Annotated in this window: 53 protein-coding genes (1 of these 53 cut by a window edge); 20 read left to right on the forward strand and 33 right to left on the reverse strand. The window is 58.0% G+C overall.

Features of this window, described 5'->3' with window-relative positions:
• The first annotated feature begins 624 nt into the window (after positions 1 to 624).
• Positions 625 to 906 carry a hypothetical protein gene (locus tag E4T21_RS09345; protein WP_149284734.1) on the forward strand — a complete coding sequence of 94 codons (282 nt, stop codon included), beginning with the start codon at positions 625 to 627 and terminating at the stop codon, positions 904 to 906.
• A gap of 295 nt (positions 907 to 1,201) precedes the next feature.
• Here E4T21_RS09345 and E4T21_RS09350 read toward each other — a convergent pair whose 3' ends face one another.
• Entirely contained in the window at positions 1,202 to 1,447 is a 246-nt protein-coding gene (locus tag E4T21_RS09350; RefSeq protein ID WP_149284735.1) for a hypothetical protein, read from the reverse strand.
• Between the two features lie 725 nt (positions 1,448 to 2,172).
• On the reverse strand, positions 2,173 to 4,296 hold the full coding sequence (locus tag E4T21_RS09355; protein ID WP_205423481.1) for a TonB-dependent siderophore receptor: 2,124 nt from the start codon (positions 4,294 to 4,296) through the stop codon (positions 2,173 to 2,175).
• Positions 4,297 to 4,559: 263 nt separating this feature from the next.
• Between E4T21_RS09355 and E4T21_RS09360 the strand changes: the two genes are divergently transcribed.
• From E4T21_RS09360 to E4T21_RS09395, 8 genes are all read left to right on the forward strand, one after another.
• Positions 4,560 to 4,925 (forward strand): cupin domain-containing protein, encoded by a 366-nt coding sequence (locus tag E4T21_RS09360; RefSeq protein ID WP_205423482.1) that lies wholly within the window; start codon positions 4,560 to 4,562, stop codon positions 4,923 to 4,925.
• 112 nt (positions 4,926 to 5,037) lie between these two features.
• Entirely contained in the window at positions 5,038 to 5,703 is a 666-nt protein-coding gene (locus E4T21_RS09365; protein ID WP_240349346.1) for a metallophosphoesterase, read from the forward strand.
• 332 nt (positions 5,704 to 6,035) lie between these two features.
• On the forward strand, positions 6,036 to 6,707 hold the full coding sequence (locus E4T21_RS09370; RefSeq protein ID WP_149284738.1) for a Bax inhibitor-1/YccA family protein: 672 nt from the start codon (positions 6,036 to 6,038) through the stop codon (positions 6,705 to 6,707).
• An 86-nt stretch (positions 6,708 to 6,793) separates the two neighbouring features.
• Complete coding sequence (gene tusD, locus E4T21_RS09375; RefSeq protein ID WP_149284739.1) at positions 6,794 to 7,186, forward strand: sulfurtransferase complex subunit TusD; 393 nt, start codon at positions 6,794 to 6,796, stop codon at positions 7,184 to 7,186.
• A 59-nt stretch (positions 7,187 to 7,245) separates the two neighbouring features.
• Positions 7,246 to 7,626, forward strand: a complete 381-nt coding sequence (locus E4T21_RS09380; protein ID WP_149284740.1) for a DsrE family protein — start codon at positions 7,246 to 7,248, stop codon at positions 7,624 to 7,626.
• Positions 7,627 to 7,636: 10 nt separating this feature from the next.
• Positions 7,637 to 7,927: a sulfurtransferase complex subunit TusB gene (gene tusB / locus E4T21_RS09385; protein ID WP_149284741.1), complete on the forward strand. Its 291-nt coding sequence runs from the start codon at positions 7,637 to 7,639 to the stop codon at positions 7,925 to 7,927.
• 81 nt (positions 7,928 to 8,008) lie between these two features.
• The gene (locus E4T21_RS09390) at positions 8,009 to 8,362 is read left to right on the forward strand and encodes a TusE/DsrC/DsvC family sulfur relay protein (protein ID WP_149284742.1); all 354 of its coding nucleotides are present in this window, start codon (positions 8,009 to 8,011) and stop codon (positions 8,360 to 8,362) included.
• A gap of 13 nt (positions 8,363 to 8,375) precedes the next feature.
• Positions 8,376 to 8,945, forward strand: a complete 570-nt coding sequence (locus tag E4T21_RS09395; RefSeq protein ID WP_149284743.1) for an acyl carrier protein phosphodiesterase — start codon at positions 8,376 to 8,378, stop codon at positions 8,943 to 8,945.
• Positions 8,946 to 8,956: 11 nt separating this feature from the next.
• Here the strand turns inward: E4T21_RS09395 and E4T21_RS09400 are convergent, their stop codons facing one another.
• The 9 genes from E4T21_RS09400 to E4T21_RS09440 form a co-directional block, all read right to left on the reverse strand.
• Complete coding sequence (locus tag E4T21_RS09400; RefSeq protein WP_149284744.1) at positions 8,957 to 10,198, reverse strand: molybdopterin molybdotransferase MoeA; 1,242 nt, start codon at positions 10,196 to 10,198, stop codon at positions 8,957 to 8,959.
• Positions 10,188 to 10,700, reverse strand: coding sequence for a molybdenum cofactor biosynthesis protein B (gene moaB / locus E4T21_RS09405; RefSeq protein ID WP_149284745.1), 513 nt, complete (start codon positions 10,698 to 10,700; stop codon positions 10,188 to 10,190). The genes E4T21_RS09400 and moaB overlap by 11 nt, the downstream gene beginning before the upstream one ends.
• A gap of 14 nt (positions 10,701 to 10,714) precedes the next feature.
• Positions 10,715 to 11,038 carry a DUF1244 domain-containing protein gene (locus tag E4T21_RS09410; protein ID WP_149284746.1) on the reverse strand — a complete coding sequence of 108 codons (324 nt, stop codon included), beginning with the start codon at positions 11,036 to 11,038 and terminating at the stop codon, positions 10,715 to 10,717.
• A gap of 204 nt (positions 11,039 to 11,242) precedes the next feature.
• Positions 11,243 to 12,277, reverse strand: coding sequence for a formate dehydrogenase subunit gamma (locus tag E4T21_RS09415; RefSeq protein ID WP_240349347.1), 1,035 nt, complete (start codon positions 12,275 to 12,277; stop codon positions 11,243 to 11,245).
• Between the two features lie 74 nt (positions 12,278 to 12,351).
• Entirely contained in the window at positions 12,352 to 12,972 is a 621-nt protein-coding gene (gene fdh3B, locus E4T21_RS09420) for a formate dehydrogenase FDH3 subunit beta (protein WP_149284748.1), read from the reverse strand.
• Positions 12,973 to 12,988: 16 nt separating this feature from the next.
• Positions 12,989 to 15,859: a formate dehydrogenase subunit alpha gene (locus E4T21_RS09425; protein ID WP_149284749.1), complete on the reverse strand. Its 2,871-nt coding sequence runs from the start codon at positions 15,857 to 15,859 to the stop codon at positions 12,989 to 12,991.
• A gap of 10 nt (positions 15,860 to 15,869) precedes the next feature.
• Positions 15,870 to 16,088: a twin-arginine translocation signal domain-containing protein gene (locus tag E4T21_RS09430; protein WP_149284750.1), complete on the reverse strand. Its 219-nt coding sequence runs from the start codon at positions 16,086 to 16,088 to the stop codon at positions 15,870 to 15,872.
• The gene (locus tag E4T21_RS09435; protein ID WP_149284751.1) at positions 16,085 to 16,861 is read right to left on the reverse strand and encodes a TorD/DmsD family molecular chaperone; all 777 of its coding nucleotides are present in this window, start codon (positions 16,859 to 16,861) and stop codon (positions 16,085 to 16,087) included. The genes E4T21_RS09430 and E4T21_RS09435 overlap by 4 nt, the downstream gene beginning before the upstream one ends.
• A gap of 3 nt (positions 16,862 to 16,864) precedes the next feature.
• Entirely contained in the window at positions 16,865 to 18,619 is a 1,755-nt protein-coding gene (locus E4T21_RS09440; protein WP_149284752.1) for a 4Fe-4S binding protein, read from the reverse strand.
• A 240-nt stretch (positions 18,620 to 18,859) separates the two neighbouring features.
• On the opposite strand from E4T21_RS09440, the gene E4T21_RS09445 reads away from it, so the two are divergent.
• Positions 18,860 to 19,735, forward strand: coding sequence for an alpha/beta fold hydrolase (locus E4T21_RS09445; RefSeq protein ID WP_149284753.1), 876 nt, complete (start codon positions 18,860 to 18,862; stop codon positions 19,733 to 19,735).
• A 64-nt stretch (positions 19,736 to 19,799) separates the two neighbouring features.
• On the opposite strand, the gene E4T21_RS09450 is transcribed toward E4T21_RS09445, so the two are convergent.
• The gene (locus tag E4T21_RS09450) at positions 19,800 to 20,486 is read right to left on the reverse strand and encodes a DUF3306 domain-containing protein (RefSeq protein ID WP_187775140.1); all 687 of its coding nucleotides are present in this window, start codon (positions 20,484 to 20,486) and stop codon (positions 19,800 to 19,802) included.
• Positions 20,483 to 20,941 (reverse strand): DUF3305 domain-containing protein, encoded by a 459-nt coding sequence (locus tag E4T21_RS09455; protein ID WP_149284755.1) that lies wholly within the window; start codon positions 20,939 to 20,941, stop codon positions 20,483 to 20,485. The genes E4T21_RS09450 and E4T21_RS09455 overlap by 4 nt, the downstream gene beginning before the upstream one ends.
• 130 nt (positions 20,942 to 21,071) lie before the next feature.
• Here E4T21_RS09455 and E4T21_RS09460 point away from each other — a divergent pair, with 130 nt between their 5' ends.
• Positions 21,072 to 21,938: a formate dehydrogenase accessory sulfurtransferase FdhD gene (locus tag E4T21_RS09460; protein ID WP_149284756.1), complete on the forward strand. Its 867-nt coding sequence runs from the start codon at positions 21,072 to 21,074 to the stop codon at positions 21,936 to 21,938.
• A 6-nt stretch (positions 21,939 to 21,944) separates the two neighbouring features.
• Here E4T21_RS09460 and E4T21_RS09465 read toward each other — a convergent pair whose 3' ends face one another.
• Positions 21,945 to 22,577, reverse strand: a complete 633-nt coding sequence (locus E4T21_RS09465) for a helix-turn-helix domain-containing protein (protein ID WP_149284757.1) — start codon at positions 22,575 to 22,577, stop codon at positions 21,945 to 21,947.
• Between the two features lie 108 nt (positions 22,578 to 22,685).
• The gene (locus E4T21_RS09470) at positions 22,686 to 23,624 is read right to left on the reverse strand and encodes a histone deacetylase family protein (RefSeq protein ID WP_149284758.1); all 939 of its coding nucleotides are present in this window, start codon (positions 23,622 to 23,624) and stop codon (positions 22,686 to 22,688) included.
• A 110-nt stretch (positions 23,625 to 23,734) separates the two neighbouring features.
• On the opposite strand from E4T21_RS09470, the gene E4T21_RS09475 reads away from it, so the two are divergent.
• Positions 23,735 to 26,482, forward strand: coding sequence for a bifunctional acetate--CoA ligase family protein/GNAT family N-acetyltransferase (locus tag E4T21_RS09475; protein ID WP_149284759.1), 2,748 nt, complete (start codon positions 23,735 to 23,737; stop codon positions 26,480 to 26,482).
• Between the two features lie 166 nt (positions 26,483 to 26,648).
• On the opposite strand, the gene pdxH is transcribed toward E4T21_RS09475, so the two are convergent.
• From pdxH to arsC, 4 genes are all read right to left on the reverse strand, one after another.
• On the reverse strand, positions 26,649 to 27,290 hold the full coding sequence (pdxH, locus tag E4T21_RS09480) for a pyridoxamine 5'-phosphate oxidase (protein ID WP_149284760.1): 642 nt from the start codon (positions 27,288 to 27,290) through the stop codon (positions 26,649 to 26,651).
• A gap of 62 nt (positions 27,291 to 27,352) precedes the next feature.
• Complete coding sequence (locus E4T21_RS09485; RefSeq protein WP_149284761.1) at positions 27,353 to 27,757, reverse strand: DUF2069 domain-containing protein; 405 nt, start codon at positions 27,755 to 27,757, stop codon at positions 27,353 to 27,355.
• Entirely contained in the window at positions 27,754 to 28,389 is a 636-nt protein-coding gene (gene wrbA, locus E4T21_RS09490) for an NAD(P)H:quinone oxidoreductase (protein ID WP_149284762.1), read from the reverse strand. Before wrbA ends, E4T21_RS09485 begins: the two co-directional genes overlap by 4 nt.
• A gap of 21 nt (positions 28,390 to 28,410) precedes the next feature.
• Positions 28,411 to 28,758, reverse strand: a complete 348-nt coding sequence (gene arsC, locus E4T21_RS09495) for an arsenate reductase (glutaredoxin) (protein WP_149284763.1) — start codon at positions 28,756 to 28,758, stop codon at positions 28,411 to 28,413.
• 167 nt (positions 28,759 to 28,925) lie between these two features.
• Between arsC and smrA the strand changes: the two genes are divergently transcribed.
• From smrA to E4T21_RS09525, 6 genes are all read left to right on the forward strand, one after another.
• Positions 28,926 to 29,519 carry a DNA endonuclease SmrA gene (gene smrA, locus E4T21_RS09500; RefSeq protein WP_149284764.1) on the forward strand — a complete coding sequence of 198 codons (594 nt, stop codon included), beginning with the start codon at positions 28,926 to 28,928 and terminating at the stop codon, positions 29,517 to 29,519.
• A 162-nt stretch (positions 29,520 to 29,681) separates the two neighbouring features.
• A complete protein-coding gene (locus E4T21_RS09505; RefSeq protein WP_149284765.1) occupies positions 29,682 to 29,993 on the forward strand; it encodes a helix-turn-helix transcriptional regulator in 312 nt (103 codons plus the stop codon).
• Positions 29,990 to 31,246 (forward strand): type II toxin-antitoxin system HipA family toxin, encoded by a 1,257-nt coding sequence (locus E4T21_RS09510; protein ID WP_149284766.1) that lies wholly within the window; start codon positions 29,990 to 29,992, stop codon positions 31,244 to 31,246. The genes E4T21_RS09505 and E4T21_RS09510 overlap by 4 nt, the downstream gene beginning before the upstream one ends.
• Before the next feature lie 70 nt (positions 31,247 to 31,316).
• On the forward strand, positions 31,317 to 32,330 hold the full coding sequence (locus E4T21_RS09515; protein ID WP_149284767.1) for an AraC family transcriptional regulator: 1,014 nt from the start codon (positions 31,317 to 31,319) through the stop codon (positions 32,328 to 32,330).
• 294 nt (positions 32,331 to 32,624) lie between these two features.
• A complete protein-coding gene (locus E4T21_RS09520) occupies positions 32,625 to 34,595 on the forward strand; it encodes a DUF1302 domain-containing protein (RefSeq protein ID WP_149284768.1) in 1,971 nt (656 codons plus the stop codon).
• A gap of 27 nt (positions 34,596 to 34,622) precedes the next feature.
• Positions 34,623 to 36,659, forward strand: a complete 2,037-nt coding sequence (locus E4T21_RS09525) for an alkyl/aryl-sulfatase (RefSeq protein ID WP_149284769.1) — start codon at positions 34,623 to 34,625, stop codon at positions 36,657 to 36,659.
• Between the two features lie 181 nt (positions 36,660 to 36,840).
• On the opposite strand, the gene E4T21_RS09530 is transcribed toward E4T21_RS09525, so the two are convergent.
• The 4 genes from E4T21_RS09530 to metH form a co-directional block, all read right to left on the reverse strand.
• Complete coding sequence (locus tag E4T21_RS09530; RefSeq protein WP_149284770.1) at positions 36,841 to 37,374, reverse strand: DUF934 domain-containing protein; 534 nt, start codon at positions 37,372 to 37,374, stop codon at positions 36,841 to 36,843.
• A complete protein-coding gene (locus tag E4T21_RS09535; RefSeq protein WP_149284771.1) occupies positions 37,367 to 39,019 on the reverse strand; it encodes a nitrite/sulfite reductase in 1,653 nt (550 codons plus the stop codon). Before E4T21_RS09535 ends, E4T21_RS09530 begins: the two co-directional genes overlap by 8 nt.
• A gap of 118 nt (positions 39,020 to 39,137) precedes the next feature.
• The gene (locus tag E4T21_RS09540; protein WP_149287128.1) at positions 39,138 to 40,460 is read right to left on the reverse strand and encodes an MATE family efflux transporter; all 1,323 of its coding nucleotides are present in this window, start codon (positions 40,458 to 40,460) and stop codon (positions 39,138 to 39,140) included.
• Between the two features lie 24 nt (positions 40,461 to 40,484).
• A complete protein-coding gene (gene metH / locus E4T21_RS09545; RefSeq protein ID WP_149284772.1) occupies positions 40,485 to 44,186 on the reverse strand; it encodes a methionine synthase in 3,702 nt (1,233 codons plus the stop codon).
• Positions 44,187 to 44,786: 600 nt separating this feature from the next.
• On the opposite strand from metH, the gene nfuA reads away from it, so the two are divergent.
• Positions 44,787 to 45,377, forward strand: coding sequence for a Fe-S biogenesis protein NfuA (gene nfuA, locus E4T21_RS09550; protein WP_149284773.1), 591 nt, complete (start codon positions 44,787 to 44,789; stop codon positions 45,375 to 45,377).
• Between the two features lie 94 nt (positions 45,378 to 45,471).
• Here nfuA and E4T21_RS09555 read toward each other — a convergent pair whose 3' ends face one another.
• Together E4T21_RS09555 and corA are read right to left on the reverse strand one after the other, a co-directional pair.
• Positions 45,472 to 46,500, reverse strand: a complete 1,029-nt coding sequence (locus E4T21_RS09555) for a DNA-binding protein (protein WP_149284774.1) — start codon at positions 46,498 to 46,500, stop codon at positions 45,472 to 45,474.
• A gap of 83 nt (positions 46,501 to 46,583) precedes the next feature.
• Complete coding sequence (corA, locus tag E4T21_RS09560; RefSeq protein WP_149284775.1) at positions 46,584 to 47,537, reverse strand: magnesium/cobalt transporter CorA; 954 nt, start codon at positions 47,535 to 47,537, stop codon at positions 46,584 to 46,586.
• Positions 47,538 to 48,019: 482 nt separating this feature from the next.
• On the opposite strand from corA, the gene E4T21_RS09565 reads away from it, so the two are divergent.
• Positions 48,020 to 49,219, forward strand: a complete 1,200-nt coding sequence (locus E4T21_RS09565) for a tyrosine-type recombinase/integrase (protein ID WP_149284776.1) — start codon at positions 48,020 to 48,022, stop codon at positions 49,217 to 49,219.
• A 31-nt stretch (positions 49,220 to 49,250) separates the two neighbouring features.
• On the opposite strand, the gene E4T21_RS09570 is transcribed toward E4T21_RS09565, so the two are convergent.
• From E4T21_RS09570 to E4T21_RS09605, 8 genes are all read right to left on the reverse strand, one after another.
• A complete protein-coding gene (locus E4T21_RS09570) occupies positions 49,251 to 50,015 on the reverse strand; it encodes an SDR family oxidoreductase (RefSeq protein ID WP_275898222.1) in 765 nt (254 codons plus the stop codon).
• A gap of 2 nt (positions 50,016 to 50,017) precedes the next feature.
• A complete protein-coding gene (locus E4T21_RS09575; RefSeq protein WP_149284777.1) occupies positions 50,018 to 51,049 on the reverse strand; it encodes a zinc-dependent alcohol dehydrogenase in 1,032 nt (343 codons plus the stop codon).
• Positions 51,050 to 51,104: 55 nt separating this feature from the next.
• Positions 51,105 to 52,229 (reverse strand): mandelate racemase/muconate lactonizing enzyme family protein, encoded by a 1,125-nt coding sequence (locus E4T21_RS09580; RefSeq protein ID WP_149284778.1) that lies wholly within the window; start codon positions 52,227 to 52,229, stop codon positions 51,105 to 51,107.
• A gap of 5 nt (positions 52,230 to 52,234) precedes the next feature.
• Positions 52,235 to 53,212 carry an ABC transporter permease gene (locus tag E4T21_RS09585; protein WP_149284779.1) on the reverse strand — a complete coding sequence of 326 codons (978 nt, stop codon included), beginning with the start codon at positions 53,210 to 53,212 and terminating at the stop codon, positions 52,235 to 52,237.
• Position 53,213: 1 nt separating this feature from the next.
• Complete coding sequence (locus tag E4T21_RS09590; RefSeq protein WP_149284780.1) at positions 53,214 to 54,212, reverse strand: ABC transporter permease; 999 nt, start codon at positions 54,210 to 54,212, stop codon at positions 53,214 to 53,216.
• Positions 54,209 to 55,792, reverse strand: a complete 1,584-nt coding sequence (locus tag E4T21_RS09595) for a sugar ABC transporter ATP-binding protein (protein WP_149284781.1) — start codon at positions 55,790 to 55,792, stop codon at positions 54,209 to 54,211. The genes E4T21_RS09590 and E4T21_RS09595 overlap by 4 nt, the downstream gene beginning before the upstream one ends.
• A gap of 68 nt (positions 55,793 to 55,860) precedes the next feature.
• Positions 55,861 to 56,829: an ABC transporter substrate-binding protein gene (locus E4T21_RS09600; protein WP_149284782.1), complete on the reverse strand. Its 969-nt coding sequence runs from the start codon at positions 56,827 to 56,829 to the stop codon at positions 55,861 to 55,863.
• A gap of 66 nt (positions 56,830 to 56,895) precedes the next feature.
• On the reverse strand, positions 56,896 to 57,671 hold the 3' portion of the coding sequence (locus tag E4T21_RS09605) for an aldehyde dehydrogenase family protein (RefSeq protein WP_205423483.1). 691 nt of this gene lie beyond the right edge of the window; the window shows 776 of its 1,467 coding nt (coding positions 692-1,467); its start codon lies off the right edge, out of view — the gene reads right to left on this strand; its stop codon occupies positions 56,896 to 56,898.

The following is a 57,671-nucleotide window of genomic DNA, read 5'->3' on the forward strand; positions in this document are numbered from 1 at the left end:
CGCAGGGCTTTGCGCTACACCGAGGAGCGATTGATACCAGAGTAATCGGCACTGGTATCGGAGGCTGATGTCGGGCACTTTCGGCTCAACCAGTGCCAGGCGCTGGGCTCTCAAGGATCATGCCTGCGCGATAAAAAATCGCGTTCCATAGCAAGCACGGGACTGTCTTCTATGAGGAGGTGGGAGAGGAGAGGGTGATGCCTCAGACGGTTTGAGTGTGGCCATCCTGCGAGACGGCCTTTTCAGCGAAAAAGTATTGAATAAGTGTTGATTTAGCATATTGGCGATACAGGGGGGCATGTCCAACGCTGTAAGAACCCGTCGTCGAAGAAGGACATCGTAGTGTTCGCTACTTTGCGCATTCTCGTAGCAGTATTGGCTGCCTTCGCCTTTGTGGTCTTCGTATCACGAGCACAATCCTCCATGGCTCAAGATCCTTTGCTGGCGTTTGTTACCCATTACCAAGATGTTCCCAAGGTATTTGGGGCAATCTTTGGAGTAGGTGTTTGGGTCCTGTTAGGTACTGGTAAATGAGAAAGCTGCATTGTCGCGAGTGGGCGACAGATGTGGTGGGGTAGGCAAGACGGCTAGCATAGGAACATGAGACAACGGTAGGAGCCACTCATGCGCATGACTCATCTATTGCTAAGCGCCGTCATCGCTATCACCTTGGCTGGGTGCGCCTATCATCCGGCTCGCATTGAACCGGTACCAGGCATCATCATCGATGATGACGTTTGGTATGGTCATGACCACGATGACTGGGAGCACAGGAAAGAATGGGAGAAGGATCGTAAAGAGTGGGAAAAGGATCGCAGGGAATGGGAGAAAGAGCAGCATAAGGAGTGGCGCGAGCGGCAGAAAGAGCGCCGAAAGTGGGAGAAGGAACGCTGGAAGAAAAACTGAACAAACGATGGTTTCTATATGCCGGGGCTCCTGTTTGGAGCCCCGGCTTTTCATTTTCTGAGAGCAAAAATCCCCAGAAAGAAAAGGGTGCCGAATAGCAGCACCTGGCTGATATTTTTTTCTTTGCAGGTGCTCTCCTATCGATTCCACACCCCTTGCCGGTGATTGGCCTTGCTATGCTCAGTCTCGAGGATGATGGCGCAGGTCTGGTCAATCGATGCCAGCGGCGTTTCAGCGCCTCATTCATCCTGAGCCCAATATGCAAAGGCCAGATCGGTGGAATCCCTGCTGGCCGTTAGTGCTTCAGGAGATCCTCTCCTTCACCGTCTGTGCTTTCCAGCCTGTCAGCCGCTTCTAGCAGTTTCTTTGCCAGCTCTCGAGCCTGTTCGGATTTTAGCGCGAACATCTGTGTCGCCATTCCCTCTTCAGAGTTTTGAGGCGGGTGGCTCGAGTAATCGAACTTCAAGGCAACGAGGCCGTGAGAATGGCTAGTACCAAGTTGCCATCCTGCAACGGGGTGGAGAGAAATATCTTGCGCCATGTCGGTATTCCTTCTGATTGCGTGAGAGCTCTCAGTGTATCGGTCAACGACATGGTCGCCTATACCGGCAAAGGTTCTGTAGCGCGACAGCCCTGCATGGCTGAGTGCTTTCAGAGACCGAAGGTGCCGAGTTTGAGAAAGAAGCAGCTTTGAACATAGGAAACGTGACGAGAGGTAGAAGTCAATCGCCTGGAGAGGGGCATCTTTGGTGCTTCTTGTTCAACAAAACCAGATGGCTATCACAAAACCAGGTGACTATCTGATTTAGTTTTTCGTATTGGGTGATCCTTCGGCGACGTAGTATCCCTTGTCTCTGATACACGCACGTCACTACCTCAGTTCTCGTTTTCTTTCCTATGCTGAAAAGTCTATATCGCTATGCAGGGAGAGGCATATGGCGAATGACAATAGGGTCGTGTGTAGTCTTTGTGGTAGCTCATCCTTCCTCTACCCCAAGGAAGGTGACGAGGACAAGAATGTGTATTGCGCGGATTGCATGACCTTGATAGGCCGTTACAACCCGGTAGAACCTCAACAGGTATCTTCAATCGTATTCCCTGTTCCCTCCGACAGGGCTCATCCTTAGATCTCTGTCTCTGTCTCTGTACCACCGGGCGCCGGCTTGTTCTGTCGGTACCCGGTGGCCGTGGCAGGTCTGTCGTGTAGCAGCATCTATCAGGCGCAGTCTTGGCTTCGACAGATGCTGAACCGCTCAGGCGCTTACATCACCAGTGATAGCGCAGGGTAGCCTGCAGTGATCGCCCTTCACCATAGAATGCTGCATTCTGGCTAAAGGTGTTGACGTAGGAGACGTACTCCCGGTCGAAGAGGTTGCTTGCGTTCAGCGAGAGGTCCAGGTTGGGTGTCAGCGCGTAATTCGCCATGGCATCGACCAGCGTGTAAGAGCTGACCTTTTCGCTATTGGCATCATCCACGTAGGTCGAGCCAACGAAGCGTGTTCCCGCACCGAAGGTCAGGTCGCCTCGGCTGCCGCGGCCAGGGAAGGTATAGTCTGCCCACACGGAGGCCATGTGTTCGGGTACCAGCAAGGGGCGGTTGCCCTCGTTACCACCGATGCCATCTTCCACGATCTCCGAATCCCAATAGGAGTATGCCGCGGTCATGTTGAACCGGTCGTTGAACGCCATCTTGCTTTCCAGCTCGATGCCTCGCACATTGACTTCGCCCGTCTGGCGGTAGAGGTTGGGCGCCACCTGGCTTGTAACGTTGGTCTGGGTCAGGTCGAAGAGCGAAGCGGTGAAGAGTGCATTGGTATCCCTTGGACGGTATTTCACGCCCACTTCGTACTGTTCGCCTTCCTGTGGTTCGGCATGACCGGATATCAAGGTGCGGCTGCTCGGCGGCTGGAACGACTCGGAGTAGTTGGCGTAAAGGGAAAGGTCGTCCAGCGCCTTGTAGGTCAAGCCAATACGCTTGGTGAAGGCGTAATCGTTGGCATCATCAGTCGCTGTATCCGTACTGACATCGTCATAGCGTCCACCCAGGGTCAGAATCCAGCGGTCATCAAAGGCCAGTTCCTCCTGGAGATAGAACCCTTGTGTGATCTGCGTCTGATCGAAATAGGTCGGGGCGTCCAGTTCGATGCAGGCTCTACCGCAGTAACTTGGGTGGTGAATATCGATACCGCCTGCTGTTCCCAGTTGCTGTGTTTCGCTGACATCGTCATGGGTGTAATCGAACCCGGCCAGCGTACGGCTGCCAACGTCGTTGAACTGCGTCTCATATTGAAGCTGGTTATCGATGGCGTATTGGTCCCGCTCGCCATCGACGGCATATGCTGCGCGGCTGAGAGCCGGATCGACCGCATCGAGGTATACGCTCTTGTAATCGAGATCCAGGTGCGTGTAGCGAGCATTCTGGCGGAATGCCAGGCCATTGCCGAAGTCATGCTCGAACAGGTAGCCAATGTTGCGTTCGGTAGTGTCCATGCCATCGAAATCCGGTTCCCCAAGAAACGCCTCGGGGTCGATGCCAGCACCGAGGGGGACGGATTGGGAAGCATTGCTGTCACGCTTGTTGAAATCTGCCAGCAACGTGAGAGAAGTCGCATCGTTTGGCTTGTAGGTGACGGCTGGGGCGAAGTAGAAACGATCATCCTGTGTATGATCGGCGCTGCGATCTGCATCCTGCCACTTGGTGGTAATGCGGTAGCTCCACTTGCCTGCTTCGTCTACCGGGCCGCCGAAATCTGCACCGACCTCAGCATGATCATCCGTGCCCAACGTGGTATAGACTTCGCCGAATGGATAGTCCAGCGGACGTTTAGTGATGGCATTGACGATACCGCCTGGGGCATTCAAGCCAAACAGTGAAGATGTGGAGCCTTTTAACACGTCGATACGCTGCAGCCCGTAAGGTTCAAGCTTGCTACCGGTGAAATTGACCGTCCTTCGAGTCAAACCGTCACGATACGTGCCCAGCGAGGTGCTGTTGAAACCTCGAATCATGAAGAAGTCATAGCGATTATCCGAGGCGTATTGATCGGCCGAAACACCTGCTGTGTAAGAAAGTGCCTGCTCCAGGCTGTGGACATTGCGCGTACGCATCTCCTCTTCGGTGATGACGGATACGGCACTGGAGAGGTCGAGGATATCGGTGTCGGTCTTGGAACCCGTGGTCGTACTCTTGGCGACGATGCTGGAATCCGGGCCGACGGGGCTATCTTCCATCGCGTCAGCCTTGATGACGATCGTGTCGAGCTCTGTCGTGTCTGGCTCGGACGCGTCATTGGTGGATTGTGCAGCGGCGGGTACTGTGAACCAGAGTGGGGTCGAGGAAAGCAGAGCCAAGGAAAGTGCTCGCCCGGGGGTGAGGCGAGTGGTAGGCAAGACCTGCCTATGCGTCAGATTCCTCGCATGGCGGACCGGATTTATCATTGGTGGTTGTTCCTTGAAGATCGATCTATGACGCGGCGAAGGCTAGCTAGTACGCTAACTAACGATCAGGAATTGTGTGCAGGGCGTGTATTAATGTCAATAAATATGCAAATTATTATCATTAAGGATAGTTTTCCGCATCCTGCCAGAAAGACCCATATCAGAGATCCCACTGTCTGAGCTGATATGGACCAGATTTCATAAGGAGAAGTGAAGTGGCATCAGATTACCCAACGCCGACTTTTGGTAATGCTGGCGCAGCATCGAAAGATACCCGTGGCTGGTTTTTCGGGCATTTCATGCCCGGAGAAGACAGCCCTTTGCGGACTGAAGATGTGGAGCTGAAATGGTTCACGCATGCAAAAGGGGAAACCCGTTCCGAGTGGGCGCCGGGCAACCCTGTCAGGACGCTTAATATCCTGATTCGCGGACATTTCGTGCTGCTTTTCCCAGACAGGGAAGTCGTGCTTAAAGAGGAGGGGGACTTTGTGCTCTTTGGGCCTGATACGCCGCATTCCTTTCGTTCTGAAGAAGAGTCTCTTGTCTTGACGGTACGCTGGCCCTCCATTCCCCCTCAATGAACCTCGGGCGATCAAGGCTATTCTCGATCGAGCGAACTGGATGTGGTTATCGTTGGACTTATGGCGTGCGATGGGGTCAAAGGGTATTGGAAAGCGTCGAGGGGGCGATCGAGTGAATCAGCTAACGATCCAGCGCCATGGCACCAATACGGAGGGGCGCGACTTCTTTGTCGGCGACATCCATGGTCAATATGGTCTTCTGCTGGAGGCCATGGCGCGAGTCGGATTCAACAGGCAGTGTGACCGTATGTTCTCCGTGGGAGACCTCATCGACCGAGGAAAAGAGAGTTATCAGTGCCTGTCATTGGCCTTCGAACCATGGTTCCACGGTGTGCGAGGCAATCATGAAATGCTCGCCCATGATGCCTTGCTTGCACCTGACGAAGATGGCCGAGCATTCTTGTTCTGGGTGATGAACGGTGGCACCTGGATACATGGCGAGAGCTTGAAAGAAGTGTCATCCGTACTGGCCGATGCGCTTGAGCACCTTCCGTATGCCAGAGAAGTCGCGACTGCTGGCAAGCGGGTGGGCATTGTTCATGCTGAACCGCCCGAAGATTGGACGCAGCTTGAAAGCACGGACCCGTATACGCTTCTCTGGGGTCGTAACCGGATTCACCAGGAAGATACCACCCATGTGGTCAACATCGATGACGTTGTTGTTGGCCATACCATTCTGTATGAGCCTGTTGTCATGGGTAATGTCCACTATATCGATACCGGTGCCTTCTATACCGGTCGGCTCACGCTGGCCCAGGCAGAAGACTTGCTGGGGTGAAATCACCGTCTTTTCAGCCTTACGCTTCATTTTCTCCTACATGGTCGATATGTACTGGAGTCGATGCGCCATTGGAATAGTGAATATGCCGATGTAATGCTTAATATGTCTTTGGCCGATGGCCGGATATGATCATTTTCGACATGAAGTCTGCAGAAAGAGGAAAAATTTTTCATTTAAAGGAAACAGTGTTCGATCCTTTATTCATGGGGACTGTCACTAACCTTGCGCGCAACTTGCGTTGAAAGCCTATGCCGCAGCAGCTTGCGTCAGGAACCTGTGATCGGCATTCTGTGTCTCATAGCTATTCCACAACAGGGAGCTTTGTATACATGGCTTACCATGAGTCACAGGTGAATCGTCAGGCCTCCACGCAGGTGACTGCGACAAACAAGGTGCTACGCAACACCTACGGCTTGCTGGCGATGACACTGCTGTTCTCTGCGGTGACCGCAGGCGCTGCTATTGCCCTTGGCGTCGAGCGAATGAACATTCTGGTGTTCTTCATCGGTGCATATGGCCTGATGTTCCTGGTCCACAAGACGGCCAACTCCGCTATTGGGTTGCTGGCGACTTTTGCGTTTACCGGTTTCATGGGCTTTACGCTGGGCCCCATCCTCAATGCCTATCTAACGTTGGCCAATGGCCCTCAACTGATCATGACGGCACTGGCCATGACGGGATTGACCTTCGTCGGCCTGTCTGCCGTGGCCCTGATCACACGCAAGGATTTCAGTTTCCTCGCCAACTTCATGATGGCCGGTGCCATCGTGCTGATTCTGGCCATGGTTGCGGCCTTGATCTTCAACATTCCTTCGCTGTCACTGATGGTGTCCGCAGGCTTCGTGTTGTTCTCTTCTGCTGCCATTCTGTTCCAGACTAGCGAGATTGTGCATCGTTCTGGCGAGACCAACTATATTCTCGCCACCATCACGCTGTACGTATCGATCTACAACCTGTTTGTCAGCCTGCTGTCACTGTTGGGCGTCGTCAGCCAAGACTAACCTTCCATATAGCGTTGACACTGCTGGCCCCGCCGAATGGCGGGGCCAGTGCGTTATGCTGAGGATAAATGAAATGAGAGGAAGCTATGCGTTACGGAATTCTTCTTCTTGGTGCTCCCTATAGTCGCCAGGCATCTCATAGCGCATTGAGATTTGCCCGGGCGCTGGTGGCCAAGGGCCATATCCTGGATAGCGTATTCTTCTATCACGACGGGGTGTACAACGCAGCACGCCTTGCCGCCCCTCCCCAGGATGAACCCCATCTGATGGATGGCTGGAAAGCCCTGCATGACGAGCATGGCGTCAAACTGGATGTGTGTATCGCTGCCGCATTGCGCCGAGGTCTGCTCAATGAAACAGAGGCCAGCCGGCATGGCAAGGAAGGACACAGTATTGAAGCACCCTTTGCTTTGACTGGGCTGGGGCAACTGGTAGACCTTGGATTGCGTTGTGACAGACTGATCACCTTTGCTCCATAAACATTTGCCCCATGAGCAAGAGGGGCTTTGCAAAAGAAGCTGAAGAGGAAGTGCGTGCCATGAATGACACTCAGACTGATCTCCAGGGGGATCTGCTGGTGATTCTGCGTCATGGCCCTCATGGCAGCAGCCTGCTGCGTGAAGGATTGGATATGGCGCTGGTCGCTGCCGCGTTTGGCCGCAGGGTGTCATTGTTGTTCATGGGCACTGGCTGCACGGCACTGGTGTCGGGCCAGGGGCAGGGCCCACTGGGGCAGAAAGGCACCCAGGCGACGCTGAACATGCTGGAGATGTATGATATCGAGACATTGCTGGTCGAGTCCGAAGCCATGCACGCTCTTGGCCTTGAAGCCTGCGATCTCTCTCTACCGGTAATCGAAGTGTCTCCTGCGCAGATTCAGGCTGCCATGACGACACATCGACTGGTGGCGACTTTTTGAGGACGTTGTGATGAACTTGCATACATTGAACCGTTCTCCTGCCGACAGCCGGGTGTATCAGCAGACATTGCAGGCCATGGGGCACGACGATCAATTGCTGCTGATCGAAGATGGTGTACAGGGAGCACTGCCGCAACTGGTACGTTACTTCGAGGACGTTGAAGGGCGTGTCTATGTCCTCAAGGAAGATCTTGAAGCCCGCGGATTGCTGGGTCTTTGTGCAGATAACGTCCATGTCGTTGATGTTGATGGATTCATCGAACTGACCGAACAGGCCGACAAGACCATCACCTGGTATTGAGATAATGCAGCCGGGGCCCTTGAACACTGGGACAATGCGCCAGCAAGGCAATGCATCTCCGAATGTCACAGAAGAGGCAATATGGCGAGTAGTGAAATCGCGCGCTATCTGAGCGTCGCTGGGCAGCGTGTCGCGCTGGATCCTGAAGGCTACCTGGTGGATCTCGATCAATGGTCACCTGAAGTGGCCCAGGCCCTGGCGGATGAGGAGAACCTCCGTCTTGAGCCAGCGCACTGGGAAGTGATCGAGGTGCTGCGGGATTTTTACCAGCACTTTGAACAGGCTCCCGCCATGCGGCCGCTGGTAAAGGCCGTGGGCATGAGCCTGGGCAAGGACAAGGCCAGCTCGATCTACCTGATGAAGCTTTTCCCTGGCAGCCCTGCCAAGATCGGCGCGCGCCTGGCAGGGCTGCCCAAGCCAGCCAATTGTCTCTGATGCGCTCTCGTTCATGAATTTCCTGGCCCATGCCTGGCTCGCACGTCACGGTAGCGACGCCTTCCTGTACGGTAATCTGGTGGCTGATGGCATCAAGGGGGGCGATCTGACAGGATTGCCCGATGATGCCGCACAAGGTGTGCGGCATCACCGACGAGTCGATGCCTATGTCGATGCCCATCCTGTGGTACTGAACGCACGGCGGCGTTCACCCCATGGGCTCCAGCGTTATTCCGGCATTGTCCTGGACCTGGTCTGGGATCACTTCCTGTGCCGCCATCTTGCCGTTGAAGACAGGGACGAATTGATCGAACGTTGTTACATCATTCTCATGCAGAAACCCGCTCCCGCACGTCTCAAGGAGATGGTGCCAATCCTGGTTCGGGAAGACTGGCTGCGCGCCTATGCCGATTTCGATTTTACCTGCCGGGCCATTCGCGGCATCGGTACGCGCCTGTCCGGTCCCAATCGACTGGCAGAGCTCTTGCCCCATCTGCGTCACGAGTATCCACGCCTGGAAAGGGACTTCCAGGCGCTATGGACGGATACTAGCGAATATCTCACTGCTCGTTCGGGAGCCTGAGCGTATCAGGGTCAGAACAGCTTGAGCCACATGCACTCGATGCGATCCCCTCTGACGATCTGGCTGTGAGGTGGGATGACCGCCAGGGCGTCAGCATTGATACAGGATGACAGCACCCCCGAGTTCTGATCGCTGAAGGCCTCGGCTGTCATGCCATCCGGGGTGAAGTTCAACTGCACTCTCATGTAATGCTGGCGTGGCCCCGTGGAGGTGCTGAAAGCGCTGGTCGCCCACAACCTGGGAAGATCCTTGAGAGACGGGCATCCCAACAGTGCTCCGATAAGCGGACGCAGGAACAGCCAAGCGCCAACAAAACAGGACACGGGATTGCCCGGCAGACCGATAAAGCGAGCCGATCGATTGTCTTCACCGGTTGGCAGGCGGCCCAGTGCCAGCGGTTTGCCAGGACGTATGGCCAGACGCCACAGGTCCAGCTCTCCGAGGCTTTCCAATGCTGCCTTGACGTGGTCTTCTTCACCTACGCTGACGCCACCGGTGGAAATCACCACATCTGCAATGCTCGCCGCTTCTGCCAGGCATTCCTGGGTGCTGGCAAGGCTGTCTGGCACGCTGCGTGTCAACACCACTTCGGCACCGAAGTGTGTGAGCAAGTTGACCAGCATCGGACGGTTGGAGTTATAGATCTGGCCCGGCGCCAAGGCCTGCCCCGGATCGACGATTTCGTCACCGGTCGACAGCAGAGCAACGCGTGGGCGGCGGATGACATTGACCTGAGTAATACCCTGGCCAGCCAGATGTCCCAATGCCGCTGCATCCAGGCGAGTGCCGGCAGGCAGCAACACGTGGCCCCGAGTGACATCTCGTCCCTGGCGGCGCACGTTGTCTCCTGCCGGTACATCAGGCGGGATGACCGCGTGGCCGTCATCAAGGACAACCTTCTCCTGCATCACGACACAGTCGGCACCTGCCGGCAGAGCGCCTCCTGTGAAAATACGCGCACAATAGCCCCGCTGTAGCCGGCTGGGCGCATCGCCTGCCGCGATCCGTTCCATGATGGGGAGACGTTGCCCTGCATCGTCATGGTGCAGGGCGTAGCCATCCATGGCGCTGTTGTCGAAGGGAGGAATGTCGAGTGTCGCGATGACATCCTGAGCCAATACCCGGTCTGCTGCATCGATCACATCCACGCTTTCATGACCCAGCAGCATGGCATCGCGCAGCAGAGTCTCCAGGGCCTGTTCGATAGGCTGGAGAGGAGATTCAATAGGCGGAAGAGGGGCTTCAGACGTCATGGGTGCCACGCTCCGGAATGACCAGGTTGGCGAAGTTGCAGGGACGATGACGACTGTCCAGCTGTTCAGCGAGGATGCCATCCCAGGCGGTACGGCAGGCGCCAGTCGATCCTGGCAGGCAGAACACTACGGTAGCGTTCGCCATCCCGCCCAGGCAACGACTCTGTACCGTAGAGCTACCGATTTCCTGGTACGAAAGCTGACGAAAGAGTTCGCCGAAGCCTTCGATGCGCTTGTCGAGCAGAGCTCCTACGGCTTCTGGAGTGGAGTCTCTGCCGGTGAAGCCCGTACCGCCAGTGGTCAGGATGACCTGAACCTCCGGATCAGCAATCCAGGCGGATACGATAGCCCGGATCTGATAGACATCGTCGGGCACGATACGCTTGTCAGCGAGATGGTGTCCTGCAGAGCTCAGGCGTTCAACCAGCGCCTGACCACTGCGATCAGTGTCTTCGGTTCTTGTATCGGATACCGTCAGTACGGCAACCTTCAACCCGATCATGTCTTCCTGATGCATCATGACTCCCGCTTTGCAGCCTTGGCCTGCTGGTGGGCCTCGAAGGCTGCCATCTGCTCTGGCGTGGCCTTGGCCTGGTACTTGTCCTTCCACTCGCTGTAAGGCATTCCATAGACATACTCGCGAGCCGTTTCGTAGTCCAATGTCTGGCCACGTTCTTCTGCAGCAGTGACCAGCCACTTGGACAGGCAGTTACGGCAGAAGTCGGCCAGGATCATCAGGTCGATGTTCTGTACATCCTTGCGATTATCGAGATGGCTCAGCAAGCGGCGAAAAGCAGCGGCTTCCAGCTCGGTGCGGGTAGCGTCATCAAGGTGCTGCATGGTGATCTCCGGGTGAATAGGGCTAACACCCTTGATAGTAACGCAGCGGCCGCTCAAGCACATCGGTACGAGAGCGCCCTTGTCCAGGGTTTTCGTATTCCTGGCCATTTCATCCCGGTGGACGATCCGCAACGTCCGGCATATACGCCACCGCCCCGGCAACGCCGGGACGGTGGGGCTAGCAGGGAGGCAAAAGGCGCTCGTTCAGGTAGGTCGTGCAGGGTCGGGGCCCGGATTGTCATGCTTGCCGTCTGCATGTCCTTTGCTGGTTTCCAGGCGTTCGCCGTCTACTGCCTGGTCCTTCACTTCTTCATACCACAGGTTGTGATGCTGCTTGGCCCAGCTTTCGTCGACATACCCTGTGGCCATGCCTTCCAGGGCACCCTCAGTGCCCAGTGTGCCGATATATATATGACCAAGGGCAACCGCCGTCAGGCCCAGGGCGCCAATGGCATGAATGATGTTGGCCCATTGCATGGTATCGCGAGTCTGCTGGTAGTTGGGGAAATCCATTACCAGACCGCTGGCGATGACGACGATGCCGGCAGTGGCGAGCAACCAGAACCAGATCTTTTCGCCAGCATTGGCGAAGCCTGCATCGGGATGGCCCTTGCCCACCATGCCGCCGCCCTTGCGCAGCCATTCGAAATCCTCGCGCTTGGGCCAGTTGTGCTTGAGAAAACGCATCAGGATGATCACCAGCAGGATACCGAACAGCGGCCCCAGGTAATTATGCAGAAGCTTGGAGCCACTGATCATGGATGCCCAGAAGGCATCACCGAACAATGGCTTGAACAGGAACTTGCCGTACAGCAGATTCAGCCCGGTCAGTGCCAGCAGGATGAACAAGGTGGCGACAGACCAGTGCAGGGCACGATTGAGCGCTGACCAGCGCAGGATCTTGCGACCGCTACGTGGTTCCTCCAGCTGATTCTTGCCGACGATGAGATAGAACAGGGTGATCATCGCCAGCATGCCGCCGATGGCAATCAGGCCGAATGGCGAGATCCACTTGTTGCGGATGAGTCGCCAGGTCTGGCCGCTGGGGTTGATCAGGTTGTAGGTGGAGTCATGGCGTGTATCGATGAAACTGTCGCCATTTTTCACCTGACGCCAAGTGTCGGCATCCATGGCCGGCACGGCGCCATTGATCTCCGCATCAGGGTCTGCCGCGGTCGCCACATGGCTGATTCCCAGCGCCACAAACAGCACCAGCAAGAGCAGGAACGATCGCAACATTCGCAGTAAACATGGCGGTTGCCATGATCGGAAGGGAGGCCAGATCTGGGTGATTGAATGCATTACGGGCCTCCTCACGGTTTGCGAGCGGCATCAGTCGCCATGTTGTCGATGGCCGATGGTGCATCTCCGAGCTTCGACCAGGCGCCATCCTTGTGGCCGCGCCTGACGACGCGCTCACGGAAGATATCGGCAATGGTCTGGGCATCACCCGCCAGCAGGGCCTTGGTCGAACACATTTCGGCGCAAAGCGGCAGCTTGCCTTCACGAATACGGTTGGCGCCGTACTTCATGTATTCTTCTTCGGGATTATCGGCAGGGCCTCCTGCGCAGAACGTACACTTGTCCATCTTGCCGCGCTCACCAAAGGCGCCTTGCTGCGGGAATTGCGGCGCGCCGAAGGGGCAGGCATACAGGCAATAACCACAGCCGATACACAGGTCCTTGTCGTGCAGCACGATGCCGTCATCGGTCTTGTAGAAGCAGTCAGTGGGACACACCGCCATGCACGGTGCATCATCGCAATGCATGCAGGCCACTGAGATGGACACTTCTGTCGGCTCACCGTCATTGAGCGTGACGACCCGGCGGCGCTGGATACCCCATTCCGTTTCGTTGGCGTTCTTGCAGGCAGTGACGCAGCCGTTGCATTCAATACAGCGCTCAGCATCACACATGAATTTCATCTGAGCCATGTCGTATCTCCTTGAATCAGGCCGGTTCGATGCGGCACAGGGTGCATTTGGTTTCCTGCATCTGCGTCACCGAGTCATAGCCATAGGTGGTGGCGGTATTGGCCGCTTCACCAATGACATAGGGGCTGGAGCCTTCGGGATAGCGTTGCTCGAGACTTTCGCCCTGGAACATGCCACCGAAGTGGAAAGGCATGAACACCACGCCACGAGCAACTCGTGGGGTCACCATGGCCTTGACCTTGACCCGGCCACCTTCAGCACCCTCCACCCAGACCATGGCGCCGTTCTTCACGCCGATATCATTGGCCAGGGCAGGGTTGATCTCGACAAACATCTCCTGCTGCAGTTCAGCCAGCCAGGACATGGAACGGGTTTCTTCGCCACCGCCTTCGTATTCGACCAGGCGCCCGGAAGTGAGGATGATCGGATAGCGCTCAGTCACATCCTTCTGCTGGATGCTCTTGTACAGTGTCGGAAGACGAAAATGGGAGGCGACGTCGTTCCAGGTCGGATAATCCTCAACCAGATCGCGCCGAGAGGTGTACAGAGGCTCACGATGCTTGGGAATCGGATCGGGGAACGTCCACACGTTGCAGCGAGCCTTGGCGTTGCCGAAGGGAGCGCATTCGTGAGCGATGGCAACTCTCTGGATGCCGCCGGAAAGGTCGGTCTTCCAGTTCTTGCCATCGGCGGCACTCTTTTCTTCCTCTGTCAGCTCATCCCACCAGCCCAGATCCTTGAGCATATCGGCGGTAAACTCGGGATAGCCGTCCTCAAGATCAGAATCCTTGCTGAAGGAGCCATCGGCCAGAAGGGAAACGCCATCGCGTTCGATACCGAAACGGGCGCGGAAGGTCAGGCCACCTTGAGAAACCGGCAGGCTGGTATCGTACAGATTCGTTGTGCCTGGATGAGCAAACTCTGGTGTTCCCCAGCAGGGCCAGGGCAGGCCATAGTAATCACCATCTGCTGGTCCGCCTTCGGCCTTCAGGCTGCGAAAACTGAAGGTATGCCAATTCTGCTGATGGGCCTTGAGGCGTTCCGGACTCTGGCCTGTATAGCCCACTGTCCACATGCCGCGGTTGAACTCCCGGGTAATATCTTCGATCAAGGGTTCGTCGCCGTTTACCTGGATGTTCTTGAATAGCTGTTCGGCGAATCCCAGGCGTTTCGCCATCAGGTACATGATGACGTGGTCCGGCTTGGACTCGTACATCGGCTCGATGACCCTGTCACGCCATTGCAGGGAGCGGTTGGTGGCGGTGACGCTGCCGTAGGTTTCGAACTGAGTGGCAGCAGGGAGCAGATATACCCCATCACTGCGGCCGTGCATGACGGCGGCGACGGTCGGATAAGGGTCGACGATGACCATCATTTCCAGAGCTTGCATGGCCTTTTGCATCTCGGGGCCGCGAGTCTGGGAGTTGACGGCATGTCCCCAGTAGAACATGGCCTTGAGGTTCGTGCGCTGAGAGATATCGGTGTCATCTTCCAGCACGCCGTCGACCCAGCGTGACACCGTGATGCCGTTGGAGTTCATCGGGAAGCCGTCAGCATACTCTGTCTGATCGAATCGCTCCTTGAGCCACTCGTAATCGAGATCCCAGACCTTGGCCCAATGACGCCAGGCGCCTTCTTCAAGGCCGTAGTAGCCCGGCAGGGAATCCGAGGTCAGGCCAAGGTCGGTGGCACCCTGTACGTTGTCATGACCACGAAAAATGTTGGTACCACCGCCAGAAACGCCTAGGTTACCCAGGGCCAGTTCGAGAATGCAGTAGGCCCGGGTGTTGTTGTTGCCGGTGGTGTGCTGCGTGCCCCCCATGCACCAGACCACGCACCCAGGGCGATTCTTGGCCAGGATTTCGGCGGTGGAATACATCACGTCTTCCGGGATGCCGGTGATACGTTCGACTTCGCTGGGAGAGAAGTTGGCCACTTCGGCCCGCACTTCTTCCATGCCATAGACGCGCTGCTGAATGAACTCGGTGTCTTCCCAGTGATTCTCGAAAATGTGCCACAGGAGGCCCCAGATAAAGGCAACATCGGATCCTGGACGGATGCGAACATAGTGATCGGCCTTGGCAGCGGTTCGGGTAAAACGAGGATCGACAACGATGATTTCTGCCTGGCTGCGTTCCTTGGCCAGCAGAATATGCTGCATGGCTACCGGGTGGGCTTCACAGGGGTTAGAGCCGATGAACATGATCGAACGACTGTTCTGCAGGTCGTTGAGCGAGTTGGTCATCGCTCCATAACCCCAAGTGTTGGCTACGCCTGCAACCGTGGTGGAGTGACAGATACGAGCCTGGTGGTCAGTATTGTTGGTGCCGGCCAGGGCCGCGAACTTGCGCATCAGATAGGCTTGTTCGTTGCTGAACTTGGCTGACCCCAGCCAATAGATGCTGTCTGGACCATGCTGCTCGGTCAACTCCAGAACCCTGGAGCCAATCTCGTCAATGGCCTCTTCCCAGGACAGCCGCTGCCATTCGCCATCGACAAGCTTCATCGGATATTTCAGGCGCCGGGTGGAATGGCCATGTTCACGCAGTGAGGCACCTTTGGCGCAATGGGCGCCACGGTTGAAGGGATGGTCGAAAGCCGGCTCCTGCCGGGTCCAGACACCTTCCTGAACTTCGGCATAGACACCGCAGCCTACCGAGCAGTGAGAACAGACCGTGCGCTTGGTCTCGACTTCCGCCTCGCTGTAGGGCGTGCGTTCGGCGGCTTCGGCTCTGCGCATCATGGGCGTACCGAGCAGGCCAAGTCCGGCGAGCCCTCCGCCTGCCATGCTGCCACGTTTGAGGAACTGGCGGCGGGAGATACCGATGCCTGGAGCATGAGGCCGAGCCGAAGGCTGAGGCATCGAAGCGCGTTTCGTCAGTCGCATGAGAGTCTCCTCAATCTCGCAGGGAAGCGTAAAAGTCCCGGATATGCTGGGTTTCACGGTAGCCACCGGCTTGCTGGTCTCGAGATTCTTCGGCCTCGTCTTCCGCCTGGGCGAGGCTCACATGTGTGATGCCTGCTGCGACTCCCGCCGTGACAGACCCCACCCCGAGTACCTTGAGAAAACGACGGCGTTGAGGATCACTGCCTGTCGGCTGTACGGTCTTTTTCATCGCTCTCTCCTCATGTCATTGATAGTCGCAGTGGGCGTGACAATGCGCAGTGGCTGGCCAGCTTCGGCGTAACGGTTGACCAGGTCGTTGTAGCGTTCGTTTTCCAGGGTCATGAAGGCTTGCCCCAGGCTGCCCAGGGCTGAATAGAATGCAGTGTCGACCTGGCTCAGGTCGTGCAGGCAGCGTGACGCCCAAGGGGCAATATGGCGCTGGAAAAAGTCAGCAGCATGATGTTGGACGGCATGACGTGAAATGGCATCGCAGGCACTGGTCTCGCTTGTAGCGGCATGGGTCGAGCTGACGGCAGTCATTGCGACGGCTTCATCCTGCAGCAGCATGACCATCACTTCGAAGAGGGCTCCGAGGTGGTCCTCGGGATCATGCTGATCCGTATTACGCTGTATGCCGAGTTGTCTGAGATCCTTGCGCAGATCGACCAGAGCGATATCCATCAGTTGACCGTTGCGGTACCAGGAGGCATAAGGCAATACATCTCCCTGGATGACACCGACAAGGTGACGAAAGTGCGCGCGCTCCAGGTGCTCGGCATCACTTTCGGCAGCGGCAGCGGCAAGGGCCTGCCAGGCGTGGCAAAGCGCTTCTTCAGACGGCGTCGGACTCGGATCGGGTTCCAGTTCCGCCAGCCAGCGCCGCAGCGCTTCCGTTGGAGGCTGGCGCAGTAGCGTGCCGAGCAGGGCGTAGACCTCTGCTCTCAGCTCACTGTCGCTGACTCCATGATCATCGATGTGATGATGCTGCACGTCGTTGTACATGGCTCATAGCCTCACGGGTGAGTCAGGATGATGGGCAAGTTCTTCCCAGATATCCTTGACCCGGCAGTCCTGACACATTTCCAGGCGTTTGGCCTGGGCACCGGAAAAGTAAGGATGTTCGGCAAGCTTTTTCTGTATGGCAGTGATAGTGCCGGTGTTGGCAAAAGGTTTTCCGCAATGGATACAGGCGAAAGGCTGATCTTCATGCAGCAACTGGTACTGAGTGCGCTCGGGGGCGGCGAGAAACCCGGGGACCAGGTGAATGACATGTTCCGGGCAGCTCTGTTCGCATAGGCCACACTGCACACAATCAGCCTCGCGAAAGCTCAGCCGAGGTGCATCCTGATCAGCGTTCAATGCCGGTGTCGGACAACTGGCCACGCAGCTCATGCACAGGGTGCATCCTTCACTATCTACCGTGATGGCGCCGAATGGACTATTGGATGGCAGAGAGTGGCGTTCGCCATTCAGGTGGCCGTGTGCGGCGAGATGTTCGAGCACGCAGTTCAAGCGGGCTCGTTTGCTGGGAGCGTCATGTGATGTCCCGGAAGACTCTTGCAGTTCACCCTTGATGAGCCGTGTCGGCAGGGCATTGAAACGTGGCAAGTCGGCCTTCGGGGGAGCGTCGTCAGCGCCTCTCCATACCAGGCGCTCGGGCGAGAGGCCGATGGCCTCTAGAATGCCACGGGCTTGTGCGAGCTGGTCGTGCAGGTGTTGCTGAAGGCGCACAGGCATGTCGGAATAGGCCTGAATATGAACTTCACAGGCACCCGCAGCCAATGCGGTCAGCCATTGGTCACTGCCTGCTGTGCCGAGGTCTTCCAAGGGGACCTCGATGACGTGTCCAGGAAGGTCGGCGGCGGTCGCAGACGGTTCCGCCTGGACGAAGCGCATGATGGCATGGGAGCCACCGGCATCGTGATAGGCCGAAAGCCAGGCGACTAGAGTGTCTTGCTGCAGATGGCTCAGCGGCTGGCGGAACTCGATGGCACCGGTAGGACAGGCGCTGGAGCAGCTGCCGACGCCGTGGCAACGAAACGGATCAATATCGATGCGAGAGTCGATGCGTCCCTTGTGGCTGCTGATGGCATCTGCCGGACACACATCCAGGCACCGGGTACAGCCGGTGAAGCCACGTGTGGAGTGGGCGCATGCGTCGCTCGCAATCTGGAAGTAGCGAGGCTTGTCGAAGTCGCCGACCCAGTCGGGTAACGAAGCGAGAACGTCATTCCGCTCACCATTGGCTTCAGGTAGATGGAAATATCCGGGGGGAAGTAGCTCCAGTTCCAGGCAGGGAGGGGAGGCCAGATCCACCACCAGGTCAAAGGTGTCTCGGGAAACCAAGGCCTTGGCCAGATTGATGGAAGACTCTTTGGTGAGGGATCCTCCTGATAGCCAGGCACGAAAATCCCCAAGATGTCCTTCCAGCTTCAACCTATTGCGCTGCGATGAGAGCAGCGGTTGGATATGGATGGGAAGGGTGGAGCTGGATGTTTCAGCAAGGATCAGCAGGGCATCGTCCGGCATATCCGTGCAGATCAGCGTCAAGCTGGCCAATGACGAGTGGAGAGCCGGGTGGTCGATGATGGCCGAATAAAGGGATGCACTGTCTCCTACCAGCAATACATGCCCCTGGCTTGAATAGCTGACATGGGCATTTGCCAGGTTCACTGGCCAGGATACTTGTGTATACGCTGCATCACGCGCACACCGGTTAGCGCCTGCGTCTACCGGAACGAGGTCGATTCGCTGGTTCATATTGTCTCACGGTCGAGAACGGTGACTCGTCGTTTTTATAATAAATTCACGAATGCGCTGTGCTGACTCGTATATTGTGCCGGCTCGCACATTCGTGCTTATTGATACCTCGCTTAAGTGTTGACGCTATTTGCCAATCCCGCCACATATCTTGGTCTAAGGTCGTGGGGCAGGAGCTTGCCTTCAGTGGCTAGAGAAGAACTGAATAGGGGCTGATTGGGCGGTTATGGAGGTTTTCGCATGTTCGATGCTTACAAACAGCAAAAGATTGACGTAAACGGTACTGGAATCAACTTCCGCATCGGTGGCAATGGACCTGGGTTGTTGTTGCTGCATGGGCACCCGCAGACGCATGTCATGTGGCATAAGGTCGCTGACTCGCTGGCTCGGCATTTCACTGTCGTTGCGGCGGATCTACGTGGTTATGGCGATAGTGATAAACCTCCGGCCGAGGATGACCATCAATCCTATTCGAAACGCAGCATGGCGTCAGACATGGTGGCGCTGATGCGTGAACTGGGTTTTGCACGATTCTCCATCCTGGCACATGACCGGGGAGCCAGGGTCGCCCATCGCCTCGCAATGGATCATGCCGCTGCCGTCGAGCGCATGATCCTGCTGGATATTGCCCCTACGCTTGCCATGTATGAACAGACGGATCAGGCATTCGCCAGAGCCTACTGGCATTGGTTCTTTTTGATACGTCCGGCTCCGCTGCCGGAAGCGCTGATTGAACATGATCCTGAACTTTACCTACGCAGCGTAATGGGGGCGCGTAGTGCCGGCTTGAAGCCTTTTACCGATGCGGCTCTGAGTGAATATATGCGATGTCTGGGGTTACCAGGGACGGCCATGGCCATCTGTGAGGATTATCGTGCCTCTGCCAGCCTGGATCTCGCGCATGACCGCGCTGACCTTGAGGCCGGTCGCAAGCTTGAGTGTCCCTTGCTGGTCATGTGGGGGGCCAATGGCACGGTAGGACAGTGTTTCGCTCCTTTGCAGGAATGGCAACGCGTGGCTTCGAATGTCAATGGCAAGGCGCTACCGGCAGGGCACTATATCGCCGAGGAAGTACCGGACAGCTTATTGCAAGAAGCGCTCGCTTTCCTGACATGATGCGGCAACCCAGGCAGGCATGATGCGCCATGCCCGGCAGCTTTGCTGCTGGCAGGCTGCAGGGTTAGCCCGGTTGTTTATCGGTGCCTTGGTCCTGATGCGTTGCCTGGTCAGGATCTGCTGCCTCAGGCGATGCAGCCTGTTGCGCGTCATGGAGCTTGGGGCCGTGTTCGTGATCGAGAGAAGCGGTGTCCTGCTGTGGTGGCTCGCTCTCTGTTTCAGAGGCTTCCTGAGGCTTTTCCCAATAATGCTCGAGGTGCTGGCGCAGCCGCCCGGCGACATGCTCTGAAAGCGGTTTGAGCTTTTCCCGGAAGTCATCATCGTAGTCATCGAGGCCATCACGGACATTGTAGCGCTCGGCACTGAACAGGCGGCGTAGAGCTTTTTTCCTGAGGACCTTGTCAACGCCGGGTTCGAGATAGGCTCGAATGTCACTGCCAGCAGGCAGGCTGTCCGGGTCAGGCAGGGTAATGCTGTCGGCAACAGCATCATCATGCGCGTCGTCACTTTCCTCCCCATCCGCGATCGTGCTCTCGGGTTCTCGGCCGGCAGGTTCGAGGGCTTCTTCTGCGAAGGCACTGTCCTTTGTATCGGCGTGTTCCTGTCGTTGGGCCGGCTGTTGTATCTGCGAATGTATCTGCGAATGTGTCTGTGAAGTTTCGGGGGGGGCGGAAACAGGCTTTTCGTCTGTGTCAGATGGTAGCTCCTTGCCCGTAAGCTTGCGCTGAGACCAGCGTGACAGGCGATTCATCGAGGTTCCTCCCGTGGCAGGTTGGCAGGCTTGGATGAGTGCGCCCGTCCAGCTCCCTTGCGCTTCTTCTTGCGACCTTCGTCCGGTGCTTCGCCATGTTCCAGCAGATAGGCTTCTATCCATGCCTGAATGGCCATGGGCATGGCAGTTTCCAGAACACGGTGCTCTCCATCCATCCAGGTTGCCGCCATTGCCTGACTGGCCGTGATGGCCAACGCCTGCGGAGGTTCATCGACGTGTCCGGCCCGTACGAACAGGCGCGGAGTATTGGCGTTGAGGTTGAAGCGATAGTCTGCGCGTTCGGTCATGGACAGGACCAGGGTCAGAACGTGGGGTCCCTCCGTGCCCGGCAGCAATTGGCAAATGTGCCAACTACGCTGACGGAATCCCTTGACGACGTGCAACTGCTCGTCGAATTTCACACTCAACTGACGCCGATTGGAAACGTTTGTCATCCTTCCACCTGTTGAACCTTATTTACCGGCTGGCCCTATCCATCTTCAGATAAGTGGCGTAGGCCAATGTCTCATCCTTGCTCTATTGTTACTCAAGCACAACCAGACGTAGGCCGCACCCAGGAGTTTTATGCCGCATTCCATTCAACGTAGCCATGCCAGGCTGCCCGTCACGCTGGACATTCAGGTGGTCGACGAGTTCGGGCAATCACATACGCAGCCAATCGCAGCGGAGCGGGCGCTGACGGTGTACCTCAACCGCCGTGAGATCGTCACCCTGATGTCTCTGGGAGAGGACCCAGAAGCGTTGGTGGTGGGATATCTGCGCAATCAAGGACTGATAGGTACGAGAGAGGATCTTGAGGCGGTGTTCGTGGACTGGGAAGTGGAAGCCGCCGCGGTGGTGACCCGGCACTTGCCTGAGGATCTGGAAACTCGTCTGGGACAGCGTACCGTGACCACGGGCTGTGGCCAGGGGACGGTATTTGGGCGCTTGCTGGATTCGGTGCCCAGGGCAAGGCTGACACCGACGCCACTGAAACAGTCTGTGATGTACGCGCTGCTGGAAAATCTCGGTGCCTACAACGAAACCTATCGCAGCGCTGGCGCAGTACATGGTTGTGCATTATGCCGCCAGGAGCAGGTGCTGGATTTCGTCGAGGACGTGGGTCGCCATAATGCCGTGGACACCCTGGCAGGGAGAGAGTGGCTCAATGAGGGTTCTTCCGATGCGGCATGCACCCAGGCCGATATCTTTTACACTACCGGGCGCCTGACCTCGGAAATGGTCCTCAAGGTTGCCCAGATGGGCATCTCGGTATTGCTGTCCCGCTCGGGAGTCACACAAAAGGGTGTGGAGTTGGCCGAGCGCTTCGGGGTGCTATTGGTGGCTCGAGCCAAGGGGCGGCATTTTCAGGTGATTGATACGCAGCAGCGTTTCATCTTTGATGCGCCACCACCACCACGACGGCCCGGAGACCGTCGCCAGACTGGCTGAACGCTCTCAGGAACCTTCGCCGCGAGTACAGACCGAGAGGATGACGGCGTCTTCTTCGCTGATCGACACCAGGGCGTGCCCCATGTCACTGTCGAAATAGATGCTGTCTCCTTCGACCATGGTGACGGGCTCATAGAACTCGGAATAGAGCATCACTTCTCCGCTCAGCACCATCAGGAACTCCTCGCCATCGTGGCGAACCCATTCCTGGAATTCCTCGAACTGCCGTGCCCGTACGATGGTCTTGAACGGGATCATGCGTTTTTGAGCAAGTTCACAACTGAGCAGCTCATGCTCATAAGTGGGAGTAGGGTGGCGTTGACCTTCTCCACGGCGTGTCATGTCACGACGCCCCATGGTGCGCGTCTGCTTGCGTGGCGGGGATAGCAGCTGGGGCAAGTCAATACCAAGACCGTTGATCAGTTTCTGTACAGCAGTAAACGTGGGGGAGATCTGATCATTTTCGATCTTGGACAACGTGGAACGTGCCAGGCCGGTACGCTGGCTGACATCCTCCAGTGTCCATTGGTTGGCCAGGCGTATTTCCTTGAGTCGCTGGCCAAGGCGCAGGGGCTCGACGAAAGCCTTGCGCCCTGAGGCGATCTTGAGAGCTGCCTGCTGATCGGTGTTTTGTGGCATGCCAAAATTCACAATAGGAAACCAAGTTTCCTCTAGGCTACCACAAGGCCAATGAAAAGCGCCCTAGTCTACGGAGGCAGGGCGGTCATCGTTAAGCATGAGTCGTTGTCAGGATAACGCTTCCGGCAGGCCAAGAAGGGCACGTACATGCGCTTCCACTGAACGTCCCAGGGCATTCAGGTGATAGCCACCTTCAAGCACAGACACCAGGCGCCCCTGTGCATGTTGCTTGGCGACATCCAGTGCCTTGAGCGTGACCCAGTGATAATCCGCATCTTCAAGGCAGAGATCACCCATCGGGTCTTCGCGATGGGCATCGAAGCCTGCCGATATCAGCACCAGGTCAGGCTGGAAAGCATTCAGTGCGGGCAACCAGTGGTTCTCGACGGTCTCGCGGAAAGCCTGGCTGCCGCTGCCTGCGCTCAAGGGCGTGTTGACCACATTGTCATGGCGGCTGTCGAGATAACGCCATGGGTAAAAAGGGTGCTGGAAGCTGGTGCAGATCAGTATGCCGGGATCATCCTTGAAGATATCGATCGTGCCATTGCACTGGTGAACGTCGAAATCGAGGATGGCGATGCGCTGTGCACCATGTACTGCCCTTGCATGGGCAGCACCCACGGCGATGTTGTTGTAGAGACAAAAGCCCATGGCTTCGCCGGCTTCCGCGTGATGACCTGGCGGGCGCACTGCACAGAAGACATTGTCTGCCTGACCTCGATATACCTGGTCGACTCCCTTGACCACAGCGCCAGCGGCGAAATGTGCAGCCTGTAGGCTATGTGGGTTCATCAGGGTGTCACCATCCACGCGGACGTGGCCCTCATCAGGCACTAGACTTTCCATCTGGTCGATGTGCGCCTCGGAGTGTACACGCTGAAGCTGTTCCCGGGTGACTTCCCTGGCATCTCCCTGCATGGTCTTTTGCAGGGTGCCGGAGAGCATCAGTTGAGCGCGTATCGCATCAAGTCGCAGGGGGCTCTCAGGATGTTCAGGTCCCATGTCATGATGATGGCAAGTGGGGTGAGTAAGATACGCAGTGATCATGCTGGGCTCCGAATTTTCATTGTTCATAGCCTAAAGTGTGAGCCTGCATGGTCGACACTCGCCAAAGGTCGCAGTATCAATAGAATTCCAGCCAATCAGGAGACATCTCCGTGAGCACCCGCTTTCTGCGCCGCTTCTTTGCTCCTGCTTCCATTGTCGTGATTGGTGCCTCGGAAAAGCCGGCATCCGTGGGCGGGCAGGTGATTCGCAATCTGCTGGATGGAGGCTTTCGCGGCAAGCTCTGGGCAGTCAATCCGAAAGGCTATGATCAAGTGTTCGGGGTGCCCTGCTTCACGAATTCCTCCAGACTGAAGGAAGTGCCGGATCTGGCCGTGATATGTTCTCCGGTGAAAACGGTACCCAAACTGCTGAGCAGTCTGGGAGAGCAGGGGGTTCGGGCTGCCCTGGTACTGTCTGGCGGCAGTGACCTGGATGTCGAAGGTCGAGGACAGGCCTCCATTCGCAGCCGCATGCTCAGTGCCGCCCGGGCTTCCGGGATTCGTGTGCTGGGGCCGGAATGCATGGGGTTGATCGTGCCTGGGCATCGGCTCAATGCCTCCTATTCCAGCCATACCGTACCCCCTGGCAAGGTCGCCTATCTTGGTCAGTCCGGCATGCTGGCCAATGCCATGATCGACTGGGGAGCAGGGCGTGGTATCGGCTTTTCTCATCTGCTGACGGTGGGAGACAGTGTCGATGTCATGCTCCCTGACCTGATTGACTACATCAATCAGAATTCGCCAACCCAGGCGATCATTCTGCACTTGGAAAATATTCCTGACTCCCTGCATTTCATGACTGCGGTGCGTGACGCATCGCGCCATCGCCTGGTCTTGGCCATCAAGAGTGGACGCACGCCAGCTTCGGACATGAGTGGGCTGCCACCGACACCGGGTATTCCAAATCGCGATCAGGTCTTCGATTCCGCCTTTGCCCGAGCAGGGGTTGTCAGGGTCAACGACTCCGATGAGCTATATGACGCTCTGGAAACCCTGTCACGCATGAAGCCGGTAAAGGGAGACCGATTGGCCATCGTATCCAATGGCCTGGGGCCCGCCATGCTGGCGATCGACAAGCTGCTGAGTGCGGGAGGACAGCTCGCCGAATTCGATGACTCGACGCAACACACGCTGCGTCATGAGCACCTTGACCTGAGCAAGCCCGGGGAAAATCCGGTAGACCTTGGTGGCAATGCCTCACCGGAGCGTTTCGTCAAGGCTCTGGAAATCGTTGCTGCCGATGCCAATGTGGATGCTGTGCTGGTGGTCCATGCTCCAACGCGCATGGCGCCATCTCTTGATACGGCCGAAGCCATCATCGAACACCGCCGCCGCTTCAAGAGTAACCTGTTGACCAGCTGGATGGGGCTTGAACAGGCCATGCCGGCTCGTCAACTCTGCCATGACGCAGGGATTCCGACCTATCTGTCTCCGGAAAAGGCCGTCAAGGCCTTCATGCATATGGTGGACTACCAGCGGGTTCAGTCGCTGTTGCATCAGACTCCGCCCAGCCTGCCGTTCATCACCACTCAGGAGAGCCGAGCCGAGTGCCACCGTTTGATAGAGCGTGTGTTGGGAGAGGAGCGCGAGGGTCTGAGTCATTCTGAAACGGCCATGGTGCTGGCAGCCTATGGCTTGCCTGTGGCCGAGAGTCGTTATGTTTCCACTCCCGATGATGCCCGGGAAGCGGCCACAACTCTGCAAGGACCTTTTGCGCTCAAGGTCGTGCACGAAGGCAATTGTCGACCGTTTCGCTATCGTCGTTATCCACACAAGTTGGCTGCTGGCCTGTTGCAGGATATTGTCAGCCCGGAGGATGTGGCAGAGGGTGTCAGGCAACTGCAGGCACGGGTACAGGAAAATTTGCCCGGTCTTGCCGTTCATGAGTTCTGTCTGCAGCCGATGAAGCGGGGCAAGCACTCCATGCAGTTGTGTGCCGGCATCACCCGTGATCCTGTCTTTGGCCCATTGATCGTATTCGGCATTGGGGGGTACAAGGTCAACGTCCTTGCCGACCGTCAGGTAGCGCTGCCGCCCCTCAACATGACGCTGGCAGCGGACATGGTGGATCGCACCCACGCTGCTCGTCTGATTCACGAGCACTCCAGTGATCCCGAGAGGGATCTTGGGCGGCTGTGTCAGATGCTGGTCACGCTATCGCAGATTGCTACAGATCTGCCACGGCTCAGAGGGCTGGAGATCAATCCGCTGGTGCTCAACCGCGATGGGATGGAGGCCGTGGACTTTGCCATGGACCTGGGCCAGCCAGCACGTTTTGCCATCATGCCGTACCCCGAAGAGCTGCGTGAATGGGTGCAGTTGCGCAATGGCTGGGAGGTGGAGATCCGTCCGATTCGTGCCGAAGATGCCCCCCTGATTACGGATTTCCATCGCCAACTGTCGGAGGAGAGTATTCGCTTCCGCTATTTCCATCACAAGATGGATCTTAGTCAGCGCGATCTTTCCACCTTGGCTCACATCAACTATGACCGCCAGATGGCGTTTATCGCCGAACGCTGTGGTCAGGATGGCAACAAGGAAATGCTTGGCGTAGTGCGGGTATGGAACGACCCGGACAATATCCGCACAGAGTTCTCCATCATCATACGGGATGACCTCCAGGGCCTGGGGATCGGCCGATTGTTGATGAACAAGATGATCAGTTATTGCCGCGGGGTCGGCACTCTGGAGATGTATGGCAAGATCATGATTGACAATCATCCCATGCGCGCCCTGATGAAACGCTTGGGCTTCAGCCAGAAGTTCAACATGGAAGAACAGGTGGTGGACGCGTCGCTGCGGCTCAACGAACCCGACAGCGAGTGGCAGCGTCATCGCCTTGAGCGACCGGTGGAATGATGCCAGGCAAGGGGGAAGGCGGGTAGCGGCCACACTGCCGCTACCCGTTTCACTACTAGTTTCCACTACTGGTTTGTTTCTACAGCTGGCTGTTTCCACTACTGGTCGTTTGATCAACTCGCGCCGGGCCCGTTGTGCATGGTACTGAGCATCAACGGGCTGGGCATCAGGGCGCCAGGCGAGATTTCTCCCAGCTCTCGTCGCGCTTCTGGTAGCGAATACGATCATGCAGGCGGCTCGGCTGACCCTGCCAGAACTCGATCATCTCCGGTAATACCCGATAGCCACCCCAATGTACTGGACGTGGAACTTCCTGGCCTTCATAGACCTGTTCGAAACGGTGTTTGCGCTCTTCCAGCCAGGTACGATCAGGAATGATGACGCTCTGGTTGGAAATCCAGGCGCCCAGCTGACTACCACGCGGGCGACTGGCAAAGTAAGCATCGGAGGCTTCTTCTGACACCATCTCCACATGGCCCTCGATGCGTATCTGGCGAGACAGCTTGGGCCACCAGAATACCAGGGCAACATGCGGGGCATTGGCCAGTTCGCCACCCTTGCCACTGTGGTAGTTGGTGTAGAACTCAAAGCCTTGTTCAGCAATTCCCTTGAGCAGCACAATACGCGCATGGGGAAGGCCTTGGCTGTCTACGGTGGACAGTGTCATGGCATTGGCATCATCTGGGTCGGTATCCACTGCCAGGGCGAACCATTCTTCGAACAGCTCAAAGGGAGTTGCAGGGGCCCGGGATTCATCCAGGATGCCACCTTCGTAATCACGCCGGATATCGGCTATATCGCGAGTCATGGTGTTCTCCGATAAAAATTCGCATTGAAAATTCGAGCTGACTTTCAGGCCAGAACACAATCTCAGTGCTGAGCCTGATCACGCTTCATCTGGCGAGAGCGGAATCGCGCATATCCCATGCAGCCGATAAACAGCAGCATGGCCACCAAAGCCTCAATGACACCTCTCACGCCTTGTCCCGGGAGGCTTGCCACCATTACTCCCTGAGCAAAGTACAACAGGCTGACGAAGGCCAGCCATGCATGGCCCCGTGGACGGCGTGTGAGAATGGATGGCAGGAACAGTATCAGGGGCAGCACGAAGGCAATCAGTGGGCCGAAACGATTGCCGTCAGTCTGAATGACGAATCCTCGGACGACCATCAGCACCAGCAACAGGATGAAGGCGATAAGCACCAGCTGGCGCGATTGCCGAGTCAGACGATCGAGCCCATGGCGCTGTTCGATGCCTTCGAGCCATGCCCTCATGATTTGTCTCCTCGAGACTTTTCCAGGGCCAGCGCCAAGCGTGCCAGTCGGGCTCCCTGGGCAAAGGCGAGTTCCCGCTCATGCTCATCAAGAGGGCGATCACTACGCGTGCCTGCGACATGGCTGACACCGTAGGGAGTGCCACCACCTTGGGTGTGCATCAGCGCTGTTTCACTATAGGGAACTCCCGCGTAGACCATGCCATGGTGCAGGAGCGGCAGCAGCATGGAGACCAGAGTCGTTTCCTGGCCGCCATGCAGGCTGGACGTCGAAGTGAAGGCCGTGGCTGGCTTGTCGATCAGCGCACCCGATAGCCACAGTTCGCTGGTGCTGTCGATGAAGTACTTCAGTGGTGCTGCCATGTTGCCGAAACGGGTTGGGCTACCCAGTGCCAGGCCACTGGCATGACGCAGATCATCCAGGCTGGCATAGACAGCACCTTCAGAAGGAACTTCCGGATCCACGGCCTCACAAGTGGGAGATACTGGAGGCACGGTTCTCAGCCTGGCATCCATCCCGGCAATGGATGCGGCGCCTGCTGAGAGACGCTCGGCCAATGCTCGGGTAGCGCCGAAGCGGGAGTAATACAGGATCAGCACGTAAGGCCGATCGGAAGGGGATTGAGCAGGCATTGAAACTCCTCGGTCGACGGGTCAAGCCAGCAGTTCGCGGATGTTCTCCGGCGGACGGCCGATAATGGCTCGTTTGCCATCATCGGCAATGGGACGTTGCAGCACCTTGGGATGGGCGACGATGGCAGCAATGACTTGTTCAATATCGTTGCTGTCGGCCGCGAGTGCTTTCCATTCGCTCTCGTTGGTGCGCACCAGTTCCTTGATATCTCCCTGCAAGCGTGACACCAGGTCATGCAGTTCCGCCGCGCTGAGAGGCTCGTCCAGATAACGACGTACGCTAACGTCGGCTCCGGCTTCCTCAAGCAGGGCCAAGGCTTCGCGGGACTTGGAGCAACGCGGGTTGTGCAGCAGGGTAATGGACGGCATGAATGATCCTCGGACACATGAAGTGCTGATTGAAATGCTGGTTGAAGCGATAGTTATTGTAGGGTGCTGCCATCGACGACCACAACTCGGGTTAAGTTTGGGGTTAACCCTTGGTAGGCTAGGAAGTTAGTGCAAGACATGACGGCTAGGATGAGAGGAGGTGCCCGATGGTGGAAGGTTGTCACGATGATGTGGATTTCCGGGCACTGATGGGTGACGTCAGGCCTTTGTCTCATGGGCATGATCGTGCTGACGTCAGCCGTCAGCGTGGAACGCCCAGCGAGGCTCAACTGGAGCGTCGACGTGCTGCCCTGCAGGGTGACAAGAACGCCGATGGCCTTTCCGATGATTTTGTTGATCTTGTGCCGCCTTTCGATCCTCTGGAGTATCGTCGCGATGGCATTCAACTTGCTGTGGTGGAGCGCCTGAAGCAGGGCGGGTATCCCATCCAGGCCAGTCTCCACCTGTTGCGACGGCCATTGCACGAATGTCGCCGCGAATTGCCGATGTTCATCCGCGAAGCCTTTGCAGCAGACCTGCGCTCCGTTCTGGTCATCCATGGCCGTAGTCGAGAGATCGATGCTCCTGCCAATGTGTTGCGCTCCTATCTGGCCAAGTGGTTGGTGACATTCGATGAAGTACAGGCCTTTGTGTCTGCGCAAGAGCGTGATGGTGGTCTGGGCGCGACCTGGGTGATGTTGCGCAAGAGTGAACGTGCCCGTGCCAACAATCGCGAGCGTCAGCAGAAACGGCGCGGCTAACGTAATCAAATAGCAATTTATAAATTGCATAATAGACAAAAAAGCAACCCGGGAATTGCTTTTAGTCTGTAAAGCATTTTATATGTTGCCTCCAGCGGCTATGCTGACAAGATGTACCAAGCATGGCATAGCCATTGACGATTGCCGTTGGAGGCAACAGACATGACCTTTCATCAACAGCTCATGCAGCGTCGTCAGCAGTTGAAGCTGACCCAGGCCGGTGTCGCGGAGCGCATCGGCATGTCTCGCCAGCAGTATCAAAGTATTGAAAGGAACGGTAACCCACGCCTGGATACCCTGGAACTGCTGGCTCAGGGGCTCAACGCAGAGCTGATGCTGATTCCGCGGGAGAAACTGGCGGCAGTCGCCCGCTTGCTGACGGAGGATGACCGGCAACCGTCCTTGGCACTGCTCAATGTCGATCCCTGGCATGGATTGCTGGATTCTGGCTCGGATGATGAGGACGGCCCATGAAGTCCGAGCCGGTCCAGGTCCTGGGGCTGCGCCTGCTGGAGTGTGACGTCGGCCATCTCGTTGGCTACCAGGGTGGACGTAATATCCTGGTGTTTGCCGACGACTATGTGCAGGATCCCGAGCGCCCAGTATTGACCTTGACCACCCATCCGCTCTTCCCGCGTGCAGCACAGCTCCTACGTGAACCATGGATTCGCCAGCAGCGCCTTCATCCGGTGTTGTCGAATCTTCTGCCTGAAGGTGCCATGCGCGAGTGGATGGCTCAGTGGCTGAAGGTTCACCCCGATAATGAATTTCCTCTGCTGGCGGAGCTTGGTCACGACCTTCCAGGCGCCCTGGTGGCTCAGCCTCTGCCAGCAGAACAGATTCCCGAAGCCGTACTTGCCTATCGCACCAGTGTCTCGCCCATGAGACGCGAAGGGCATCGACAGCGTGGTTTTTCGCTGGCGGGGGTGCAGATGAAGTTTTCCATGCAAGAGCAGGGCGGCCGTTTCCATCTGGGGGGGAGTGAACTCCTGGGTGGCTGGATCATCAAGACACCTTCTGTACGCCATCATCAGGTGCCGGCCAACGAGTTCACGGTCATGCAACTGGCTGCTGCGGCAGGCGTGGAGGTTCCTGAGACGCGCCTGGTGCCGATGACGCAGATCGAAGGGCTGCCGGAGCTCAACCTCCCCGACGAATCCCTGGCCTACGCGATCCGTCGCTTTGATCGTGATGGCAAGCGACGTATTCACATGGAAGATTTTGCTCAGGTTTTGTTTCGCTATGCCCACGATAAATATTCCGGCCCCAATTATGAAGCTCTGGGGCGGTTGCTCAGGGAATACAGTGGAGATGGCCTGGCAGATCTTCAGCAATTCGCTCGCCGCCTGCTAGTCAATATACTGGTGGCCAATGGCGATGCCCATCTCAAGAACTGGAGCCTGTATTATGCCGATGGGCGAACGCCACGTCTGGCTCCTGCCTACGACATCCTGATGACCAGAGCCTACATCGAAGACGAGCAGGATATCGCCCTGAACCTGAATGGACACAAGAACTGGTACCGCTTCGGGATGGATGACTTTCAGGCCTGGGCAGCGGGTGTCGGCGTCAACTGGCGGGTGATACGGATCGTGCTGGAAGATACTCTGCAGCGAGCGCGTGCTCTATGGCCTGGCCTGCTGGAGGATAGCGCCATGTTCGATGGCCACCGGCAGAGGTTGAGGCAGCATTGGCGCCACTTGCACCCTGATTTCCGCATCCATTGAGACAGGCCAATAGGCGGCCTCGACTAGTGCTCAGGTTATACTGGTCTGAATAACAATGGAGTAGAACTGGATGCAGCAGATGGTTCGCGTTGCCGCCCTGACAGGGTATGTGGCACTGCTTGAGGAGCATAAGGTCGATGCCCAGCAATTGCTCGCGGACCTGAGCTTGCCTCTGGACTACCTTGACCGTCCGGATCGGCTGATCCCCGTTCCGACCAAGATCGACCTGCTGGAATTGGCGGCCCGTGCTACAGGTTGTCGTCATTTCGGGTTACTGCTTGGTCGCCATCAGAATATCTCCACCCTGGGCCTGGTGGGGCTGCTGATACAGCAGTGCGAGACCATGCGTGAGGCACTGACCACCATCGCAGAACAGATCGGCCGTCATGTGCAGGGACTGGAGGTACGCCTGGCAGAAACCGAGGGACAGGCATCCTATCACTTCACCTATCGGGTGGCTGGTCAGGTACAGCCGTCACGCCAGCACAACGACCACACGCTGATGGTGGCCTATAACATCATCTCCTTCCTGTATGGCGAGTCGATCAAGTTGCGTGCGGTCTATCTGGTCGGTGACGGTCCCTCCGATGTAGAACCTTACACGCGTTTGCTGCAGGCGCCGTTGTGCTTCAACAGCAAGGACAGTGCGCTGGTCTTCGACCAGAGATGCCTGGAGCAGCCCATTGCTGGGGGAAATCCGATGTTGCGCCGCTTGATCAATTCGTTGATGCGCCACCATCAATGGAATGACATCGAGGACAAGGTGGAGTGGATCATCACCAACCTGCTGCCGCTGGATCAGGTGAAACTGGGCGATGTCGCTGGCGCGTTGGCAGTGTCGGCACGAACACTGCAGGTGCGGCTGGCCCAGCGTGGCCTGAGCTTCCAGCAGTTGCTCGATAGGGCTCGCATGAAGGCAGCCCAGACCTACCTGCTTGATACCGACTTGAGCTTGAGTGAAATCGCAGAGTTGCTTGGGTATAGCCAATTGAGCGCCTTGACTCGCAGTTTCAAGCGCGTAACGGGGGAAAGTCCTACCCAATGGCGACGAAAGCATAAGGCGGAAATTCAGGGTTTTGCGTGATCTGTCAAATTGGCTGCATAACGGGTCAATGTTTGTCGTTTTGAGTTATCTATTCTGCTTGAAAATCACCATTAAACGATAACTGACAAATACAGGTGACATGTCATGACTACAGATCAGCCCACAGTTCTTGGAGGGCAAAACTTCAGACTTCTGCTCTGCAACAGTTACCTGCTCTGTTAGGCATACGGTCCTGCTGACGACAGCGCCTCCCGAAAGGCCTTCTGCCCACTAGATTCATGGCGGAAATGGCTGGGGGACAAAAGGAACGACAACACGCTTGAGGACCAGTCCATGCAGTTGCTTCAATCCGCGCATGTACATCATGCGCGCAGGCTTTCTCATGTCCAATTACAGACATTCGGCAGAGATCGGGTAACAGTTTCGAGAAAAATCATTGATGGCAGCCGCCCCTGGCTACTTCCTTCCTGCCTGTTGTTGGCAGCATTTCCTGCCGAGGCCATCGAGCGAAATTTCGGAGAAGTCGAGGTGACGCTGTCAGGCTCGTTGAGTGCCGGGGCAATATGGAGCGCCGAGTCCGCCGACAAGAGTTATGTCTTTCAGGGGAATGCAGACGCAGCTGGCTTGAATGGCAGCGGCTATAACCCCGTCGGAGGGCGCAATAATGATGATGGGCGCGCCAACTACGCGGACCGTGAGCTGACCTCGACGCCAATCATCTTCACGACTCAGCTTGATCTGGAGTACCGCAACGTCGGAGCGCGTATTGCCGGCAAGGCCTGGTACGACCTGTATCAGGAACATCACGAAGTGCCCTTCGGAAGTCTGGCCAATGGCTATGCCAGCAACGAGCCTCTGGACGACAGTCGCTATGATCGGGAGTCACGATTCAAGGGCGCGACCTTCACCGAGGTATACGCCTATGGCAATTTCGATGTGGCCGATCATGACGTGAAGGTAACCCTGGGCGACCAGTATCTGCCTTGGGGAGAGAGCAAGTTCTTCGTCAACGGCATCAATACCATCAACCCCTATCGTCCGGCGGCACTTCGCATGCCGGGAGACAATCTGCGTCTGCCGACAACGTTGCTCAGCGCAGAATTCGAACTGACCAACAAGTGGCAGTTGGGAGCCTTCTATCAGTTGGATTGGGACAGCACGGTGCTCGATGGCTGTGGTACCGCGTTCAGTACCCACGACTATGTGTCTGGAGGCTGTAAAGGGGCTGTCATCGGCAGTGGGGCTGTACCCAGCGACGTGAATGATCCCTATGGTTATCACAATGGGTTGATGATCGAGCGAGCGGGTGACAATACGCCGAGTGACATGGGGCAGTTTGGGTTGAGTCTCGGATATCACCCCAGCGAAGACACCGCGATAACCGCCTACGCCATGAATATCCACTCGCGCCGGCCTTACGCCAGCGTCATCTCGGGGGGATATACCGGCCCCGACGACAATGGCCTTTCGCCGGGCTGGCGCCCACCGACAGACTCAAGTTACGACCCGGACCTCAACGCGAAGTACTTCGCTGATTATCCAGAGGATATTCAGATATTCGGGCTGGGTCTCCACACCAGGTTTGGTCAGGCCACACGGGTCTTTGGTGAATACAGCTTTCGCCATGACCAGCCGCTGCAACTGGCCACCTCTGACCTGATCGCCGCCTTCGCCCGGGATCCAGAGCGGCTTTCCAATGTTATCGGCGAAGACATCACGCTGGCCGATGGGGCCAGGTCAACGGCACCGGGAGACACCTTCAATGGCTACGACCGCTATGACGTCTCGCAACTGACCTTCGGCGCCATTCAACCGATACCCAACGTACTCGGTTCCAAGGCGCTGGTGCTGGTGGGCGAGGTCGGCATGAAGTACGTCCACGACCTGGCAGATCTCGAAGACCGTCGTTATACCAAGGGCGACCGTTTCGGGACCGATCTGGCGCAGGGCAACGAGATGGGTTGTGCCATCGCCACACCCAACCCGGATTACACCGGCCGAGGATGTTCCAGTGACGGTTATGCAAGCGACTTCTCCTGGGGCTACCGCCTGCGCGGTCAACTGATCTATCCCGATGTCGTGCCAGGTCTGACGCTGACGCCCTATGTCATGTTCGGTCATGACGTATCCGGCTGGTCCTACGATGCCAATTTTGCTGAAGACCGCTTGTTCGGAAGTGTGGGGCTCAAGGCCGACTACCAGGATCGCTACTTCGCCGAAGTTTTATGGGCGGGCAGTGGCAACACGGATTATGCCGATACCGATTTCGACTTCATCACCGCAGCGGCCGGCTTGAAGTTCTGACAACAACCATAACGACGAGGAAACGCCATGACTCGACTTCCCTTTGCTGCTCTTCCTTTTACCGCTTCGTTGCTGGCTGCAGCGATTGCCCTGGGCAGCAGCAGTCTGTGCTGGGCTGAGCACAACGAGGCCATTACGCCGAAACCGGCTACTGCCGCCACTCAAGCGGCCAATGCGGCGGTGCTCAAGGAACTGGATTTTGCCGATCGCAGTGACTTCGAGAACGCTCAACGTGGGCTGATCAAGGCCACCCCGGATCTGGTGGTCAAGGATGCCGATGGCAGGGTGGTATGGGATGTATCGGTGTATCAGGAGTTCCTGCAGGGGGATGCGCCGGATACCGTAAACCCCAGCCTGTGGCGTCTGGCACAGCTCAACAACACACCAGGCCTGTACGAGGTCACGGATGGCATCTATCAGGTTCGCGGCTTTGACCTCGCGACCATGACCGTCGTTCGTGGCGATACGGGCTGGATCGTCATCGATCCCTTGACCACGGCGGAACCGTCAAAGGCCGCCATGGAACTGGTCAATAGTGAACTGGGTGAGCGCCCGGTCACTGCGATCATCTATACGCACTCCCATGCCGATCACTTTGCCGGTGTGAGAGGCGTCGTCTCTCGGGAACAGGTGGCGGCAGGAGATGTCCGTGTCATCGGGCCGGAGCATATGACCGAGCATGTCGCCAGCGAGTCGGTATTGCTGGGTAATGTAATGAGTCGGCGTTCCCAGTACATGTTTGGCTTCGGGTTGCCGCGCAATGCTCAGCAGCAAGTGGACGCGGGCCTGGGCAAGGGAGTCTCCAACGGGACTTTCACCTTTATCGAGCCGACCGAAGAGATCGCTGAGACCGGCCAGACCTTGACGGTCGATGGGGTCGATATCGAGTTTCTGATGGCGCCGGGCACCGAGGCTGATGCGGAGATGGTGTTCTACTTCCCGGAGCAGCGTGCGTTGCTGGCCGCAGAGATTCTCAATGCTTCGCTGCACAACATTCTCACGCCTCGCGGGGCGAAGATTCGCGACGCTCTGGTCTGGTCGCGAGCGCTGGATGAGGTACTGCAGCATTTCGGTGATCGTACCGATGTGGTGCTGACCTCGCATTACTGGCCGCGCTGGGGACAGGAAGAGGTGCGCGACTACATCGAGAAGCAGCGCGATATGCTCAAGTATCTCCACGATCAGACGCTGAGATTGGCCAACCTGGGCTACAAGCGTGACGAGATCGCCGAAGCCATCGAAATCCCCGACAGCCTCGCCAACGAGTGGTTCAACCGCGGCTATTACGGCACCATCGAGCACAATGTAAAAGGTATCTATCAGCGTTACCTGGGCTTCTGGAGTGGCAACCCAGCCACCCTGGACCCGCTGCCCGAACAGACCGCCGGTGAGCGCTATGTCGATGCCATGGGCGGTGCCGAGGCGGTAATGAAAATGGGCCAGACAGCTTTCGATGAAGGGGATTACCGCTGGGGCGCCATGCTGATGAACCATCTGGTGATGGCACAGCCGGACAACCAGTCGGCCCGTGAGCTTCAGGCGGATATCTTCGAGCAACTGGGCTATCAGGCGGAGTCCGCTCCGTGGCGCAATATCTACCTGACCGGTGCCCGGGAACTGAGAAATGGCTTCGACCCCGCGAGTGTGGTGACAACGGCCTCACCGGATATCCTTGCGGTGCTACCCATCGAGCAGATCTTCGACCTGCTGGCAGTGCGCCTTAATGGCCCGAAGGCTGATGGACTGGAACTGGATATCGACTGGCACTTCACCGGAGATGAGCCGCAGGAGTTCCGCATGAGTCTGGACAATTCGGTACTGCGTTATCGCAATGGTATTGATGAAGGCGCCGAGGAGCCCGATCTCAGCCTGACCCTGAGCCGGGACGTGCTCAACCGGGTGCTGTTGCAGCAGACCAGCCTGGGTGCCGAGATCGAGGCCGGTAATGTGACCACTGAAGGTGATGTTCAGATACTGGGCCAACTGTTCTCACTGCTGGACAACTTCAACCCGACTTTCCCTATCGCCACCTCCGCAGTGCCTGCCGAGGAAAACGACGGCTGAGACTACCGCTTCGGTATGGTCAGACAGATTCGGTGTGGTCAGAATGCAAGGAAGCCTCGTAGAAGATCTACGAGGCTTCTGTGCTTTATGCTTTAAGCCTGTGGTCTAAGTCTTTATGGCCCAAGTCGTGATAGCGGTGTCGTCCAAGTCGCGCCGTATGCTGAGCGCGAAGGGACAAGCGTCAGGCGAGGGCAACTTCTGCTTTGGCGGCCTCTCTGGCTTCACGCTGGCGACGCAGGAACATCGGCTCGGGGTTGTCGACAGACACCTGATAATGGCGGCTGAAGATATTCAGCGAGTTCAAGGCGTCCTCGACGATCTGGTCTTCCCGCAGAGAGAAAGCGTTGATGCCACAGCGCGACATCCAGAACAGCTGATCGATCAGCACATCGCCCACCGCACGAATCTCGCCGGTGTAGCCATGACGTTCGCGCAGTACGCGTGCCAGGGAATAGCCGCGGCCATCGGTGAACTTGGGGAAGTCCACGGCGATCAACGGGGCTTCCTTCAATGCGGCCACGGTAGCGCTGTCCAGCTCGGTGTCGCTGGGCAGCCACGGTGCGATGGAGGAGCGGTCCTCGGCGCCCAGCCATACATCCAGGCGTACAAGTGCCCGTGCATTGGCTGGTACGGACTCCTCGTCATGACGAACCCATTCGTCCTGGGCCAGTTGGCGGTCCTTGATCAGCGGGCGTTGTGTCGTCTGCTCAGGCATAGACGTACTCCTTGAACGGTTTGAGACCGATACGGCGATAGGTGTCGATGAAGGTTTCGTCATCCTGGCGAGACTTCACGTAGACCTGCAGCACCTTGTCGATGACGCTGGGCACATCCTCACGGAAGAAAGAGGGGCCGAGGATCTTGCCCAGGGAAGAGTCATTGCCCTGGCTGCCTCCCAGCGAGATCTGGTAATACTCTTCGCCCTTCTTGTCGACGCCAAGAATGCCGATATTGCCGACGTGGTGATGGCCACAGGCGTTCATGCAGCCAGAGATGTTCAGATCCAGCGGGCCAAGATCATACAGGAAGTCCAGGTTGTCGAAGCGTTCCTGGATGGCCTGGGCGACTGGAATGGACTTGGCATTGGCCAAGGCACAGTAATCACCGCCAGGGCAGCAGATCAGATCCGCCAGGGTGCCGACAGTGGGGTTGGCCAGGCCGAGTGCTTCAAGGCGTTGCCACAGTTCCTCGATGCGATCGACAGAAACGTCGGTCAATACCAGGTTCTGTTCATGGGTCACGCGCAGCTCGCCGAAGCTGTACTCATCGGCCAGGTCGGCGATGTCATGCATCTGCTGGGAAGTCACGTCACCAGGAGACTGGCCAGCACGCTTGAGAGACAGTGTCACCGCCTTGTAGCCACGTACCTTATGGTCAGTGACGTTGTTGGTCACGAAGCGGGCGAAAGCACGATTGCTGCCGCGCAGTGCCTCATAGGCTTCGATGGCAGTTGCGTCGATGTCACGACGGGGCGGCTCGACGAAGTGTGCCGCCATATCGTCGATGGCCTGCTGGTTGAGGGTCTGAGGGCCATCCTTGAGATGCGTCCACTCTTCCTCGACCCGGCGGCGCATTTCGTCGATACCCAGTGCCTTGGTCAGGATCTTGATGCGAGCCTTGAACTTGTTGTCCCGGCGGCCGAACTGGTTGTAAACCCGCAGAATGGCTTCCAGGTAAGTCAGCAGGTGCTGCCAGGGCAGATCTTCGCAGATCACGTCACCGATCATCGGTGTGCGACCCAGGCCTCCGCCGACCAGTACCTTGACGCGGATGTCACCATCCTCGTTGCGCCAGAAACGCAGGCCTACATCATGCACCTGGATGGCAGCACGGTCCTCGCTGGCGCCTGTCACAGCAATCTTGAACTTGCGTGGCAGGTAATAGAATTCCGGATGGAAGGTGGACCATTGGCGGACCAGCTCGCACCACGGACGCGGATCGACTTCTTCATCGGCGGCAATGCCGGAGAACTGATCGGTCGTGGTGTTGCGGATGTCGTTACCGCTGGTCTGGATGGCATGCATCTGTACGCTGGCAAGCTCGGCGAGCATGTCAGGGACATCCTCGAGCTTCGGCCAGTTCAGTTGCAAGTTGGTGCGCGTAGTGAAGTGGCCGTAGCCACGGTCGTAGCGAGCGGCAATGTCGCCCAGCTTACGCAGCTGATAGGACGCCAGCATCCCGTAGGGAATGGCAATGCGCAGCATGGGCGCATAGCGTTGCACGTACAGCCCGTTCTGCACCCGCAGCGGGAGGAATTCCTCTTCGCTGATCTTGCCTTCAAGATAGCGGCGCATCTGGTCGCGAAACTGCTCTACGCGTTCGTTAACCAGGGTTTGATCGTGATTGTCGTAACGGTACATTCAGCGCCTTCCTGCAGCAGCATGAAAACATGGGAAGATTGCGGCTACCTTACCTCGCCGCCTTTATTCTATAAAAGAATAAATATTCATAGTCCGTGAGCAAAAAGTAATTAGGCGTTCATATCATCAGTGCTTGCCATCGACGACGTTGCCAAATCAGCACGAACATCAGGGAATTCAGTGCCCGATAGCCTAACTGAGTCCACCAGACACCGGCCAGCCCGAATTCAAGATGGAGGCCGAACCACCAGGCCAGGGGAAGGAATATCAACCATTGGGTGGACAGGGTCAGCAGCATCACGGTTCGATTGGCTCCTGCCCCGAGCAGAGCCTGGGTAAACACCAGGGCGGCGGCATCGAGAACGATCATCACCGCGCTCAAGCGCAGTGGCATGACGCCAAGTGCGACAAGCTGGGGATCGTGCAGGAAAAGACTCAGGACGGCTTCAGGAAAGATCAGCATTGGCAGTGCCAGGGCGGCCAGGCACATCCAGGCCATGCGCACGACATCCCATCCCCAGCGGTGGGCGGCGTCAGGGGTGTCACGCCCAAGTGCTTCTCCGACCAGGCTCATGGCGGCCATTCCCAGGCCAACACCAGGGAGGATCAGCAACAGTGACAGGTTGACCAGTACATGGCCTACCGCCACGCTGGCCGTATCCACCTGGCTGAGAATCCAGAACAGCACCGCATAGCCGGCGGCAAACCAACATTGCTGAAAAGAATGAGGAATCGCCAGGCGCAGGGTCATGGCCAGGGTATGAAACTGAGGCCAGTTGTTGGCGAAGCCCTCGGTATGACGAGCGCTGTAGAAGGCCCACATGCAAAGCCCGGCAAACAATGAAAGGGTGGTGCCAAGGCCGGCGCCGCTAGCCCCCATGGCGGGCAGCCCCCAGAAGCCGAAGATCAGCCCGACGCTCGAGATCAGGTTGATCACGTGCATGGTCAGAATGATGCGCAGATAGATGCCTGTGCGCTGCACGCCATTCCAGTAGCCGCGAAAACAGTGGATCAACGCCACTGGCAGCAATGACAGGACACGCCAGCGGAAATAATCGACGGCCACTGCCTCGATGGCAGGATCGTCATTGATCAGCCTGATGATGTCGGGGGCCCGCCATAGGCACAGCAGTGTCAATGGTATGGCAACACCCACGGCAATCATCAATCCGGCGTGCAGGGCCTCACTTGGGCAGCGCTCAGCGCCTTCTCCACTGCGGCGGGCGACCTGAGCCTGGACTGCAGAGGACAGACCGAAGACACAGGCGCACACCATGAAGATGGCATAACCGCCAATGCCGACAGCAGCCAGTTCTGTTTGACCCAGCAGGCCGACCAGGGCCGCATCGACCAGATTCAGCAGACTCTGGGTCAGCATGCCGGCCATGATCGGCAGGGCCAGGCGCAGGATCAGGCGCTGGCGTTGTGTATCAGGTAACAGGCTAAGTTCCAGCACGTTATTCGATCATGCCGGATCGTAGGACAGTACCGGAGACAACCAGCGTTCCATATCTGCCAGCGAGTACCCTTTGCGCTGGGCCAGGACCTCGACTTGATCACGAGTGATCTTGCCGGTGGAAAAGTACTTCGACTGCGGGTGCGAGAAGTACCAGCCGGACACCGCCGCCGCCGGCCACATGGCGAAGTGCTCGGTGAGATCCAGCCCTGTATTGCGGGTCGCATCGAGCATGCGGAACAGCGTCGCCTTTTCCGTATGGTCAGGGCAGGCCGGATAGCCGGGAGCCGGGCGAATGCCCTGATATTTCTCGGCGATCAGGGCCTCATTATCCAGTGCTTCATTGGGTACATAAGCCCAGAACTCGCGTCTGATGCGCTCGTGCATATGCTCGGCAAAGGCTTCGGCCAGACGGTCGGCCAGGGCCTGGACCATGATGGCACTGTAGTCGTCACCCTTGGCCTTGTATTCGTTGGCAAGCTCTTCGACACCATGTCCTGCCGTCACGGCAAAACCACCGATCCAGTCGGGCTTGCCGCTGTCCTTGGGAGCAATGAAGTCCGCCAGGCTATAGCAAGCGCCGTCACGGTTCTTGGTAGTCTGCTGGCGGATATGGTTCAGGCGCTCGATGACCGTTTCGCGAGATTCATCGGCATAGACTTCGATGACATCGTTGTCCACGCAGTTGGCAGGCCACAGGCCAACGACGCCGCGAGCTTGAATGAGTTTCTCATCAACCAGGTGCTTGAGCATCTCCTGGGCATCGGCATAGAGATTGCGTGCTGCCTCGCCGACCACTTCATCATTGAGAATCTTCGGATACTTGCCTGCCAGTTCCCAGCTCATGAAGAAGGGCGTCCAGTCGATGCGATCGATCAGTGCATTGAGATCGTAGTCATCGAACACTTTGAGTCCGGTGAAGGTGGGCTTGGGTGGTTCATAGCCCTGCCAGTCGAGCTGCATCTTGCGCTCGCAGGCACTGGCGTAGTCCAGGTCGGCCGCCTTGGGGCGGCGCTTGGCATTGCGCTCACGAACCTTGTCGTACTCTTCCCGGATGTCTGCCACGTAGCTTGGCTTGAGCTCTGGCGACAGCAGACGGCTGGCCACGCCTACGGCACGCGAAGCATCGGTGACATAGATGACCGGCTCCTGGTACTGGGGTTCGATCTTTACTGCAGTATGAGCCTTGGAGGTCGTGGCGCCCCCGATCAACAGTGGCAGGGAAAAGCCTTGGCGCTGCATTTCCTTGGCCACATGAACCATCTCGTCCAGCGAAGGGGTGATCAGGCCGGACAGGCCGATCAGGTCGGCCTTTTCTTCCCGAGCGGTCTGCAGGATCTTTTCTGCCGGAACCATCACGCCAAGATCGATGACGTCATAGTTGTTGCATTGAAGCACCACGCCCACGATGTTCTTGCCAATGTCGTGGACATCACCCTTGACCGTGGCCATGACGATCTTGCCCTTGGCCTGGGTGTCCTCGGTCTTTTCCGCTTCGATGAAGGGGATCAGATAGGCGACCGCCTGTTTCATGACGCGAGCGGACTTTACCACCTGGGGCAGGAACATCTTGCCGGCACCGAACAGGTCCCCGACCACGTTCATGCCATCCATCAGCGGCCCTTCGATCACCTCGATCGGGCGATTGGCCTTGAGGCGCGCCTCCTCAGTATCGGCTTCGATGAAGCTGGTGACACCCTTGACCAGAGCATGCTCGATACGCTTGCCGACCTCCCAGCTGCGCCACTCAAGGTCCTCTTTCTTGTCGGCGCTGGTGCCATCGCCCTTGTAACGGTCGGCAATTTCGAGCAGGCGTTCGGTGGCCTCGTCATTACGATTGAGCACCACATCTTCCACTGCCTCGCGCAGTTCACTGGGCAGATCGTCATACACGGCCAATTGACCGGCGTTGACGATGCCCATGGTCAGACCTGCGCGAATGGCGTGATACAGGAAAACCGAGTGAATGGCCTCGCGTACCGGATTGTTGCCGCGGAAGGAGAACGACACATTGGACACACCGCCGGATACCATGGCATGAGGCAGGTGGGTGGTGATCCACTGGGTTGCCTCGATGAAGTCCACTGCGTAGTTGTTGTGCTCTTCGATCCCGGTCGCGATGGCAAAGATATTCGGATCGAAGATGATGTCCTCTGGCGGAAAACCAATGTCATCGACGAGCAGGCGATAGGCGCGTTCGCAGATCTCGGTCTTGCGCTGGAAGGTGTCTGCCTGACCTTCTTCGTCAAAGGCCATCACCACCACGGCGGCACCATGACGGCGGCATTCCGTGGCCTGCTGGCGGAAGGATTCCTCTCCTTCCTTGAGCGAGATGGAGTTGACGACGGCCTTGCCCTGAATGCACTTGAGCCCTGCTTCGATGATGTCCCACTTGGAGGAGTCCACCATGATCGGTACCTTGGCGATATCGGGCTCGCCAGCGATCAGGTTAAGGAAGCGCACCATGGCTTCCTTGGACTCCAGCATGCCCTCATCCATGTTGATGTCGATGATCTGGGCGCCGTTCTCGACCTGGTCCAGGGCCACTTCCAGGGCGGTGGTGAAATCCTCTTCGACAATCAGGCGCTTGAAGCGCGCAGAACCGGTGACATTGGTACGTTCACCGACATTGACGAACAGGGAATCCTGCTCGATGTTGAACGGCTCGAGGCCAGACAGGCGGCAGGCCTGAGGACGTTCAGGGATGGCACGTGGCTTCAGGTCCTTGATGGCCTGATAAATGGCGGCAATGTGCTCTGGCGTTGAACCACAGCAACCCCCAATGATGTTGACCAGGCCGCTGCGTGCAAACTCGGCCACGATCTCGGCCATTTCTTCGGGCGTTTGATCGTATTCGCCAAACTCGTTGGGCAGGCCGGCATTGGGGTGGGCGGATATGAACGTGTCTGCCTTGGTCGAGAGTTCCTCGACATAGGGGCGCAATTCTTCAGCGCCGAGGGCGCAGTTGAGACCAACACTCAAGGGCCTGGCATGACGCACTGAGTTCCAGAAGGCTTCCGTGGTCTGGCCTGACAAGGTGCGCCCAGATGCGTCCGTGATCGTGCCCGAGATCATGACCGGAAGACGGACCCCGGTTTCATCGAAGATCTGCTCCAGCGCGTAGATCGCCGCCTTGGCATTGAGCGTGTCAAAGATGGTTTCGATCATGATCAGATCGGCACCACCTTCGATCAGGGCCAGAGCTGCTTCGCGATAGTTGTCGCGCAGTGCGTCAAAGGTGACATTGCGCTTGGCAGGGTCGTTGACGTCCGGAGACAGTGACGCTGTGCGGGAAGTCGGGCCCAGTACGCCCGCGACATAACGCGGAATGCCGGTTTCCTGGCCAACGGCATCACAGACTTCCCGTGCAAGGCGCGCTGCCTCACGGTTGAGTTCGGCCACCAGGGCTTCCATTCCATAATCGGACTGGGATAACTGGGTGCTGTTGAAGGTATTGGTTTCGACGATGTCCGCACCGGCTTCGAGATATTGCCGATGAATGCGTGACACGACTTCAGGGCAGGTCAGGACCAGCAGGTCGTTGTTGCCCTTGAGGTCGGTGGGCCAATCCTTGAAACGCTGCCCCCGGAAGTCTTCTTCACTGAGAGAAGCATTCTGCAGCATGGTGCCCATGCCACCGTCCAGCATCAGGATGCGTTGCGTGAGGCTTTCGGTCAGGCGGGTAACTTGGGCAGTAGGAACGGCAACCATTGCAGGGGAGTCTCCAGCTAGCACTTGTGGCGGTCAGCGTATTTCAGGCGCGTATTCTTGCGTAAGGCATTTATAAGCGCGCATTTTTATGTCAGGAGCGCAATGTGCATGAGCAAAATGTGAATCGACATGCGCGTTCCTTTGTTTTAGCAATCGATGTTTTAGCAATCGAGTATTTTAACAATCGAGTGTACCGGCGATCGAATGGCCCCATTAACTGAGACCAGGTGCGAAATTGCCTGGGGGCAGTAGCTTACCAAAAAAGCACGTTGTCAAAGTACAAAGTCATTCATGCTGTTCAGTGAAAGTATTCATGATGGGTGATGGGTGATGGGTGATGGGTGATGGGTGATGGGTGATGGGTGATGGGTGATGGGTGATGGGTGATGGGTGATGGGAAATATGCCGGGCGATGCTTCGGATGCTTGATGAGAATAATTCCGACTAAAACACTCGGGATTGTGTCTGATCATAGTGTCGCTTACCATGGCACTATCTGCTCCTGACCTGGCCGGAGAAGTTTGATTGATGCCGGCCTGGCCAATGCTGCCATAGGAGCCGCGCGGCCTCTGCGCGCAGAGAATACATAGTGAGAGATCCATGAGCGAAAACATCCAGATCACCGACAGTGCACAGGACTACCTCGCAGAGCTGCTTGAAAAGCAGAATGTGGAAGGAATTGCCGTGCGAATCTTCATTACCCAGCCAGGCACCCCGTATGCCGAGACCTGCCTGGCCTACTGTCGCCCCGGGGAAGAGGAGCCCAGTGATCAACTCCTGGAGCTTGCCAAGATCAATGTCTACCTCGATGCCAACAGTGTACCGTTTCTTGAGGACGCCGTGGTCGACTTCAATGCTGACCGCATGGGTGGGCAGCTGACCATCAAGGCGCCAAACGCCAAGATGCCCAAGGTCAATGCCGATAGTCCGCTGGAGGATCGCATCAACTATGTGCTCTACAGCGAGATCAATCCCGGTCTTGCCGCTCACGGTGGTGAAATCAAGCTGGTTCAGCTGACCGAAGACCAGGTGGCAGTGCTGGCATTTGGTGGTGGTTGCCAGGGTTGTGCTGCCGTCGATCTTACCCTGAAGGAAGGGGTGGAAAAGACACTGATGGAGCGTATCCCTGAGCTGGCCGGTATTCGTGATGTGACTGACCATACGGATACCACGAACGCTTATTACCGCTAAGGTCTGTTACTGCTGAGGTCTGCTACCACTGAGCCCTACAGCTGATCGGTTACGCGCCGCCCTTGTGGGCGGCGTTGTTGTTGCTGCTGCAAGATCAACTGTCTGACGTTGTTGACGCTGTCGTATCGCTTTCCTTTTCGTTTCTGGCGGCTTCGCGCCGCTGGGCGGCGAGGGACCAGATCTTTTCGTCGAGTTTTGCTTCCAGGGCATGGATGCGCTCCGCTTGCGTGGCAAGCTGGCGTTTCTGCTCCTCGATGCGTTCACTGAGCAGCTCATTTTCATGCTGCCTGGCACGTGCATTATCCTCGGCTCTGGAACGCGCCAGAAGCGTTTCCTTGTGGTGCTTTTCTTCTTCCAGCAGGTCTGCGCGGACACGCTGCAATTGCTGTTGTAGCGTTTCATAGCGCTGTTCAGCCTGTTGAAGCTTCTGGGCATGGGACTTTTCTGCTGCCTGCCGTTCCTGGCGTGCATCATCAAGCATGCCCATCAGGCGGGCTTCGGCTGTCTCATGGCGCTGTTCTTCCTGGCGCAGGCGCTCGGTGTGTTCCGCCTGGAGCTCACCAAGGGCAACCTGGTGCGCCTGGGCCAGGCGCTCATTTTCCTGCTGCAGGCGTGCCAGCTGATCTTCCAACTGTGCAGAACGCTGGCGCTCTTTCTCTAGTTGCTGCTCCTGGGCCTGGACGGTGGATTCCATGCGGGCCGAATTGGCGATGCTTTCCTGCAGGCGCTTTTCGGTAGTGACCAGGTGGGCCGAGAGAGCTGACTCGCGTTGCTCGGCATCTTCGGCCCTGCGGTCGGCGTCTGCCACTCGTTCCTGGGCTGCCGTGACCTGACGGTCGGCCTCTTCTCGGTAGTGAGAGAGGTTATCGGTTGCTGCCGTCTGGGCCTGGCTCCACAGCTCTTCCGCCAGTGCCTGCAGTTCGGCAGGCATGCCCTGGGGAGGAGGTACATCGGTGCGCTCCTCCCGACGAGTCCGCCATTCCCTCAGGTGTTCGCTGATCGTCGTGAAGCTACCGGTGCCAAGAATGTTGCGCACCTTCTGCACACTGGGCGCTTCCTGGCGCTGGAGCAGCGTATCGATTGCACGCTGTACGTCGTCGAAAGTAATCCCTGTTCGAGCCATGAGTCGTCACCTTGGGGCGTAACCTTGGAAGAGTGCTGTTCGTTCGCGTGAGTGCTTTCGAGCAAGCACTGTTCGAGCAAGCGTTACAGCCAGCCTTTTCGCTTGAAATACCAGAAGGGTGCAATGCCGGATGCGACCATCAGGCCAAGCGCCCATGGGTATCCCAGCATCCACTTCAATTCGGGCATGACCTCAAAGTTCATGCCATAGATGCTGGCCACCAGAGTGGGTGGCAGAAAGACAACAGCGGCAATGGAGAACATCTTGATGATCTGGTTTTGCTCGATATTGATGAAACCTTGGGTCGAGTCCATCAGGAAGTTGATCTTATCGAATAGAAACGTGGTGTGTGACATCAGCGTTTCAATGTCGCGCATGATTTCGCGCAGCGTTTCCAGGTGTTCTGGCTGAGTGCGCATGTGGCGCAGCAGGAAGGAGATATTGCGCTGAGTATCCATCAGGCACAGGCGAATCTTCCCGTTGCTGTCTTCCAGGCGTGCCAGCCTGTCAATGGCATCTTCCAGGCTGGCCTGCTCATCTTCCAGCACCAGATAGCTGACTTCTTCAAGCTGCTGGTGCAGGTCTTCCAGCGTGTCAGCGTGATTTTCCACCTTCTGTTCGAACAGGGTGACCAATAATTCTTCGGGTGACTGGGCCTCGACCTGGCCTCGTCGGGCGCGCATGCGCAGCAGACGAAAGTCCGCCAGCTCGCTTTCGCGAATGGTGATCAGGCGCTGGCTTTGCAGAATGCAGGCAACCGTTTCGGTGTGATGGCGATTCTCGGACTGGGTGAGAAACAGCGAGTGGATGTGCACGCCAGCCTGGTCGACGAAGCAGCGAGCAGAGGCCTCGATCTCTTCAATGTCATCTGATTCGGGAAGGTCGGTATGCAGCAGGCCTTGAAACAGTGAGCGTTCCTCATCATCAGGGTCGCGTGCATCAATCCAGTCCGCCTCCGCCAGAGCGCGCTCCGTTTGATCATCCGGGAGGCGACATTCCCGAATGGTTCCTTCCTGGATCTTGAATAGTCTCAGCATCGCGGTACCTCGATGTATAGGCGAATCCTGTGTCATCGCCGGGATGGCCTGTATGGCTCGGCTGTCTCCGGTATTCCTGGCCTGCATGTGCGCTGCGATTGTAGAGCAACACGGTATTGGCGAATAGGCCGCCGGGACGGGGCTGCGTATCAGCCGTCATTCACATTGCCATTTCTCAGTATTGTCTGGTGAGGGTTTGTCGTCACTGTTTGTCTTCGACAGGCCTTCGCTGATCAGTCTAGCGTATTTTTAGTGTAATTACATAATGCATAATAACGTAAATATATTTATTAAATATAATATAAAATCAAGATTACCCGTATTATCTTGATTTTATGCTGCTACACTGGGCAAAAATGGATGGCAGGAGCACGTCTAAGCACCTGCGAAGGCAAGCAAAACCAGGCACGAAAGCTAGGCACGAAAACCAGGCACGAAAAATAGACAAAAAACCGGCAAGCAAAAGCAGCGGAATGAAAAGAATGCGCCACCAAGGCAAAGGCAAAGGCAAAGGCAAAGACATAGACAAGGGGGCTGTTGGCCGCTCGAATACCGGCATCGTGCGGCATGACGCTGCGATTACAGAGCAGGGTGAGCTGGTGTCGGCTGCGATCCCGGCGACCAGCGATGCCCAGGCCGTAAGTGCCTGGTTGAGAGAATATCGTGGCAGTCCCCAGACCCTGCGCACGTACCGGCGTGAAGCCGAGAGGCTGCTGTTGTGGGTGGCCGAGCAGGGCGTTGACTTGAGGTCCCTGCGCCGTCATCACCTCGATGATTTCGAAGCCTTCCTTTGTGATCCTCAGCCGCGCGAGCGCTGGGTGGGGCCCGTCAAATCCCGACAGTCGCCGGACTGGAAACCCTTTCGTGGCCCGTTGTCGGCATCCAGCCGACGCCAGAGTCTGGTAATCCTGCAGGGCATGATGAGCTGGTTGATGGAAGCGGGGTGGATCACGCACAACCCCTTTCGCCTGATGCGCGATAAGCGTCGCCGTCTGGACAATCAGGCAGGGCGTGTCGAGCGCTATCTGGAGCGACCGCTATGGGGCTGGCTGTGGGCGTGGCTGTGTCGTCAGTTGCCCGATGCGGCCAGCCTGCGTGAACGCAAGCTGTGGACGCGTCGACGCCTGGTGTTTGGTTTTGCCTATCTGATGGCGCCGCGTATCTCCGAAATGAGCCAGGCACGCATGAGCGACTTGTTCGTGCGTGAAGGCCGATGGTGGTGGCGAGTGGTCGGAAAGGGGGCCAAGACAGCGGAAATTCCTGTGCCGGAAGATATGATGCTGCTGATTCGGCAAATTCGTGTGGGTTATGGACTAGCGGAAAATCCGGGGCTGGATGATGGGCCCATCCTGCGCCGCCTGGATGACAAGAGCCCGCTGGGTGAGAATCAGCTGTATCGCCTGATTCGTACAACCTTTGCTCAGGCAGCCGATGTGCTGGAGCAAGAAGGGGGGGATGCCCTGGCTGTCATGCGGCTAAGGCAGGCAACCCCCCATTGGCTACGTCACACGGCCTTGACCCACCAGGCCCAGGCCGGTGTCGAGCTACGCTACCTGGCGGCCACTGCCCGCCATGCCCGGCTTGATACCACCTCCCGTTACCTGCATACCGAAGACGAAGAGTGGCACCGCCAGCAATCCTGGCACCGACTGCCGGGGGCTGATGACAGAGAGCCGGACTGAAGCCGGCTCCTGCAAGGCCCGAGCGGCCGTCTCAGCGCCCCATCCAGCCGCCGTCGACAGTCAGGATGCTGCCGTGCATATAATCGGAGGCCGAAGAGGCCAGGAAGACGGCCGGTCCGGCGAAGTCCTCGGGCTGCCCCCAGCGCCCAGCAGGGATGCGCTCGAGAATAGCGCGAGAACGGGTTTCGTCATGACGCAGCGCCTCGGTATTGTCGGTGGCGATATAGCCCGGCGCGATGGCATTGACGTTGACGCCACGGCTGGCCCACTCATTGGCGAAGGCCTTGGTCAACTGGGCGATGCCTCCCTTGCTGGCGGCATAGCCAGGTACCGTGATTCCCCCCTGGAACGACAGCAGCGAAGCGGTGAACACGATCTTGCCATGACCACGCTGGCACATTGCGCCACCGATCGCGCGGGTCAGCACGAACTGGGCTGAAAGGTTGATCTCGATGACCCGATCCCAGAGCTCATCGGAATGCTCGGCAGCCGGAGCACGTTCAATGGTACCGGCATTGTTGAACAGGATATCAATGGGCTGCTGCGCCAGCCGGTCGGCCAGTCCCTGCACGGCATCACGATCTGAGAAGTCACAACGAATCGCGGTGAAGGTGCGTCCTGCTGCGCGTACGGCGGCACCGATATCAGCGCCATCCTCGGGCATGGCAGCGCTGACACCGATCACATCGGCACCGGCTTCGGCCAGCGCCACGGCAATGGCGCCCCCGATGCCTCGCCTTGCGCCAGTCACCACGGCTGTACGTCCCGCCAGATTGAAGTTGTCCAGAATCGACATGCTTACTCTCCCTGAGTGATAGTGATCAACGTCTTGAGCGCTTCAGCGTTGCCGGTCAGGCTGGCAAAGGCATCTCCGATGCGCTCCAACGGCTGCTTGTCGGTAATGATGGCGTCGACATCGATAGCGCCAGACCCCAGTAGTTCCAGGGCACGATCGAAATCCTCCGGCTCATAGACTCGCGCCCCGATCAGCTCCAGTTCGCGCCAGAAGAAACGGAACATGTCCACCAGCGGGCGGTTGGCATGAATCGCCACCATGACGATACGTCCGCGTGTGGCCGCCACTTCGGTCATGAGATCGACGCCCGGCTGGCTGCCGGATACCTCGAACACCACATCGGCGCCCTTGTTGCCGGTGCGCTCATTGATCAGTGCCACCACGTCGGTTTCCAGCGGGTTGACGGCCTCCAGGCCCATGGCATTGGCCATGCGAATGCGCGTGGAGTTGATCTCGCTGAGGATGACGTCAGCGCCCTCGGCCTTGGCGGTCAAGGCAATCAGGGTGCCGATGGGGCCGCCGCCGATGACCAGAGCACATTCGCCGGCTTTCAGGCGTGCGCGGCGGACATCGTGTGCGGCCACGGCAGTGGGCTCGACCAACGCCGCGGCTGCCAGTGACAGATTGTCCGGCAGGGCGTGCAGGAGCTTCGCCGGGACCGTCCAGAAGCGCTTGAAGGCGCCATCCGTATCGATGCCCATGAACTTGAGATTGTGACAGATATGGGCGTGGCCATTGTTGCAGGCGGGACAGTCGCCACAGTTGTCGAGCGGGCGAACCACGACACGATCGCCACAGCGATAGCCATCGACGCCTTCACCGACCTCGACGACGGTACCTGCCATCTCGTGGCCGAACACGCGCTGGTCGCCGATTCGGGCATCCATATGGCCGAGATAGGCATGCAGGTCGGTGCCACAGATGCCACAGAAAGCAATCTCCAGGCGCACCTCGCCGGGCCCTGGCGCAGCAACGGGTTGGTCAACGATCTCGAAGTGGCCATCGCCACGATAGACAGCAGCAGGGTTATTCATAAGGGTTCCTTGTCCTTGTGTCTCACGGGGGTTGAGGGAGCAGTGGATAGCGATGTCATGCGGCATTTCTATTGCCGGCAATCTGGTGCTGCATGACGCGATGCGGGATCAGTCGTTCCCAATCGAAGCTCACACCGATACCAGGCTCTTCGGGAGCAATGGCCCGGGCGTCACGGATCACCAGTGGACGCTGGGTGTAGCGGTCGATGGGGAAGGAATGGACCTCCAGCCACCCAGCATTGGGCTGAGCGGACACCAGGCTGACATGCAGCTCCTGCATGCCATGGCTGCAGACGGGAATACCGGCCTGTCGGCAGCGCTGTGCCGCCGCAAGCCAGCCGGAGATACCGCCACAGTTGGAAGCGTCCGGCTGCAGCCATGAGAGTGAAGCATCGCGCAGCGCGTGCTCGAACTCCTCGATGATGTGCAGGTTCTCGCCCATGGCCAGGGGCATTCCGGTCTCTTGCGCGATACGCGCATAGCCGAGGTAGTCATCGGGAATGATGGGCTCTTCGAACCACAGCAGATCGAAGGGCATGAAGGCATGAGCGGCCTTGATGGCCTGATCGACACTGAGGCCATAATTGGCATCGACCATGAAGGTGATGTCCTTGCCGATCAGATCACGGACCGCACTGACCCGCTCAATGTCCTCGTTCAGGTCCGGCTTGCCGACCTTGATCTTGACGGCCTCGACGCCGCTGGCGAGATAACCTTCGACATTGCTCAACAGGCGGGGCAGGGAGAAGTTGAGGTCAACACCGCCACAATAGGCCCGGCAGCGGGTATCGTGACCACCGGCCATCTGCACCAGCGGCTGGCCGAGACGTTTGCCACGCAGGTCCCACAGTGCAATGTCCAGCGCGGAAATCGCGAAGGAGGCGATGCCGCCGCGGCCGACATAGTGCACATGCCACAGCATCTCGTCATAACGTGCAGCGACGTCCTCGGCATCACGTTCGATGAGCAGTGGCGCCAGATCCTGCTCGAGCAGGGCGAGAATGGCCTTGCCGCCACGTCCGCCGGTATAGGTATAGCCTGTTCCCTCGAGGCCGTCCGAGGTACGGATGGTGGCGGTGATCAACTCGAAATGAGTGTGCAGCCCATGCTTTGCATCACCCAGGGGCTCATCGAGCGGTACCCGGTACAACTGCAGGTCGATGTGTGAAATCCGTGTCATGAGTCTCAGTCTCCGGCAAGGGGGCGGGTGATCTTCACTTGAAGGAGGATCACGATGAACAGGAAGGCGCCGCGGATCACCATCTGCCAATAGGCGCTCAGGTTGAAGGTGCCGAGGCCGTTTTCGAAGTTGAGCAGGTTGAAGATCAGTCCCAGCATCAATGCACCCGCCACGCTGGCGGGAATCGAGCCGCGCCCACCGGTGAGCAGGGTTCCACCGACGACGACGGAAGCGATGGCTGTCAGTTCCCAGCCGAGACCTTCGAGAGGCTGGCCGGCACCGAATCCGGAAGCGAGGAAGACCCCCGCCAGACCCGCGCAGCCGCCGCAGATCACGTAAGCCCAGGCGCGGGCCCATCCCGAGGAAAGGCCCATCAGGTTGGCGGTATCCTCGTTGTCTCCAGCGGCCAGCATGACGCGCCCCAGTGGCCAGTGTTCCACCAGCAACCACAGGGCAATGCCGACCACTACCGTCAACAGCATGCTCCAGGGCAGCCATCCCGCCACGTTGTTCATGCCGAGTTGGGTGAAATTGCTGGTCCAGTCCACCGGCACAGTCCTGGCGTCGCTGATCACCAGTGCGGTGCCCTTGGCTGCCAGTAGCGTCGCCAGGGTAGCGATGAAGGGAGGAATACGCATGATTACGATCATGAAGGCATTGAGTGCGCCCGCAGCCAATCCAGTAAGCACGCCAACCGGTAGCGCGACCTCCAGGCCATGGGCGCTGAAGCCGGCGGCAGTGACCGAGGACAGTGCCGCTACTGTACCGACCGAGAGGTCGATGCCCCCGGTCATGATCACCAGACACATGCCCATGGTGATCAGCACGAACATGGCGTTGTAATTGAGAAATGAACTCAGGTTGTAGAGGCTGGCGAAATTGTCATAGCGCAGCGTGCCCAGCAGGATAAGCAGCAGCACGCCGATCATCACACCGGTGCTCTGTCCATGGTCGGCGATATGCCGGCGAACGAGAGTCGTCATCTCAATGCCCTCCGCGCAGGGATTGAAGGTAGACGGCGCCAACGATGATCGCGGCCTTGACGATCAGGGCGACTTCATCGGGTACGCCATTGGCGAGCAAGGTGTAGCGAACCAGTTGGATGATCGCAGCACCGATGATCACGCCGATGAAGGGGGCTCGTCCGCCCTGCAGCAAAGCGCCACCGACCACTGCCGCCGCAATGGCATCGAGCTCCATCAGTTGGCCGTTGCGCGCGGCGTCGGAGGCAGAATTGATGGCCACGCTGATCATGCCGGCCAGCCCGGCGAGCAGGGCGCAAAGGGTATAGGCGATCATGCGCACCCGGGCCACGGGGACCCCGGCCAATTCCGCGGCGCGTGGGTTACCACCGCTGGCAAGCAGGTAGCGACCGAAACGGGTGCGCGACACCACGAATACCGCAATGGCGGCAATGAGTATTACCAGCCAGCCTTGGATGGGGACGCCCAGCAGTCGCCCGGACCCCAGGTACTCGAACATCGGGTTGTCGAAGGTCTGCAGGTTGCCGTTGGTCAGCACCTGAGCGAGACCGCGACCCGAGATGAACAGGATCAGAGTGGCGACAATCGGCTGGACGCCGAAGCGGCTGACCAGCATGCCATTGAACAGCCCGCACAGCGTGGCGACCCCGAGGGCCGCGATGATCGCAACCAGCGTCATTATCAGCGGAAAATCCTGACCCGCGGAGGACAGGAAAATCAGCGGTACGATCGCGCCTGCCAATGCCATGACTGCGCCCACCGACAGATCTATGCCGCCAGTGGCGATGACCAGTGTCATGCCCATGGCAACAATGGCGATGGTCGCCACCTGGGTGATGTTCACCGAGAGCGTCTGCATGGACATGAAGTTGGGGGTGATCAGGGCGTTGAAGCCGATCAGCAGCAGCAGGGCGAGCAGTGGCCCACTGTGGCGCAGCCGATACTGCAGCCTCGGAGCCGGTGTGGCTGCGGGTGAGGCTGTGGAGGACGTGATCTTCATGCTTGTGTCTCCCTGGAAGCACTGGGCCGGACGGATGCCTCCTGCTTTCCGTGGCCATCATCGGATGTCGGGGGCTGGCCACCCGAGAGGGCGGCGACAAGGGTCGACTCGCTCAGGCCCGGGTTGTTCAAGGTGTCGATGGAGCGGCCTTCATGCATCACCACCACGCGATGCGCGCCCTCGATGAGCTCGTCGAATTCGGAGCTGATCAACAGCACTGCACCGCCCTGGGCTCGGTAGTCCTGGATGATGCGCTGGATTTCCTGGCGGGCGCCGATGTCCACGCCCCGGGTCGGTTCGTCGAGAATCAACAACTGGGGTTCGGTAGCCAGCCAGCGCGCCAGCAGGACCTTCTGCTGGTTGCCGCCGGACAGCTCGCGAATGGGCTGGTCCATATCCGAGACCTTGATCTGCAGGGCCTCGATGTAGTGCTCGACCAGTTTGCGCTCGGCCTCGTGGTCGATCTGCACACCTTTGCAGAGTGACGGCAGGATGGACAGGGTCAGGTTTTCCCGCACGCTCAGGTCGGCAACGATACCTTCGCGTTTGCGATCTTCGGCCAGCAGGGCGATGCCCTGATGAATGGCTGCGCTGGCATTGACCGGGCGGTAGCTGCCACCTTCGAGGCTCATCTGTCCATCGCTCAGGGCGTCCATGCCAAACACGGCCCGAGCCACCTCGGTGCGACCGGAACCGAGCAGTCCGGCCAGGCCAACGATCTCGCCGCGATGCACCTGCAGGCTGGCGCAACGCAGGTGTCGGCGAGTCGCAATATCCCTTGCCTCGAAGAGCAGTTCGCCTACCGGTTCGAGTTCTCCCCCGAAGTCAGTAGCGCCATGGGTTTCGATGTCGTTGACATCCTTGCCCAGCATGTCGGCGACGAGTACCGCCTTGCGGGTATCACTGATGGCATGGTCCGCCACCCAGGCACCGTTGCGCATGATGGTGACGTGATCGCAGATCTCGAACAGCTCGTCGAGGAAGTGTGAAACATAGAGCACCGCCGTGCCGCGCTGCTGGAGCCGTCGGATGGCTTCGAACAGTTGCAGCACTTCGGATTCATCCAGTGAGCTGGTCGGCTCGTCCATGATCACCAGCATGGCATCACGTGAGACGGCACGGGCAATGGCGACCAGTTGCTGAATGGCGGTGGAGTATTCCTCCAGCGGACGGCGCACATCGATATCGACGCCAAGTCCGGCCAGAATATCGCTGGCCTGCTGGTGGGCACGTTTCCAGTCGATGAAGCCGCCAAGGCGCCGGGGCTCGCGACCCATGACGATGTTTTCGGTCACGCTGCGCAGGCCGACAAGATTCAGTTCCTGATAGATGGTCGCGATGCCCGCTTCCTGCGCCTGAGCGGGGCGCGAGAACAGGCAGGGCTGGCCGTTGAAGGTAATGTCACCGCCATCGCGTTGGTGAACGCCGGTCAGCACTTTGATCAACGTCGACTTGCCGGCGCCGTTCTGGCCAATCAGGGCATGTACCTCACCGCGCTGGATGGTCAGTCGTGCATCTTCGAGGGCGAGCGTCTTGCCGAACTGCTTACGCACGCCCTGAATATCGAGCAGTGGTTGCATGTTTGCTCCCTAGCCGCATGGAATGGTCAAGACACCACTCCATGCAGTCCGGTCTCAGTAGGCTTCTTTCAGTAGGCTTCGTCGATATGATCGGCGGCATTGTCGGCGGTGAAGATGCGATCCTCCACACGCACCCAGGGCTCGACGGGTTCTCCGGCGGCATAGCGGTTGAGCACATCGCAGGCGACCGGGCCGAAGAAGGGCGAGGATTCGACAGACACCCCCATCTTGCCGTTGATGATGGCTCTCAGGGCATCACGGGTGCCGTCGATAGACACCACCAGAACGTCTTCGCCGGGCGTGCGTCCGGAAACTTCCAGTGCCTGGATAGCACCGATGGCCATCTCGTCGTTATGCGCATACACCACATCGACGTTGGGGTGGGCCTGGAGCAGCGTCTCCATTACCTGGCGCCCGGTATCCCGCGAGAAGTCGCCGGACTGGGAGGCGATGATGGTCATGTTGTCCTGTTCGGCGATGACCTCATCGAACCCCTGCTTGCGATCATTGGCCGGGGAAGAGCCGGTAGTGCCTTCCAGTTCAATGATTCTGGCTTCGTCGCCTTCGAAGTTGTCCACCAGCCACTGCGCCGCCGTCTGCCCTTGCTCCACGAAGTCCGAGCCAAGGAAGGCCACATAGTGCTCACCGGCCTTGGCTACGGCAGGATCGACCTGGCGGTCGACGAGAAATACGGGAATGCCAGCGGCCCGTGCCTTCATCACGGCAGGAATCAGAGCGCGTTCTTCCCGTGGGGGCAGGAAGATGGCATCCATGCCCTGGGCGATCATGCTGTCGACATCGGCAACCTGTTTGGCTGCGGACCCCGCGGCGTCGGTCACGGTCAATTTCCAGTTGCACTGCTCAGCGACGTCTCGGAAGGACTGGGTTTCCGCAATGCGCCAGGGGTTGTTGCTCTCCATCTGGGCGAACCCCACGCGGTAGCTGTCCTTCTGCTCCAATGGCGGTAATTGCTGGGAAGCCGCCAGGCCACTGGTACACATCAGTACGGCGCCCATCATGAGTTTGAAGGTTTTCATATCGATACCTCTTGTCTTGTCGTTATTCGGGGGAGCGGCTATTGGCAGAAGGTGGCCGATGTGGCATCAGTCCGCCCAGTTCAAGTAGCTGGTCTGCTTCTTGAGATAGGCAGAGAAGCCGTGCTTGCCGTCCTCGCCACCAATGCCGGAGTGTCGCCAGCCGGAGTGATAGCCCTGAACCTGCTCGCCATTGCTACGATTGATATAGAGTTCGGCGAACTTCAGCTCCTGGGGCAGGCGCATCAGGCGCTGCATGTCGCGGGTAAAGACGTAGGCCGACAGGCCATAGCTGGAATCATTGGCAAAGGTCAGCGCTTGCTCGAAATCAGTGACCCGCTGGATCACGGCTACCGGGCCGAACACCTCCTGACTGATCAGCGGTGAAGTGTTCTGCCGAGTCTCGATGACGGTGGGGGCGTACCAGTAGCCTCTGGCATAGTCGCCCTCGTTGAGCGGGCCTCCCTGGAGCAACACCTGCGCACCAGCCTCGACACTGCTGCCGACCAGTTGATCGATCTTGTCGACCTCTACGCGGCTGACCTTGGGGCCGAGATCGGGGTTGGACAACGGATCGCCGATGCTCAGGCGCCTCGAGGCGGCAACGAACTTCTCGCTGAACTCGTCGGCGATGCTTTCATGCAGATACATGCGTTCGTTGCAGGTGCAGATCTGCCCACAGTTGGTGTATCGGGCGGTGACCGCCGCTGCCACAGCCTTGTCGATATCGGCATCTTCCATGACGATGAACGGCGCCTTGCCTCCCAGCTCCAGGCGCAGGATCTTCAGCTCATCGGCGGCGGAGCGGAATATCTCGCGGCCGGCTCGCGTGCTGCCTGTCATGC

Origin of the sequence: Halomonas binhaiensis, from assembly GCF_008329985.2 — a bacterium.
In the GTDB taxonomy this organism is placed as follows: domain Bacteria; phylum Pseudomonadota; class Gammaproteobacteria; order Pseudomonadales; family Halomonadaceae; genus Halomonas; species Halomonas binhaiensis.

Coding starts and splice junctions, on each gene's coding strand:
- E4T21_RS09450 (WP_187775140.1), bottom strand. CDS start 20,486: ATGAATCGCCTGTCACGCTGGTCTCAGCGCAAGCTTACGGGCAAGGAG.
- E4T21_RS09400 (WP_149284744.1), bottom strand. CDS start 10,198: ATGACGTCTGAAGCCCCTCTTCCGCCTATTGAATCTCCTCTCCAGCCT.
- E4T21_RS09440 (WP_149284752.1), bottom strand. CDS start 18,619: ATGAACCAGCGAATCGACCTCGTTCCGGTAGACGCAGGCGCTAACCGG.
- E4T21_RS09515 (WP_149284767.1), top strand. CDS start 31,317: ATGCAGCAGATGGTTCGCGTTGCCGCCCTGACAGGGTATGTGGCACTG.
- E4T21_RS09580 (WP_149284778.1), bottom strand. CDS start 52,229: ATGACACGGATTTCACACATCGACCTGCAGTTGTACCGGGTACCGCTC.
- E4T21_RS09395 (WP_149284743.1), top strand. CDS start 8,376: ATGAATTTCCTGGCCCATGCCTGGCTCGCACGTCACGGTAGCGACGCC.
- E4T21_RS09350 (WP_149284735.1), bottom strand. CDS start 1,447: ATGGCGCAAGATATTTCTCTCCACCCCGTTGCAGGATGGCAACTTGGT.
- E4T21_RS09595 (WP_149284781.1), bottom strand. CDS start 55,792: ATGCAACCACTGCTCGATATTCAGGGCGTGCGTAAGCAGTTCGGCAAG.
- E4T21_RS09600 (WP_149284782.1), bottom strand. CDS start 56,829: ATGAAAACCTTCAAACTCATGATGGGCGCCGTACTGATGTGTACCAGT.
- E4T21_RS09345 (WP_149284734.1), top strand. CDS start 625: ATGCGCATGACTCATCTATTGCTAAGCGCCGTCATCGCTATCACCTTG.
- E4T21_RS09505 (WP_149284765.1), top strand. CDS start 29,682: ATGACCTTTCATCAACAGCTCATGCAGCGTCGTCAGCAGTTGAAGCTG.
- E4T21_RS09590 (WP_149284780.1), bottom strand. CDS start 54,212: ATGAAGATCACGTCCTCCACAGCCTCACCCGCAGCCACACCGGCTCCG.
- E4T21_RS09425 (WP_149284749.1), bottom strand. CDS start 15,859: ATGCGACTGACGAAACGCGCTTCGATGCCTCAGCCTTCGGCTCGGCCT.
- tusD (WP_149284739.1), top strand. CDS start 6,794: ATGCGTTACGGAATTCTTCTTCTTGGTGCTCCCTATAGTCGCCAGGCA.
- E4T21_RS09390 (WP_149284742.1), top strand. CDS start 8,009: ATGGCGAGTAGTGAAATCGCGCGCTATCTGAGCGTCGCTGGGCAGCGT.
- E4T21_RS09445 (WP_149284753.1), top strand. CDS start 18,860: ATGTTCGATGCTTACAAACAGCAAAAGATTGACGTAAACGGTACTGGA.
- E4T21_RS09455 (WP_149284755.1), bottom strand. CDS start 20,941: ATGACAAACGTTTCCAATCGGCGTCAGTTGAGTGTGAAATTCGACGAG.
- corA (WP_149284775.1), bottom strand. CDS start 47,537: ATGCTGAGACTATTCAAGATCCAGGAAGGAACCATTCGGGAATGTCGC.
- E4T21_RS09570 (WP_275898222.1), bottom strand. CDS start 50,015: ATGTCGATTCTGGACAACTTCAATCTGGCGGGACGTACAGCCGTGGTG.
- E4T21_RS09575 (WP_149284777.1), bottom strand. CDS start 51,049: ATGAATAACCCTGCTGCTGTCTATCGTGGCGATGGCCACTTCGAGATC.
- E4T21_RS09585 (WP_149284779.1), bottom strand. CDS start 53,212: ATGACGACTCTCGTTCGCCGGCATATCGCCGACCATGGACAGAGCACC.
- E4T21_RS09465 (WP_149284757.1), bottom strand. CDS start 22,577: ATGCCACAAAACACCGATCAGCAGGCAGCTCTCAAGATCGCCTCAGGG.
- E4T21_RS09530 (WP_149284770.1), bottom strand. CDS start 37,374: ATGCCTGAGCAGACGACACAACGCCCGCTGATCAAGGACCGCCAACTG.
- E4T21_RS09565 (WP_149284776.1), top strand. CDS start 48,020: ATGCGCCACCAAGGCAAAGGCAAAGGCAAAGGCAAAGACATAGACAAG.
- E4T21_RS09535 (WP_149284771.1), bottom strand. CDS start 39,019: ATGTACCGTTACGACAATCACGATCAAACCCTGGTTAACGAACGCGTA.
- E4T21_RS09485 (WP_149284761.1), bottom strand. CDS start 27,757: ATGAGGGCATGGCTCGAAGGCATCGAACAGCGCCATGGGCTCGATCGT.
- fdh3B (WP_149284748.1), bottom strand. CDS start 12,972: ATGGCTCAGATGAAATTCATGTGTGATGCTGAGCGCTGTATTGAATGC.
- tusB (WP_149284741.1), top strand. CDS start 7,637: ATGAACTTGCATACATTGAACCGTTCTCCTGCCGACAGCCGGGTGTAT.
- E4T21_RS09430 (WP_149284750.1), bottom strand. CDS start 16,088: ATGAAAAAGACCGTACAGCCGACAGGCAGTGATCCTCAACGCCGTCGT.
- pdxH (WP_149284760.1), bottom strand. CDS start 27,290: ATGACTCGCGATATAGCCGATATCCGGCGTGATTACGAAGGTGGCATC.
- E4T21_RS09510 (WP_149284766.1), top strand. CDS start 29,990: ATGAAGTCCGAGCCGGTCCAGGTCCTGGGGCTGCGCCTGCTGGAGTGT.
- arsC (WP_149284763.1), bottom strand. CDS start 28,758: ATGCCGTCCATTACCCTGCTGCACAACCCGCGTTGCTCCAAGTCCCGC.
- E4T21_RS09460 (WP_149284756.1), top strand. CDS start 21,072: ATGCCGCATTCCATTCAACGTAGCCATGCCAGGCTGCCCGTCACGCTG.
- E4T21_RS09555 (WP_149284774.1), bottom strand. CDS start 46,500: ATGGCTCGAACAGGGATTACTTTCGACGACGTACAGCGTGCAATCGAT.
- E4T21_RS09435 (WP_149284751.1), bottom strand. CDS start 16,861: ATGTACAACGACGTGCAGCATCATCACATCGATGATCATGGAGTCAGC.
- E4T21_RS09380 (WP_149284740.1), top strand. CDS start 7,246: ATGAATGACACTCAGACTGATCTCCAGGGGGATCTGCTGGTGATTCTG.
- metH (WP_149284772.1), bottom strand. CDS start 44,186: ATGGTTGCCGTTCCTACTGCCCAAGTTACCCGCCTGACCGAAAGCCTC.
- E4T21_RS09525 (WP_149284769.1), top strand. CDS start 34,623: ATGACTCGACTTCCCTTTGCTGCTCTTCCTTTTACCGCTTCGTTGCTG.
- E4T21_RS09470 (WP_149284758.1), bottom strand. CDS start 23,624: ATGATCACTGCGTATCTTACTCACCCCACTTGCCATCATCATGACATG.
- moaB (WP_149284745.1), bottom strand. CDS start 10,700: ATGATCGGGTTGAAGGTTGCCGTACTGACGGTATCCGATACAAGAACC.
- wrbA (WP_149284762.1), bottom strand. CDS start 28,389: ATGCCTGCTCAATCCCCTTCCGATCGGCCTTACGTGCTGATCCTGTAT.
- E4T21_RS09415 (WP_240349347.1), bottom strand. CDS start 12,277: ATGTTGCGATCGTTCCTGCTCTTGCTGGTGCTGTTTGTGGCGCTGGGA.
- E4T21_RS09370 (WP_149284738.1), top strand. CDS start 6,036: ATGGCTTACCATGAGTCACAGGTGAATCGTCAGGCCTCCACGCAGGTG.
- E4T21_RS09520 (WP_149284768.1), top strand. CDS start 32,625: ATGCAGTTGCTTCAATCCGCGCATGTACATCATGCGCGCAGGCTTTCT.
- smrA (WP_149284764.1), top strand. CDS start 28,926: ATGGTGGAAGGTTGTCACGATGATGTGGATTTCCGGGCACTGATGGGT.
- E4T21_RS09410 (WP_149284746.1), bottom strand. CDS start 11,038: ATGCAGCACCTTGATGACGCTACCCGCACCGAGCTGGAAGCCGCTGCT.
- nfuA (WP_149284773.1), top strand. CDS start 44,787: ATGAGCGAAAACATCCAGATCACCGACAGTGCACAGGACTACCTCGCA.